We start from the raw sequence: 57,671 nt of genomic DNA on the forward strand, positions 1-57,671 counted from the left end.
GCACCGCACTCGAAATGCGGCATAGGTGCAAGCCTATCGGGGGTTCGAATCCCTCCCTCTCCGCCAGCATTCACCGACAGCAGCCTAGCCGGATCGGCTTACCGCGTGCAGCGGGAGTTTCCGGCCACCGCCGCCTCACGGCCCCGCATAGACGAACCGCGGCCCGGCAAAGAGGCCGCTGGCGAGCTGCTGCTGCAGCAGTTCCTCGATGCAGTTCTTGAATTCGAACATCACCGCGACGGCGTTGCGGTCGATCCAGTCGGGCTGACCGTTGAACCCGATATGCAGCGCGTTGAGCAGCTTGGTGTAGATCGCGTCGCATTCGTCGGCGAGTTGTGCGGCGCGCCAGCTCGAACTGAAGTCGACGGTGCGCGGATTGTCGGCCATCTGCGTGACATCGGCGGTGTCGTCGATCACGATCGGCTGCTTGGGATCGAATGAATAGCCGACCGGCGACGACGGATCGACGACGATCCGCATTCCCCTGAACAGTTCCTCGAACCGATAATAATGCGCATATTGCGTCGGGCTGTCGGCGGGGGACGTGGGCGTACCTTCGCCCTGGACGACGATGGTGGAAATCGCCGCCAGCGCGCTTGCAACATCCGTGACGATGACGGCGCCCGGCACCTGGCGGCCGGGGTCGCCGGTGAAGATGTTGCTGATCTTGTTCAGTCTGGTGATTTCATTGCCGATCGCGGTGTAGAACTGGCCGATCGTCTCAAAGCTCGGCGCAATGGCTTCGAGCGCGGTCTTGACCGGAATATGGATCGGGTTTTCCGGTTCCTCGATTTCCATGAAGGTGTTCTGCACCGTCGCCTTCGAATAACGCTTGATGCCGACCACCAGTCCGTCCGCGCCGCCGATCCCCATCGGCAGCGGGCCCGGATAGTTCGGGATGAACTTCGGCGCGTTGATGACCGGTGCGCCGCCGATCGCGTTGAGGATGTTGCAGGCGAGATGCATGTGCAGCATCTCCTCGACGACGATGCTGTGGAGGATTTGCCGCGCCGCCGCTCCCCCTGCGCTGGTCCCGCGCAGCGTATAATAGGCGGTCAGGTAAGGCGGGATGGTCGCATGTTCGAGCTCGATCGCCTTTTGCAGGGCGAATTGCAGGCTTGCGAGGTCGGTGATCTTGATCGGATTGATTTTCAGCATGACCGCACTCCTATTTCGTGCCGCGTTGATGGGCCATGCCCGATTTCATCCGGCGCATTGCGGCGGTCTTGCTGTCGGGCATCTCCGGCTGCTGGCGCGGGGCGGCGCGCGGCGCTGCGCGCCTGGCTTCCAGCGCCCCTCCGGGCGGTATCACCGGCCCCGGCTCCAACGGTACCGACCCGACAATGACCTGCTGCATCCATTTCTGCAGGATGCCGCGCCGCCCCGCCGACAGGTCGCGGGTCACCGGCATATGGTTGGGATGCTCGATCGGAAGGCCGAGCGCGGTCAGGATTCGCGGAGCAAACGATGCCACCCAATCCTTGTTGGTCAGGCTGATCACCGGGTGCAACAGCGGCGCCGGATTAGGCTCATCGGGATATTCAGGGTCGTAATTGACGACCGGACCGTGCGGCCGCGGATAAAGATTGGCATATTGCTGCAGGATGGGCAGCACGTCGCCATTCCAGGTCACAGTGTCGGGGACGGCGGTTTCGCTGAACAACAGCACGCTGATAAAAAGCCAGGGATCGAACGCCGTACCCGCGCTTGCCGCGTTTTTTACCGTCAGATCGATCTCGTAGATCTGGCCATCGAGATACTGCCGCGGCCGGCCGGGATCGCTGCCGGTAATCGTCAGCTTGGTCCAGCCGTCGCCGTCGGTCGGTCCGCTAACGTCGAGCTGCAGGGCCGTTGCGGGAGTGCATAAGGGAAAGGTGCCCCCGATAATGTTGGTATTATCCCCAATGACGGCGACGACCGTCTGCCCTGCCAGGGGCTGGCCAAACCGGGTAACCTTGATCGGAAGGGTCTGGCTTTCGCCTGGATTGATCCGGCACACGAACATGTCGGCGCGTGCGTAGATGCCGTCCGGCGCTTCCGCGGCCCAGACGTTCCAGCCGCCGCCACTATCCGACTGCACCACGGCCAGCGGCAGCGTCCGCAGCGCCTGCAGTTGCGGTGCGGTCAGGCTGCCGTTGTCCGGAAACGCTTGTATTGCCGCGGTCTGCAGGTAGTAGCCGTCCGCGGAGTAGCCGGCCAGCGATCCCAGGTCCACGATATCGGCCGCCGCCAGATGCGCGGCGCCATTTTCGATGGCGGCGACGTTCTTGACGGCAACCAGATGAATGCTGCCCAGGTTCGGCACGTTGCCGTGTGCATCGCTCGGCAGCGCGTTGCCGAAGTCAGCCAAAATGTGCGTTCCGGCCGGATCGATGCAACAGGTGACGTTGCCCAGCGACCTGGCGATCGATGCCAAATGGCGTCCGGCGACGAAGTGGACGGGTTCGCCGGCAAGCGCCGGCCCGATGGTGCCGACGATCCGCCCATAGCCGCGCTTGTCGCCGCTCATATTGTAGCTGTCGAGCATGAACCGCATCGACAACTGCCCCTGGATCGTCGCGGCCTGCAATGCTTGCAGCGCCGGCGACTTCGACAGGTCGCCCCAGGCGACATCGGTCAGACTGGAATGGTAGAACACGCTGGCGCCGGTGTCGCCCGCGCCGCCGCGGCCCCACATGCCCATGAACGGCGCAGGCGAGAACCTGCCGGACATCAGTATGGTGCCGCTGGCCGGATCGGCAATCCGCACCTCCAGCCCGAAGATCATCGACACCATCTGTTGATCGGGATCGAGATCGACGATCTTGGCGTCGACGCGGTCGCTGCTGTTCCTCAGCGGCAGCCCCACCACGGGATCCGCTGCGCCGGTGGTGGCGAATTTGCCGTCCCAGGCCGCCCCGGTGATCGTGCAGCCGCAAAGCCGCCATGCCCCGGTGCCCGAAGGTTGCCACCAGCCGTTATTCGTGTTGTCGCCATAGTCCTGGTCGTTCGGCGTGAACGTCGCTGAATCGAAATGCTGATCGTCGTTGTTGACGGTCGACACGTCGGCGCGGAACAGGCCCGCAAAATGCACTCTGGTCGGATTGAGATAGGACATTCGGAGCTCCCTGAATTCTTCACAAGCAGTGACGCGATCCTGATACGAGGGCGATCACGGACGCGGCGTGATGCGCAAGTCGGTTTTGGGGTGAGGCAGGTCCGCATCCGGGATTTGCGGTTGAGCTTCCCAGCGCCGGCTTAGTTCGGCGAGGTCGGCCACGCGCGTCTTCAAGGTTTCAAGGTGGTTGCGCGCGGCATTCTTGTAGCTGACCGGATTCGGCGGATTCGGATATCGATCGAGAAATGTCGCATAGGATTCGACGCCACTTGGTCCGTCGTAGGCCGCGGCGATTTCGTCGACGGTATGGTCCAGCCGGTCCATGGCGACCAGGAAACGGCACCAGCGATGCTCGTCGAGATCGAATTTGTCGCGCATGTCGATGCCGGCCTGGGCGCCATAAGCTCCCAGTGCGAGCACGAGCTTGGACGGCATGGCGATGTTCAGGCCGCCTTCATCGGACGTCAGGCCGACGTGAACGATCCGGTCGCGGTAACCCGGCAGCGTGCTTTGAAGATTGTCCTGCCAGGACATGGCCGCGTCGAGCAGCCGCGAGAGGAATGCGCCGATGCCATGGAGCGGCTCGCCGGGAATCAGCATGCCGCTTCCGACGCTCGTGGTTTTGGGCAGCCAGACGCGTGTGCGCGGGTCGTTCGGCGGATACCGCTTCTGGATATCTTCGGGTACGCGTTTCTCGCTAAAGTCATCAAGCGTGATACCGAAGGTCGGGGAATTCGGCAGCATCCGGTCGAAGAACTGGATCGGAAAATTATTCGAAAGGCCGCCGTCGCTGAACAGGTGCTTGCGCCACTTGGCCCGCTCCGCCTCGGTCGCGAAGGTGAAATCCCTGGCATACAGCGGCACCGCGCAGAACAGCAGCGGAAAGCTGAGGCTCATGCGGGTGGCGACGATGAGCGGCAGGTGTTCCGGCTCCGGAAATGTGTATAGATCGCCGTAGTCCCCGGTTGGATCCTCGATTTTTTCGCAATGCGCGGTGAGATAGGACGTGATGCGCGCCGGAAACAACCTTTCGAAGTCGGCGAGCCTGAAGGCGTAGATTTTTTCGTTCAACGGCAGACGGTAAGGTCGGCGCAGCGTGAGATTGGTCGTCATCATGCGCAGCGTGATCTTGTGCCCGGACGCGCCGGCATCCCCCGCCGGCGCCAGGTCACCGAATGTCAGCGGCGGATCCTTTTTCGGATCGCGGCCTGCGATTTCGTCGATAAGATCCGCAAGCCAGTCGCTGAGGCCGGGCGTCGAATTTCCGGGCTGGGTTTTTCCGGGACACAATCCAAAGTCGTTATCCGGGATGCCCTTGATGATCGCGCCGTAAATGCCGATCGCAACGGCGAGAACGATCCCGATCAGGAGCAGCACCGCCCCTAGCACCGCCAATGCCAGATTGGAAACCCACCATCCAGCCACCATGATGAGCAGTCCGGGCAGCGATCCGGCCATCGCGGCAGCAGCGAATCCGGCGAGCGCCGCGCCGATCACCCTCATCACTTTGATTGCCGTGCCCTCGTTGCCGATCGAAGCAACCAGTATGGCGAACATCGGCTTCAACGCGCGTGTCGGCTGAAACAGGCCGAAGAGAATTTCGCCCACCTCCGCAGGCAGTTTCGCCAGCCGGACAAAACCCGCTCCCGGGACGTGCCTGCCGTATTCCGCCGCCGCCGCGGCCGCGGCGGCGATGGCTCCGGCGGAAGTGCCTCCGACCTGGGAAAATCGGAACTGCTTGGCCAGTTCGGTGAGGGCGAGCGGGTACACTACGCCGCTGGTGACCCCGCCTTTCATGATGACGTCGCAGACCGCGGTGGGGGTGGAAAAGTCGCTGTCGACATAATAATTTGTCACACCGAACCTCGTTCGATTCAAAGCAATGACGACAGAAAAAACAGAGCATAACCGAAAAATAGGGAGCGTTGGTCATACTCAACCGGAAATATACACACACTTGACATCTCGTGTCATCAAGGCCCTGCCGCCGCCAAAAAATGCCGCTTCCGCCCAACGAGATATTGCTTTGCAGCGCCGTTCTGACTAAAAGCCCTGCTTTACGAAGGAAAGACAACACGATGGCGCACAATTACGCGATCAACGACGACGTCCATCACCAGCTACAGGGCCCGCAGGGCCGTGCCGGTCTAAAGCAGCGCAGTATCTATACCATTGTCACCTGCCTGCCGATCGAGGCGGATGGCCGCCCGCGCTACCGCATCAAAAGCAAGACCGAAAATGTCGAGCGCGTGGTGACCGAGGAACAGATCAGCCGGCTGGGATGATCTGCCGCCGCTTTCCGGCGCGGGAGCATCGCGCCGGTTGCGCTTGCGGCTTGCTTTGTCCGGCGTAATCGCGTAAACGCGGCCTATTCGAAACGACGATCTGCCTTGTTGACCGCGCCGTACCGGCTTCCTTCCCCAAGACATCGCTGAAATCGGATCAAGCCCCCACGAAGGTCGTGCGGGCGCATCGCGCATTCGCGCATTCTGGAGAACATAAAATGACAACCGGCACAGTTAAATGGTTCAACGCGACAAAGGGTTTTGGCTTCATCGCACCCGATGACGGCGGCAACGACGTATTCGTGCACATCAGCGCCGTCGAACGCGCCGGCATGGGCTCGCTCAATGAAGGCCAGAAGCTTTCATTCGAGTCCAAGGTCGACAGCATGCGCGGCAAGACCAGCGCGGAAAATCTTCGCGCGGTCTGACGCCGTCGATTCGGGATTGCCACGGATGTACTGGAGTCCCTCGAATCGATAAGCCTCCGTCATTTTGACGTCCGAATACCCATCGACGCCCGCCGGCACAAACCGGCGGGCTTTTTGCCGGTCCGTTGCGGGCACGCAGATATCTCGGATAGGCTTCCATTTTATCGCGCCGGAAATCCGGTGAGGGGCCGCGGCCATTGGCGTCCCGGCGGCCCTGATTTTTCAAGCCGGATCGACTCCAAGGCGTGCTCTGACTACAATCTGCAGTAGTCCGATTCATTGGCTGGATGGAGGCGGCGATGGCGACGCGGATGCGGCGGGAGGTTCGGTCACTCGGCAGGACCTGGAACGACACGATGCTTTGGTACGCCAAGGCGGTGCATGAGCTTCGCGGGCGGCCGGTCACGAAGAAGGCGAGCTGGCGCTATCTCGCCGCGATGCATGATTTCGATCAGGCGCAATGGATCAACCTCGGATATCTCGTCAAGGGCGAGGCGCTGCCGAAAAAGCCGGAGCGCGATCGCTACTGGAGCCAGTGCCAGCATCAGAGCTGGTATTTCCTGCCATGGCACCGGGCCTACCTGGAGAGCTTCGAAGACATCGTGCGAGACGCCATCAGGTCGCTTGGCGGACCTGCCGACTGGGCGCTGCCGTACTGGAATTACAGCAATACAAAAAATCCCGACGCGACCAAGGTGCCGCAGGCGTTTCTTGACAAGAAGCTGCTCGACGGGACGCCCAATCCGCTGTTCGTCAAGGCCCGGCACGGCACGTCGGTGGCAGCGGAAGACGTCGAACTGGCCGACCGGATCGCGGACCATGATTTCGAAGGAATAACCGAAGGTCCGGGCGAGGGCGTCGGCGGTCCGCGCACCATCTTTTCTCCGAGCGGCGAGCAGGAAGGGCTGATCGAGGCGGCGCCGCACGATCTGGTTCATGGCGACGTCGGCGGCCGTGGCGGCCTCATGTCCTACCCGACGACTGCGGCGCTTGATCCGATTTTCTGGCTGCACCACGCCAATATCGATCGGCTGTGGGAGGTCTGGCGCAACCGCGATCCCCGGAACAATAATCCGACTGACGCGGCATGGCTCAACGGGCCGACCCGCCGCCGCTCTTTTGCCCTGTTCGGCGCCGATGAAAAGGACCGTCCGTCGAACCCCAAGGACATGTTGTCGACCACGGCGCTCGGTTACGAGTACGACGATACATCCGATCCCCTGCGCGGCGCGACCCGGCGGTCGATGCGGCTGGAAGCAATGGCGCCACGGCTGCGGGAAATCCCAGCCGCCGGTCAATTGGAGGGTGTGGTCATGAAGAAGCGCCCGGCCGCCGAAGTTCTCGGCTCAAACGACAAGGAGATCGCGCTCGGACCGAAGCCGGTCAAGAGCCGGGTCAAGTTTTCGCCGCAGCCTCTCAAGGTGGTCACTCAAAGCTTCAACGAATCCACGATGAGCGCCGATACGCCGGGTGAGCCCGATCGCGTCTTTCTCAAGCTGGAGAACATTCGTGGCAAGGACGGCTCGGGGGTTTTCGACGTCGTACTTCACAAGCCGGACGCGCCGGCCGGATCCGCCGGCACCAAGGCCGGCTCGATCTCGCTTTTCGGATTGGAGAAGGCTTCGAAACCCGGCGGGCCCCATGCCGGCAACGGCTTGACCAAGACGCTCGAGATCACCGCAGCGGTCGATGCGATGAAACTTGATGCGGAGCAGGCAAAAAACATCGACGTCGAAATCGTCCCACGGTCGGACGTTCGCGTGGAAGATGCCATCAAGGTCGGGCAGGTCAGCGTGCATCGGCAGTCCGGTCAATGACAACCGCGTTCGCGGCGTTGCGGGAGATGGCCTCGGGGCGCGCCTGGCCTGTCATTGCGGTAAGTGCCGCGGCCTGGATGCTGGCCATCGGGCTCGACCATTCGGTTCTGATACCGACCCTGTGCTCGACCACCGCCGCGGCGGGCTGGACCGGCGCTGCGGCTCTCGCTGCGACCCTCTCCATTAATGCCTGGACCGGACAGGCGGTGTCCTGGCTGGTCATGTTGCTGGCGATGATGACGCCGCTGCTCTGGCAGCCGCTTGTCCATGTCTGGGACCGAAGCCTGGCCGAACGCCGCGTCCGTGCCGTCGCACTGTTTCTCGGGGGCTATTTCGGCGGCTGGATGTTGGCCATGGCGGGTCTGACGCTGGCCGCGGTCGCCCTGCGGGTCGTCGCGGGAAGCGCGGTGACGGCTTTCGCGATTGCCGTTGCCGTCATGGTCGTATGGCAGATGACGCCCGCCAAAGTCCTGTTCCTCAACCGCTGCCATGCGTTGCGGCCGCTTCCGGCCTTTGGCCTCGCCGCCGAGGTCGGCAGCTTCCGCTACGGAATTCAGATCGCTGCGCCGTGTATCGCGACATGCTGGGCCATCATGCTGCTGCCGCTCACGGCCGAGGCGGCTCCTGGCGTCATGATGGCGATGACGGCAACATTGATGCTCTCCGAGCGCTATTCCGGTACGCCGCCGTTCAACCCTGCTGCGTGGATGCAGACGCACGGCGTAGCCGGTGCACTTCGGCATCGAAATTGATTGCATCGCGGCGGTTGCGTAGTCGACAACCGAGCATTTGCGAAGCGGTGATTTGAATGCTCCGAGACGCACGTCCTGATCCTGCGTCGTTATGGCCGGCTTGACCCAGCCATCCATCATCTTCCAAAAATTCATGCGAAGGGATGGATACACAGGTCAAGCCCGCGTATGACAGCGCCGTTGCTGCATTCCCCGGATTGCGATCATGTTCGCTGTACTTTTTGAGACCCATCCGAAGCCGGAACAATGGGAGGCCTATCTCGGTCTTGCCAAGACGCTCAACCCCGAACTGGAGAAGATGGATGGCTTTGTCGACAATATCCGCTATCGCAGCCTCCGGCGCGGCGGGTGGCTGTTGTCGCTGTCGAGCTGGCGCGACGAGAAGGCGCTGGTGCGCTGGCGCATCCATGCAAGGCATCACATCGTGCAGGAGCGAGGTCGCTCCGGCATCTTTCTCGACTATCATTTGCGGATCGGCCAGGTGACGCAGGATACGCGGCCGCCGCGAGGCCATGCCTTGCATGAACAGCGGCTCGACGAGACCGAAGCCGGCGAGGCCACCGCGGTTACCCTGATTGATGCGGGGCGTCCGCCGCAGTGGGTCGGGCAGACCGGTCCGGATGGTGTCGCCGCATGGCTGGGGCTTCCGGCCAGTGTGCCGGACCTTGTCGCATGGGACGTGTTCGATGCGATCCTGACACCGGGCGATATCATCCTGCTGATATCCTGGCGCGACCGCGCCGCCGCCGCGGCCTTCGAGACACGGATCTCATTGCAGGATGGCGCGCGGCTGCGCAGCGTCCGCATCGTACGCGACTACGGCATGTTTGACCGTCGCGAGGCGCCGCAGTTCTATCCCGACGCTGCAGGTGCGCAAACCAGGCACGCCTGATGACGCTGCGATGCAACCTTCATCTCGTCTTGTCGAACGGTTGCTTGGCGAGCAACTGGCGGTTAGGCTGCCTGCAACCGCTGGGGAAACCCGCCGGCGTTAGAACGATTGAGTTTAATGTTTCGATGCATCTGTAACCTTGGGAGCCATCAATGAGTCTTCAGGAGCTTTGCAACGATTTCGACCGTGAGATGTATAACGGGCTGCTGAGTATTGAAGCGGCCAACCAGACCGTCCGAACCGAGGATCGGCTCGACGGTTTCCTGAGCGCTGCGGCGAAGCTTTTTGTTCGCCACAACGTGCACGAGCGGTTCGGAGTCGGACTGCTTCACAAGCACAATACCTGTGAGCCGGGTGAACGCATGGTGCAATACGACTGCACGATGGACGATGAAAGGGCCCTGGTGACGATGCCGGTCCGCGACGCCGCCGATCCTACGAAGGAAATTCCCAATGTCTGGGCCGTGTCAGACCGCAGCTATGTTCCGCTGGAATACACGACGGACGTCACCGCCCGGGATTCGTTTCACGCCGGCGAGGTTCCGGCGGCCTTTCTGTCCGACTTCGCCGACTTGGTCGGGACGGCGCCCGCCGGAGGTCTGTTCGGCTTGGCGGTGGTGAAGCGGGCGCTTGCTCAATCCGCGCAGGACAGCGAGATACTGCTGGAATATTCCGACCCGGTACAGCGCAAGAACATCGTGCTTTTGCGCCATAGCGACGCCGCGCCGAAATCCATCACGACGGCGTGGACCTTTGAGGCGCGCTCCAATGAGGTCACCGGCGAGACGGAATGCATTTCGACGCAGCGATGCAACTGCATCGTCGACGACCCCGGCGTTCCCGGAATGCCGCCAAAGCATTCGCACATGCCGGCGCCACATCATCATCAGCGGCCGGCCTGACCCCACGGCGGTTCGATTGCCGGCAAGCTCTCGCTTGCCGGCAATCGATGCCGCAACAGCATGCTCATTGCCGGCGGCAACTGATGAAGAGATGCTGCGTAGGAAAAACATACAGACCATCGCGGACCTTGTATCGCGTCTCTACGATGCCGGTGAAAGCGTGATGGATGGACGCCTGCATCGCCGGATCCTGTGTCAGCCATGGCTCAAGGAAGCTTGCGATATGCCCGGGTTTCCTTGCCTCGACATAGCTGTTGACCCTTTCGGTCCGGACCCTTCCGCCAAGCCGCTGAAAATTGCGCATGATGGTGTCGTGTTCTTCCGACGGCGCCGGCGGCTCGCCGAGTAGTTCTTGCCTAACCTCGGCAAGGTCGCCCCGGCTTCCCTTGAAGGTGATGACCAAAAGCAGGCCTCCGGGGGCCGTCAGCCGCCAGGCGGACGACAGGAACGCGGCATACGGTTCGATCAGCAGTTCCGGCACCGAGTGCGAGGACAGCACCAGGTCGTAGGTTTCGTCGAGGGCAAGCGGGAATGTGCCCCGGCTAACCTTCAATCCGGCATTCTCCAACCGCGCGGCATAATGCGGATTCTGCTCGATGGCGTGATACCGGTCGACCAGCTTCGACAACGGCAGAGCCGTTTCCGCACCGCCCGCGCCGATATCAAGAAGCGATCGGGCTGCAAGGTCGCGTATGTAACGCGTAACGTTATCGACGATCGCTGCCTTCTGGTGATAGAGGACTTCGTCGCGCATTGGAATGTTCGTCCGGTCCGCGCCTATTGCGCCTTGTCGCGCAATCCTTGCGCGATCGCCGTGTAGTCATAGGTCGGATAAAATTCGGTTCGATAGCTGCCCCAGGCGGTGTTTTCGATGGCTCGGTTGACTTCGCGGAGCCGGGAAGCCGGAAGCCGCAGGGTGACGACCTGGCCGATCCCCATCATCACATACCAGCTGACGACCTCGACGCCGGGCGGCGGGAAAGCCTTGTAATAGCCCTGCCTCTCAAGTTGCGTATTGAGCTCGCCCAAGGGCCGTGACTGGTCGTGTTTCAGAAATATCGTGAGCAGAACGGCATTGTCGGGCGTCGGTGCCGCGTTCGCCGTCGGCGTTGCCGTTGTCTGCGCGCTCGCGGGCGAACTGAACGCCGGAGCGCCCGCCAGCGCGGCTAGTACGAACAGTGCTTTGGCGATCCGTAACCTGTTTGCGGAACCCATCGCCTGCTCCTTTGTCTGAACGTTTGAACTGCCGTGTAAGTCAGTGCCGGGCCATCTCGGTTCGGCGATTGCGGCCACGGCCGGGATTTCGAATTTGGACCTGATATCGGCGGCTGTCCATCCTCGCCTTGACCCCTCGCTCGGAGATGCCGATAACATCTTTGCAAGAAAACAGGCCGGGGAAACGCAATGCAGGCGAAGTGGCGATTTTATGCGGGCGCGATGGCCGCCATTGGTCTGCTGGGGTCGGTATTGCCGGCGCAGGCACAGCAAAAAAGCGAGGTCGCGGTTTCGCGCCAGCCTGGCATTCTCTATATGCCGACCCACATCATCGAAAAGCAGAAACTGATCGAAAAGCACGCAGCCAGGCTTGGCCTGCCAAACGTTGCGGCCAAATGGGTGACGCTCTCGGGTGGCGGCGCGCAGACCGACGCGCTGCTCGCCGGCGGCGTCGATATTCTGTGCACCGGCACCGGCAACCTGTTATTGCTATGGGATCGCACCAAGGGCGGCGTCAAGGGCATTGTCGCGACCTCGGCGCAGCCGATGAGCCTGATCAGCCGCGATGCCAATATCAAGAGCATCAAGGATTTTGGACCCGGCGACAGGATTGCGGTTCCAACTGTAAAGGTTTCCACGCAAGCGATCGTGCTGCAGATCGCGGCCGCAAAACTCTATGGCGACGATCAGTGGTCGAAGTTCGACAGCAACACCGTGCAGCTCGGTCATCCCGATGCGGTCGCCGCTATGTCAAACCCGACCCATGAAATCCACAGCCACTTTACGATTCCACCCTACACCTTCGTCGAGATGAAGAACGTGCCCGGGGCGCATGTCGTGCTGACCTCGACCGAGGTGATGGGCGGACCGTTAAGCCAGGCGCAATTCTTTACCACGACAAAATTCGCCGATGCCAATCCGACAATCATCGAGGCCGTACGCGCGGCCTCGAAGGAAGCCCACGATCTGATCCGCAGCGATACCAGGACCGCGGTCGACATCTACAAGGAAGTCACCGGCGACAAAACCGGCGCCGAGGATCTTCTGGCCTGGCTCAAGGAGCCCGGCATGATGGAGTGGAATCTTCAGCCGCAGGGGACCATGAAATTCGCCGATCACCTCTATAAGGTCGGCACGCTGAAGACCAGACCGAAGGCGTGGACCGATTACTATCTGCCGAGCTCCGCCGACCTCGACGGCAACTGAACCCAGCATGGTTGCACTCGCGACCACGTCATGGCCGGGCATGACGCAGCGGTTTACGTTTCACCCTCCGCCAGTCCGACGGCCCACAGCGCGAACGCGTGGACGATGGCGATCTCGTCGAGCCGGTTGAAACGGCCGGATGCGCCGCCGTGACCGGCGCCCATGTTGGTGCGCAGCAGCACCGGGCCGCCGCCGGTCATGGTGGCGCGCAGCCGCGCGATCCATTTTGCCGGCTCCCAATAGGTCACGCGGGGGTCGGTGAGACCGCCCATGGCGAGGATTTTCGGATAGTCCTTGGCCGCGACCTGATCGTAAGGCGAATAGGACAGGATGGTGCGAAAATCCTTTTCACTCTCGATCGGGTTGCCCCATTCCGGCCATTCCGGCGGCGTCAGCGGCAGCGTATCGTCGAGCATGGTGTTGAGTACGTCGACGAACGGTACTTCGGCGACGATGCCGGCGAACAACTCGCCGGCGCGGTTGGCGACGGCGCCCATCAGCATGCCGCCGGCGCTGCCGCCATGGCCGACGATGCGCTTTTTGCTGGTATATTTTGCGGCAATGAGCGCGCCGCCCGCCGCGGCGAAATCGTCAAAACTGTTGGTCTTGCTCTCGCGCTTGCCATCGAGATACCAGCCCCAGCCCTTGTCGGAGCCGCCGCGGATGTGTGCGATGGCGTAAACGAAGCCGCGATCGACCAGCGACAGCCGGTTGGCGGAAAATGAAGCCGGCATGGCGTGGCCATAAGAGCCATAGCCATACAGCAATAGCGGTGCCGAGCCATCGCGCTTGAAATCGCGGCGGTGCAGGATCGAGACCGGCACCTGCGCGCCGTCGTGGGACGCCGCCAGGATGCGGGTGGTGATATAGTCGGCGGGATTGTGGCCGGACGGAATCTCCTGGCGCTTGCGTAAGCGGCGCTGGCGGCTCACCATGTCATAATCGTAGATTTCCGCCGGCGTCGTCATCGACGAATAGGAAAATCTGAGGTTGTTCGTATCGAACTCATAACCGCCGATGACGTCGAGCGAATAGGCTGCTTCGTTGAACGCGATGGCGTGCTCGTCGCCGGTGCCGAGATCGCGGATCACGACCGAGGGCAGCGCGCTGGCGCGCTCCAGCCGCACCAAGTGACGGGCGTAAAGCTCGACGTCGATAATGTAGACGCCTTCGCGATAGGGAATAAGATCGCGCCAATTGGCGCGTTCGGGCGCCGAAAGCGGCGCCGTGACGATCTTGAAATCGATCGCGCCGTCGGTATTGGTGAGGATGAACAATTCGCCGCCGCGATCGTCCACCGAATACTGCACGCCGACTTCGCGCGCCGCGACAAGGCGCGGCGTTGCCCCGGCATCGGCCAGATCGATCAGCCATTGCTCCGAGGTTTCATGGTCGCCGCCGGCGATCACGCAAAAGCGGCCGCTGGCGCTTTCGTGAATATGCGTGAACCAGCCGGAATCCTTTTCTTCGTGGACCAGAACGTCGTCCGCCTGCGCGGTGCCGAGGCGATGCCGCCAGACCTGCATCGGACGATGATTGCCGTCGAGCCTGACGTAGAAGAAGGCCTTGGAGTCCGCGCTCCACACCACGCCGCCGTCGGTTTCCTCGATCAGGTCGGCGCCATCTGCGCCATCGGCCCAGTCGCGCACGCGAATTGAAAAATATTCCGAACCTTTGAGATCCGCGCTCCAGGCTTGCAGCCTGTGATCCGGCGAATGCCGCGCGCCGCCGAACTTGAAGTATGGGTGGCCGGCGGCAAGCGCGTCACCATCGAGGATGATCTCGGCCTCGCCGCCGTCGCGCGGCGCGCGGCCGAATAGCTCGTGCTGGCCTCCTTCCCGAAATTTCCTCACATAGGCATAGGGACCGTCAGGTGCGGGCACGCTGGAATCGTCTTCCTTGATGCGACCGCGCATTTCCTTGACCAGCGCCGCCTGCAAGCGCGCGGTGTGACCGAGCAGGCTTCCAGTGTAGTCGTTCTCGGCTTCGAGATATCCGCGGATATCCGGATCGAGCACCGACGGATCGTGCAGCACCTCCTGCCAGTTGGCGTCCTTGAGCCACGCATAATCATCGGTGATGGTGATGCCGTGGGTGGTAAAGGCGTGCCGGCGGCGCGGTGCGATCGGCGCGCCCGTCTGACTGTTTGTCGCGATCGGCTCGTTCACTTCGGGTTTCTTTCAAATGGTCGTGCGGGCGCGTCACTGTCTGATGCATATACGCTTCACGGGCCCGATTGCCAGCACAGCCGCGCCGGTGGGGTCGGCGCACGTCTTGTTGACCGCCGGGTTGTATGGTTAGGCTTTTTCGGCTTCACAAGAACGATTCATGCTTTTCAACTCCTATCCCTTCATTTTCGTGTTTTTGCCGATCGTTCTCGCCGGCTATTTCTGGCTGGGCCGGTCGGGCAATGCGGCGCCGGTGCTGTGGCTGGCGCTGGCGTCGCTGGTATTCTACGCGGTCGGCAATTGGCAGTTTGTGCCGCTGCTGGTCGCGTCGGTCGCCTTCAATTATGTTATCGGCATGCTGCTGATCCGGGCGAGGCTGCGTGATCGGCTGCGGTTCGCGGTCCTGACCACGGGGGTCGCAGGCGATCTGATGATGCTGGGCACTTTCAAATATGCCGGGTTCTTCGCCGCCAACCTGAATGCGTTGTTTTCGACCGGGCTCACCGTCAACATCCTGCTGCCGGTCGGCATTTCATTCTACACCTTCACCCAGATCGCGTTTCTGGTCGATGCGTATCGGGGCAATGTCGCGCGTTACGGGCTGTCGCATTACGCGCTGTTCGTTAGCTATTTTCCGCATCTGATTGCCGGGCCGATCCTGCATCACAAGGACATGATTCCGCAATTCGAGCGCGAGGGGAGCAAGCGGCCCGATCCGCATCTGATCCTGTGCGGCCTTGTCATCTTTGCGATCGGCCTGTTCAAGAAAACCTGTCTCGCCGACGGCATCCAGCCGTTGGTCGCGTCCGCATTCGGCGCCAATACCCCGTCCTTCGACCAGGCCTGGATCGGCGCGCTGGCCTATGCCTTCCAGCTTTACTTCGATTTTTCCGGTTATTCGGACATGGCGATCGGCATCTCGCTGATGTTCGGCATCTTCCTGCCGCTCAATTTCAACTCGCCATACAAGGCGACTTCCATCATCGATTTCTGGCGGCGCTGGCATATGACGTTGTCACAGTTCCTGCGGGACTATCTGTATATCCCGCTCGGCGGCAACCGCCATGGACGGGTGCTGCGCTACGTCAATCTCATGATCACCATGCTGCTCGGCGGCCTCTGGCACGGCGCGGCCTGGAATTTCGCGGCATGGGGCGCGCTGCACGGCGCCTATCTCTGCATCAATCATGCGTGGAACAGCTATGGTCCGGTCACAGCGCCGCGTTTCGCGCGCCTGGCGAAGGCCGCCGCCTTCATGCTGACGTTTCTGTCGGTCGTGGTCGCGTGGGTGTTCTTCCGCGCCGACAGCATCTCGTCGGCGCTGTTCGTGCTGTCGAGAATGGCCGATCCCACGAATATCGTGTTCGGCCGCGGTGAGATGGCCAACGCCGTTTTCATTGCCGTCTACGCCGCGGTCGCGTGGTCCGCGCCGAATACGCAGGAGATTGCGGGTTATGACCACAAGAACAGGGCCGTCGGTGAAAGCCTGGGCACCTGGATGCGACGGCCGGGCTTCCTTTATGCGGTGGCGGCGACGCTGGCGTTCGGCGTGCTCGGAATTTCGCAGCATAGCGAATTCATCTACTTCAGGTTCTGATGAGCACGGCAGTTAGGAATTTGCTGCGGCTGATCTGCGCCAGCGCGGCCATCGTTCTGCTGGCCGCCGCGCTTAATTTTGTCGTCGATCCGTTGCAACTGTTCCGGCCGGCACGATTTTATCAAGCGATGTATTCGCCGGACAGCCGCATGCAGAACGCCGGGTTGATCCGCAGCCAGGATTTCGACACGGTATTCATGGGCACATCGCTGGCGATTCATTTCCGGCAAAGCGACATCGACAGGATTCTCGGTGTCAGGTCCCTGAAACTGTCGATGACGGGCTCGAATTCCGTGGAGCACAGTTTTGTGCTGGCTGCGGCGCTCGAACGCCATCCCAGGCGGGTGATCTGGCAGATGGATGACTGGATCTTCCGCGATGCGCCGGACATCGATGCGGACGTCTATATCCCCGCCGATCTTTACCGCAGGAACGCGAAAGGCGTCGCCGAATACCTGTTCAGCGGCAGCATCGCCCGGGAATCGCTGTGGATCCTGGCGCGGTCGATTCCGCCGCTGCAGCCGGTCACCGCGCGCCTGACCACGGGCGTGCTGTTCAAATTTCCGATCCCGAATGTCGATGACATCAACGTCCTGCGCCCCGACTTCGACGTGGCCGGCTTCTACAACGCGAACAAGGCTGTCGCTGCGTTCAGGCACATCACGGATCCGGTGCGTAGTTCATACCTTGCGGAGGGGTACGATTATGAGGCCATGGTCCGCCATTTCGAGCGCGACGCGGTTGCCCTGATTGAGAACCATCCAGACGTGAATTTCGATATTTATTTTCCGCCGTATTCGATCCTGCAGTTCGTGGCGATGCGGGACGCCTCGCCGGCGACGCTGCGGATCGTCTATGATTTTTCGGTTTATGCGGGTCGACGGCTGGTGGGTTTTCCGAACGTGCGCTTTTTTGATTTTCGCGCCGCCAGGGAAGTTACGCACGATCTGAATAATTATGGCGACGTGATTCATCATTCGCCGGCGATCGATCTGAAGGTTCTGTCCTGGCTGGCTGCAGGCGATTATGCCGTCCGCGGCGACGCGCCGACCGCGTCGCTCGAACGGCTGCGGGCGCAGGTCGAGGCCTACCGGACCGATGGCCTCAAACAATAGCCGGCAATGTCGGCGGTTAACCCTGGCGCGACCTGCGCCGGACGAAGCGCAATCGGCTATTTACAATTGATGGCCGAAACCCTTAGTCTTTCCCGAGTGTTAGAGCAAACGCAGCAAGTCGCGTGGGGCGTAACGTGTCGGATTCGCAGAGCGCGGTAACTCCCAAAGGCGCGGGTGCGTCGCCATCCCTGTCCCGGCCATGGATGACGCCGGCCAGGAGCCGGTGGATCGCTCTCGCAGTTCTTGTCCTCGTTCTCGTCGCCGGATTCTTTACCGTGCGGCACCTTGGAGGATCGGCATCCCGCAAGCCGTTTGCGGACGCCAGCATCGAAGAGAACTGGAACCGGACCATCAGGGCCCTCGGCGTGTCTCCGATCTTTCCTCCGGAGGAAGACCTCGTGGTCGGCGATGTATTGGCCGTGGTGGTCCGCGACGTCGATATCGATTCCCATGTTCAAACCGACGCCGTCGCCAAGAAGCCGTTCGTCAACCGGTCGGTCAAGCTCGCCCATGTGGATGTTTCGCAGGCGCTGGACACCGCCTACCAGAACCTGCCGGTTTTCCCGGCCACCGTGGGCACCGTTCTGCCGTTGCGATCCGGCGTCGCCCGCGCCTTTTCCGACGCCGTCCTGCTCAACAATCTGCCGAGGGCGGCTTTTCCCCGGTTGAAGATTCAAGGCGTCAGCAGTGCGGCTTCCGGGATCATGGCTGCCGCCAGCGGCTCGGCCAATTATGGCGCCGACTCGCAACAGGTCGAGGAGTTCGAGCTTTCCGACGTCAGGGCCTACGGCCTGCCAAGCGTTGCGGCGCTGCAATTGTTCGACGCTTTTTGCGCCAAGCCGGAAACCGCTGAGGTTTGTCAGGAAGCAACCGCCCGCAAGCATCTGCAGCGCGTGGTCGGCGACCACATAAACCAGAGATTTGTCGACGACAGAAGCGGCGATTACCGATACGCGCTCGAGGTCGAAATCGTGATGGTGTACCGGGTGTACCTCACCAGTTCGATCGTCGATCTGCGGCGAACCGCGGACAACCAGAAAGGCGGTTTGCTGGCGCTGTGGCCGTTCGGCTCAGGCCAGAATACGGCGCCGACAGTGCCCGCCGCGGCGCCTTACAGCCCGGCAGCCGTAGCGCCCTATGGCGGATCGAGCGCCGAGCCATCGACCGGCGGCAACTCCGATCAAATCCAGGCCCTTGCCAGCCGGCTTGCCGAGGTCGAGCAGAAGCTCGCCAACGTCAAGACCGGCGGTGCGATCAGCTATCAATCCTTCTTCGGCAACGAATCCTCGCTGGAAGGGAAGTTCGAGCGGCCGGTCGCCATCGGATATCGCGGCGTCAATCATGATTTCCCTTCAGACCACCCCGCATCAAAGTAGCCGATGATGACCGCGATCGAACGCATGATCCCGATCCTGTTTCTATGCCTGTGGTCGCTTGGGCAGGTCCAGGCCCAAGGCGGCCCTCCGGGGCTGGCCGGCACGCCCTACGTCCTTTTCATCCACAGCGGTCCCAAGAGTCCGAACGATCCGGTGGTCAAGCGGCTCGCGGTGGCGCTGGCAAGGCAGGGCTATTCGGTGCGCGAGCCCGAACCAGATCAGGACAAGGTCGGCGGGCCCGGCGTGGATTATTTCGACGATGCGGCCAAAGCCAAAGCGCAGGAGGTCGCCAACGCGATCAACGACTATTTTTCGCAGAATGCGCCGCCCGGCGATGCGCCCAAGAAATTGCAGCCGCGCAGGCAGAGCACGAAAAACGCGGCGAATTACCTGGGCGTCTGGCTGTATTAGCTGTTGCGCAGGCGCGCGCCGGCGCCGGCGCCGAATACCGGAATCCGGTTGACCGCGAGCACCACGGCGAACGTGATGACCAGCATCGCAAGCCCCAGCACCGAAATCGCGGCGAGATCGCCGCTTTCGTTCAGGTCATAGATCAGCACCGACAGCACTTTGGTTTGCGATGTGAACAGGACAATCGCTGCCGACAGCTCACGCATCACCCCGATGAAGATAAAACACCAGGTCGCGATCACGCCGGTGCGCAGCAGCGGCGCCGTGATCTGGCGCAGCGATTGCAGCCGCGTCGCGCCGAGAATACGGCTGGCATCCTCGAGTTCGGGATGGATGGTTGCGAAGGCCGCCTGCAATTGCTGATAGGCCGACGGCAGGCTGATGGTGAGGAACGCGATCAGCAGGATCCACAACGTGCCATAGAGCACGAAGGGCGGCCTGGTGTAGCTGAGGAACAGGCCGACCCCGAGCACGATGCCGGGCACGGCGATCGGGGCGGTGGCGAGAAATCCGAGCACGCGAGAGCCCGCGACCACGCGCCGCGTCGTCACATAGGCGATCACCAGCGCGAGAATGGTCCCGATCGTCGCGGTGGCGGTCCCTAAGATTACGGTGTTCTTCAGCGCGAGCTGGGTCGACGACAGTTCGGTGAATACGAACACGATGTTGTGCAGCGTGAACGTTGCCGGCGTCACCAGTGTCGTCGCGTTTGGCGAGAACGCGGCATTGAACAATGCGAAATACGGCAGGAATACCGGATTGAGCAGGATCACGAGACAGAACGCCAGCGCGGCCCAGCGCCACGCTTTCAGTTCGACGCGGCGCGGGACGCCGTATTTGCCGCCGACCACCGAATAGCCGCGCCGGCCGAGGATGAATTTCTGCGCCTGCAGCAGCGCGATGGTGAGGAACAATAGAGGGACCGCGGCGGCGGCGGCGAGTTCGAGTTTCGGCGGATACTGGAACAGGCTCCAGATTTTCGTGGTCATGGTATGGAAGCCGGCCGGTAGCGCCAGGATCGCGGGCGAGCCGAACAGCGTCATGGCCTGCAGAAATGCGACCAGGGCGCCTGCCACCAGCGCCGGCAGCGCCAGTGGAATCGTGACGCGCCGTGCCGTGGTCCAGGCCTTGCCGCCCAGAATGGCGGAGGCGTCTTCCAATTCGCCGGGCATGTTGTCGAGCGCGTTGGCAACCAGCACGAACACAAACGGGAAGGTGTAGCAGGAGATCACGAAGATGATTCCGGTCAGCGAATAGATATTGAACAGATGCGCGTCGGCTTCCGCGCCGGTCAGGCCGCGAAACAGCTGATTGAGCAGCCCTGAGTTCGGCGCCGCCAGCAATTCCCAGGCAACCGCGCCAAGAAACGGCGGCGTCACGAACGATGCCGTCACCAGCGCGCGGATGAACTGCCGTCCCGGCATGTCGGTACGCGACACCAGCCATCCCATCGGCGCCGCCACGACGCAGCAAAAAAACGCCGAGGTGGTCGCGATGATGGCCGTAGTCAGCAGCGGATCGAGGAAGTCCGGATCGGTGAACAGTTTTACGAAGTTTTGCAGCGTCAGGTGGCGGTCGCGATCGGTGAGGCTGTAGACCGCCAGCCACGACAACGGCAGCACGATAAGCACCACCAGAAGCGCCGCGAACAGCCACAGCACCGGCTTGGTCCAGTCGATTCTGGCGCGAGGGGTTTCGGTGGTGGTTGTGATGGTCATTGAGTGAGTCTGATCCGTCCGTTGATATTTTCCTCCGTCATGGCCGGGCTTGTCCCGGCCATCCACGTCTTCTGTCTCGCCCGCGCTGGACGACGTGGATGCCCGGCACGAGGCCGGGCATGACGAGGCGAACCGCTACACCCGGAACAGCTTCGCATAGCGCGTCTTGATGTCTTCGGCCATTGCCTCGACGCCGGCAGCGTCTTCCTTCATCAGTTTGAGTTCCGAAATCTTCCGCCGTCCGGGCTTCGACTGCACCTGGGCATGCACCGAATACTGCGCCGTGAAGTCTGTGAAGAACTGCTGCGTCTCGCGCGTGTGCAGCCACGCCTGGAACAGCCGCGCGGCGTTCGGATGCGGCGCGGTGGCAAAAATGCCGGTCGGACCTGAGATCGTCGGCGTGCCTTCGGCCGGATACACCGGCTCGACCGGCTGGCCGGCTTCCTTCAACAGCACGACGCCGTATTCGTTGCCGTCGGCCATGACCGCGCGCTCGCCGAGCGCGAGTTTCTTCGGCGGATCGGTCGACGACTGCACCTGCATGACGCGCTGTTTCGACAGCTTTTCCAGATAGTCCCATCCAAGTTCGCGAACCAGCTGGAAGGTCGCGGTCATGATGGTGCCGCTATAGGCGGGATGGCCTTTTACCATTTTGCCGGCCCATTTGGGATCGAGCAGGTCGGCGAAGCTTTTCGGCGCGTCTTCCGGCCTCACCAGTTTTGTGTTGTAGGCGATCGAGGAGAGATAGATCCGCGAGGTCGCGCTCATGCCGTCGGGGTCGCGATATTCGGGCAGGAAATGTTGCGCGATGTCGTCGCTGACAAATGGCGCAAGCCAGCCGTTGCGCTTCCAGGTGATGATGTGGGAGGCATCCGAAGTGTTGATCACATCCGCCGCGCGGATGTTCGAGGCAAATTCCTGATCGACGCGCTGGAACAGCCGTTCCGAGCCGGAGCGCTCGATCTGCACGCTAACGCCCGGATATTGCGCCTCGAACGCCTTGCCGAGCTTTTCGCCGACCGGAAGGTCCATCGACGAATACAGGATTACCTTGCCTTCTTTTTTCGCGGCTTCGACCAGATCGGGCGTGATCGATACCGGTGCGGGTGCGGCTGCGACGACACGCGTCGCCCAGCTACCGAGGCCAAGCGCGGCCGATGCCTTGATCACATCGCGCCGGGACGGTTTCTTTCGCATCACGTTGTCTCTCCTTCGTCATTGCGAGGAGCAACGGGTCCGGCCGCTGGCCGGCCCGATGATAAACTCCGCGACGAAGCAATCCAGTCTCGCTGCTCTGGATTGCTTCGCGGAAGCCTGTCATCGGGCGCGCATTCGCGCGGTCCGCAATGACGGCTCATACCCGAAACAGTTTCTGATAGCGCGCCTTGATCTCTTCGCTGGCTTTCTCGGCGCCCTCGGCGTCTTCCTTCATCAGCTTGATATCGGCGAGCGGCTTACGTCCCGCATGCTCCTTTACCTGCGGGTGCAGCGAACGCAAGCCGCCGGCGTCGATGATGATCTGCTGTGCCTCGGGCGTGAAGCAGTAGTTCTGGAACAGCTTTGCCGCATTGGGATTGGGTGCCTCCCTGAAGATGCCGTTCGGTCCCACGATGAACGGCGTGCCCTCGCTCGGATAGACCGCCTCCACCGGTTGGCCGGATTCTTTCAGCAGGAAAATATTGTATTCGGTGCCGTCGGCCATCACGCTGCGCTCGCCGAGCGACAGCTTCTTCGGCGGATCGGTCGCCGATTGCACCTGCATGACATTCTGCTTGGCAAGCGCCTCGTAATAGTCCCAGCCGATGTCCCGCACCATCTCGAAGGTCGCGGTCAGGATGGTGCCGCTGTAGCCGGGATGCGCCTTGACGATCTTGCTTTTCCATTTCGGATCGAGCAGGTCCTTGAAGCTCGCCGGCGCCTCTTCAGCCTTCACCAGCTTGGTGTTGTAGGCGATCGGCGAGAGCGTGGCGCGGAAGCCTGCATAGGTGCCGTCGGCGTCGCGGTGCTCGGGCCTGTAATATTTGGCGACGTCCTCGGGCACATAGGGCAACAGGATGCCCTGCCTCTTCCATGCCAGAAGATGCGCTGCGTCGGATGAATTGGCGACATCGACGGCGTGAACGTTGCTGGCATATTCCTGGCCGATGCGCTGGAACACCCGCTCGGCGCCGGTGCGCTCGGCGCGCACATCGATGCCGAATTTCGCCTTGAACGCGGCGCCGATTTTTTCCGAGACCGACAGGTCGATCGACGTGTACCAGACCACTTTGGCTTCCTTTTTCGCCGCTTCGATCAGTTGCGGCGTGATCGCTTCGGCCGGCGGTGCTTCGGCAAGAACGCGCGAGGCGAACACCGTTCCGAGCGCGAGTGCGGTCGAGCCTTTCAGAATGCCGCGCCGGCTGATTTTGTCCTTCATCGCGATCTCCTTGGTTTATCGGCTCAGCGCGCGGCAGCGCTCCGGCGGCAGCGTGAGCCAGACCGAGGCGCCCTTTGGAACGGCATTGTCGGTCCCCGTGATGATCCGCAGCGTGGTGCCGTCCAATGCTTCGACCATGTAGTCGCGGCTGCTGCCGAGAAACACCTGGCGGATCACCGTGGCCTTGACCACGTTCCGCGCCGCTTGCGGCGCTGCCGTCGACAGCAGAATGTCGTGCTGGCGCACCGCCACCGCGGCGCTCTGGCCGGCGTTGAGCTTCGCGCCGGTTACCTGAAGGGTCGCGCCGGCGAATGCGACATGATTCCCGTCCAGCGCGCTGCCCCTGATGACATTGCTGGCGCCGATGAAACGCGCGACGAATTCCGATTGCGGACGGTCGTAGATGTCTTCGGGCGTGCCGAGCTGATCAATGACGCCCGAATTCATCACGGCGATCAGGTCAGCGGTGGTCATCGCCTCGGACTGGTCGTGGGTCACATACACCGTGGTGTAACGGTACTGGTCGTGCAGTCTTCGAATCTCGAAGCGCATCTCTTCGCGCAAGTTAGCGTCGAGGTTCGACAGCGGCTCGTCGAGCAGCAGGGTTTCCGGCTCGACGATCAAGGCCCGCGCGAGGGCTACACGTTGCTGCTGGCCACCCGACAATTCACCGGGATAGCGTTGCGCCAGCACTTCGAGCTTTGTCGTTTCCAGAATGGCCTTGAGCTTCTTGGCGATGGCTTCGCGATCGAGTTTCCGCAACTTTAAGCCATAGACAATATTTTCCGCGACCGTCATGTGCGGCCACAGCGCGTAGCTCTGGAAGATCATCGACATCTTGCGCTGCTCGGGCGGCAAGGTCCGCGCCTTCGACGATACCAGCCGGTCGCCGACATGGATTTCGCCCTCTGTCGGTTCTAGGAAGCCTGCGATCAGCCGCAGCGTCGTGGTCTTGCCGCAGCCGGAGGGGCCGAGCAGGCATACCAACTGGCCGTGGTCGATCCGCAGCGAGACGTTATCGACGACAGAGAGCTCGCCAAAGCGCTTGGTCAAGCCGCGCAGTTCAACAGACGCCAATCAACTTCCTCCCATGGCCTTCACAGCGCCGTTGTCGGCTTGTTGCCGGTCAGTATAAGCACGAAAAAATCAACGCCGAAAAGGCTCGGCAGGCGTTCGGGCACTCACACTTTCGCCTAGCCACCGGATCGCAGCTTCGGTGCCGCCCCTGCCATGCGGAATATCGAGCGCACGGAGGCCGACCTCGATGACGCCGAGCGTGCCCAGAATCATGGGCGCGTTGATGTGTCCCATATGGGCGATCCGGAATGCTTGCCCTGCGAGTTCGCCGATGCCGACGCCGAGCACGACGCCGCATTTCTGCTTGCAGTAGTTGTGCAGTGCCGCCGGATCATGGCCGTTGGACATCATCACGGTGGTCACCGTGTCCGAGCGTTCCCCCGGTTCGGCGATATTGAAGCCGAGCACCTGGCCCTCCGACCACACGCCTACGGCGCGGCGGACCGCTTCGCCGAGCAACCGATGGCGCAGGAACACGTTCTCGAGCTCCTCGTCGAACAGCATGTCGATGGCCTGGCGCAGCGCGAACAGCAGATGCACCGGCGCCGTGCCGGCATATTTGCGGTAATGCTCGGGGCCGTCGCGCTCGCTCCAGTCCCAATAGGGCGTGCGCAGATTCGCCGTCTTGTGGACGTCGAGCGCACGATCATTGGCGGCGATGAAGCCTAAACCCGGCGGCGTCATTAAACCTTTTTGCGAGCCGGACATCGCGATGTCGATGCCCCATGCGTCCATCTCGAACGGCATGCAGCCCAATGAGGCCACTGCATCGACCATGAACAGCGCCGGATGGGCCGCGGCCTTGATCGCCTTGCCGATCGCCTCGATATCGTTGAAGGCGCCCGACGCGGTGTCGACTTGCACCGCAAGGATCGCCTTGATGCTGTGATCGGTGTCCTGCCGCAGCCGCGCTTCGACTTCGGCCGGACGGATCGCACGCCGCCAGTCGCCCTTGAGCACTTCGACGTCGGCACCCATCGCGGCCGCGGCATTACCCCAGCCGATGGCAAAGCGGCCGCTTTCCAGCACCAGCACCTTGTCGCCGCGCGACAGTACGTTGCTCAAAGCCGATTCCCAGGCGCCGTGACCGTTGGCAATGTGGATATAAGAGCGTCCCCTGGTGGCGAACAGTTTCGAGAGATCGCGCAGCAGGCCATCGGTCAGTTCCACCATCTGGTCGGAATAGATGTCCAGCGCGGGGCGATGCATCGCCCGCAATACCTCGTCGGGCATATTGGTGGGCCCGGGGATCGCCAGAAACTCCCGGCCCGCGCGAACGACCATTGTCGGTTCTTTCCTGGTGGTGAAATCAGTCACGCCGGCATGGCCGTGCCGCATCGGTAGCAGCTTTTTACGCGGACCGGCGCAAAGAGGAAAGCGGCTATCGTTTGGTCTCGCGGCAGCCGGCCGCCTCAGCGTCGTCGATTGAGCAGAACCAGCGTGTTCCCTTAGCGACATTCATCTGGATTTTTGCGTACCAGCGGCTGGTCGGCTGATGATAGATGCACTCGCCTGACCGGTTGACGTTGCCTTTGATGGTGCAGTCGGGCGAAGGCGCGACCGGCCCTGACGCCGATGCCAGCAGGATCGCGCTGGCATTCTCCGGCGGCCTGGTGGCTCCGAGGATCGCCGTTTTCCTGTTGCGGACTCGCCAGTCCCATGGCGCGATGAACGCGCCTTGCCACATACCGGCCTTGGCGTCGCGCGCGGCCTTCTCGTCGGCATCATAGTCATGCGAGAAGCGGGCGTAGGACAGCGCCCATCCGTTGGCCACCATCCATTTCTGAATATCCTCGCCATCGACGTCGCATCGCGCCACCGTGCGGCCGCGGCGATCGGTCTGGCGGGTGTGGCAGATCCAGATCTTGCCGCCGGCGTGGCGAATGAGTTCGTCCCGCGCCGCGACGCCGCAGGTCCAGCGCTCGCCGTTATTGTTGAGGCAAAGCTGATCCGATGACGGCGCGTCGATGCCGCCGAGGCGGATGCGCGTGCTGCCGATCTGCAACTGATCGCCGTCGCGAATTTTTGGAACGCCGGTGATGTCGGCCGCGCCGGCAATGGCGGGCAGCAACAGGAGGAAGATGGCGAAAACGAGCTTTTTGAGCATCACTGACTTCCCGGCGCAGAATCGCACCAGTCGGCCGCGATTGTGCTGAAAATTTAGGCTGCATACCAGACTCGCGGCGCCAGCCGCTTTCAACTTTACGCTACCGTCATTAGGGCACGGTCAAGCCTCCGAGGCTGGATCACTTGCCGCTGCGCGCCTGGCAATAGCAGCTTGTACCGCCGGGGTCAGCCCTTCGCTGCCATGATCGCCCGTCGCGCCAGCGCCAGGCCCATCAGCACGAAGGCCGACGTTACCTCCGGTCCCCCGACCAGGATCCGCGTCGGCGTCTTCATCTTGTTCCACTCATAGGCCAAATAGGGGCCATGCCGCCCGCCTTCGCCGAGACCGCGCACGACGCAATGCAGTGCCGGTGTAAAGCTTGCCGCTTCCGCGCCGAGATGGCCCAGTGCGACCAGCGCGAGGGCCGCGTCGAACACGTTCATCTCGGCGGCCGTCAACTCATCCTGCACATAGGCCAGCACCGGGCCGCGGATGAAGGCGAAAGCATCATCGGGGTCGATCGCCTCGCGCGCCGCGCGCGGCAGCGCGCGAAAAGCGGCGTAGCAGCGCCCGAAATACGCGCAATAGAGTTCCGGCAGATAGTAGATATGCGACCTGGGATCGGCGAATGCGCCGCTTGCGACCAGCCGCCGCTGGAAGTCGAGGATTTTTCGGAGCGTCTCGAGCCGCCGCGGCGTCTCGACGATCTGCCATCGCGTGCAGTTGCGGAAGCTGACTTCGAGGATGTCGAGGTTCAGGGTCGGATCGAGGTCGTTGCCGAACGGCCGCTCGCCGGCGAGATTGTCGATCCAGGTCACGACGCCCCCGGCATAGTCGATGTTGTCGTTGAGCGGCACGGTTACGCGGGGTTCATTGAGCCCGGCGCTGACCTGATAGCCCGCATAGAAGTCAAGCAGCGGCTGATCGAGAACCGGATCGGTCAAACCGGCCTGCGTCGCCGCTGAAAAGGAGCATGCGGTGGTGTCGCCATCCGGCACGTAGATGCCGAAACCGAGGTCCTGCTTGATCTGCGCGAAGAAGCGGCTGAAACGCGGATGCGGCGAGGGCGCCAGTGCGGTGATGACGCTAAACGTGCCGCCGTCGGGCGAACGCACCTCTTCGCGGCTGGTGGTGAGGCAGAAGTTGATCATGTCGGAAACCGCGCGGCGCGACGCGGCGATCTCCACCGGCGATGCAAGGCCGGTTTCCGCAAAGCTCAGCAAGGCTTCGGTGAAGAACGCGTCGTAGTAGGCCGAGCGATGGCGAATCTGAACTGGCTGCCACATCGGTTCGGCTACCCCGGCCCATGGCGGGTTGATCAACTCTGCCGCGGGCGAGCGCGCGAGGAAAGGTCGCGCCAGGTTGAACAGCAGCGTCGAATTCTTATAGCCGCGCGAATTGAGGCCGGTCAGCGCCATCAGGCATTCCCGGCCGCCCATATCGGGATCACCAATCAGATTGAAGGCGGCGTAAGTCGGGATGAAACCGTTGCTGCGGAACGAGCGCAGCAGGTGCGCGCCGCAACGGCGGATGATGTTTTCAATGTCGGAGAGCGGGGGCGCGGACGCCGGCCCGGGCTTGGCGTCAGGTCTGGGATGCTGCAGGTGGATGGTATCCAGCAAGGCCGCGACGGGTTTGCCGATTGTGGCCCAGTCCGGTTCGGCGTCGTCGCGCGCTTGGGTCAGCGCCTGCCGCAGCGCTTCAAACCGGGACGGTTCGCGCAATTCGGGCAGACCGGCGCGGCGTAGCAGCGGGCGCAGGGCCGGGTTCCCGAGCGCCGTCCTGTAGAATTTTGTCAGGTGCGGATCGCCTTTGCCGGGCCGCAGCAGCAGCGGATCGCACACATCGTACAAGGACGGGCCATCCTTCCGGAATGTCAGCGCGCGGTAGGCAGCCCCGGCAAAATATCGAAAAGTCATTGGAATTCTTTGAAGTTGGAATTCTTTGAAGTTGACCGCCAGCTTGGCTGCGCATCACGTCGGGCCGTCGCCGCACCTCACAAGCCCTTGAAAAAATACACGGAATACAAGTAAACACAAATAGGATCGAAGTCACGTTACCCCGTCGGCATCAAGTTTTTCGCCAATCGCAGCCAGGAATTGTTGCACTGCAAGCCCCAGGCGGTTAGTACTTTATTATGGTGCGGTGCCGCAAAAGGGACGCAATTCGACGCGACAGACCGGCAATCCCTCAAACCCATTTGACGTTGGCGCGACTAACAGGCACTTCTGCGTGCTGACCAGGAACGAAATTGCATGGACTTACGGCAGCTTAGCATATCCCGCCGCTCGACTACCATCGCCGCCGTTCTGGTCGGCCTGGTATCACTGGCGATTGGCGCCCATGCCGCGCTGAACAAACGGTCTTTGGATGTGGCCAAGGCGGCTGTCGCTGTGCCGAATGGCGAAGCCGCGAAACAGCCGTCACGGCTCGCATTGGTGATCGGCAACGGACACTATCCTGACGCCAACGCACCGCTGGCCCAGCCCATCAACGATGCGCGGGCGATGACGGCGGCGCTTCGGCGCGAAGGGTTCGATGTCGACGTTGTGGAAGACGCCAGCCGCGACGATATGAACCGCGCTGTCGGGCGTCTGAAGACGAAGATCAATTCCCAATCCGTAGTCATGCTGTTCTTCGGCGGATACGGCATTCAGGCAGGCCGCGAGAGCTACATGATCCCGGTCGACGCGGCGATCTGGAAGGAATCCGACGTCCGCCGCGAGGGCGTCAGCATTGAAGCGGTGCTGAACACGATCAAGGAGCAAGGCGCGCGCGCCAAGATCGCGGTCATCGACGCGTCCCGGCGTAATCCATACGAACGCCGCTTCCGTACGTTTTCGCACGGCCTTGCGCCTATCACCGCGCCTGACAATGCGCTGATCCTGTCGTCCGCGACCCCGGGAAAAGTCGCCGACGATTCCGGCGGCCAGAACAGCTTGCTGGTGACCGAACTCCTGAACAACATCGGTTCGAAAGCCGCCGGCGCCGAAGCCGTCTTCAGCAAGACCCGTATCGCGGTGTCGCGCGCCTCCGATGGCGAGCAGGTGCCGTCGGTGTCGTCGTCGCTGCTGGAAGACCTGCATCTGGCCGCCGATGTGGCCGCGGAAAAGACCGGCGGCTGATACGCCTCGTCATCCCGGCGCGGGTGGCGCGAGCCGGGAATCCATCGCCCCGGTTCTGGCGTTCATCCTCCATACCGCGCCCAGGCCATATGGATTCCGGGCTTGCGCCGAGATGCGCATCCCGGAATGACACCTATTGCGGATCGGGACTGAGCGTGATCGGCCGGACCGGATCGCCCTCGCGGAGCAGCGCCCCGGCGCGCGCCACCACGATGTCGCCTTCGACCAAGCCCTCGCGGATTTCGACCTGGCCCGCGGACATCAATCCTACTGCGACGCGGCGGGTCTCGACGCGGTCGCGCCGCACCACCTGCACTACGGCACCGGCGCTGCCATAGAGGATTGCGGTCAGCGGCACCGCCACGCCGCAGCTTTGACCGGTCTCGATCATCGCGCGTGCCGACGAGTTGACCAGCAGGCGCCGGCTCGAGGCCAGCGCGATAAAGACCTGACCTAACTGACTGTTAGGTTCCACGGTCGTGGCGACCCGGCGTACCCTGCCGTCCACCTCGCCAGTACCGATGATCTTGACCCTTGCGGTCTGGTTGACCATGAGCTTCGAAAGATCCCGCACTGGCACCAGACCAACCAGATCGAATTCGCTGCGTGGAATGATGCTGAACAGCGCCTCGCCCTTGCCCGATGCGATCGCTCCGACAACCGCAGACGAAGCGCTGACGAGGCCGGCGACCGGGGCCTGAACCGCGATCACGCCGCCTTCCGGAAGCGTAAGCCGGGCCAGCGCTTGGCCGGCGGTCACCGTTTCTCCGGCCTCGACCAGCACTTCCGCCACTTTCAGGCCGACCCGGTCCGGCCGAACCGCCGCCTCGTCCTTCGGAATCAGGATTCCGGAAACTTCAACGATGGCGGCGAAGCAGGATTTCGCCGCCTTCAGCACGGTGACGGCCGCGCCTTTCGGGGCATTGTCGGCGGCAAAACATTGCTGCGAGGCGCAGCAAAACCCGGCGGCGAGGACGTTCAAGAATCTCCGGCCGACATTGCCTGCCGAAAAGCGTTTCATCGACAGGCCAATTGCAAGTTCAAACCATCCCATCCTGCGATTTTACCTTACTCCGCCGCCGGCGAATGCATTGCTGCCGGCGCCGTATTCGACGGGGCCGCGTGCTCGCTCTCCGCATTCGAGGCGAGCAGCTTGCTGCCGAGGCGCCACATCAGCGCGCCGAGATCGTCCATCATCATGAACATCGCCGGCACGAACACCAGCGACAGCGCCGTGGAGAATAACAGCCCGCCGATCACCGCAAGCGCCATCGGCGAGCGGAATTCGCCGCCGGCGCCGAACGCCAGCGCCGAGGGCATCATGCCGGCCGCCATCGCGATGGTGGTCATGATGATGGGCCGGGCGCGCTTCATGCCGGCGTCGACAATGGCTTCATGGCGCGGCTTGCCCTCGCGAATGGCTTCGACCGCGAACTCCACCAGCATGATGGCGTTTTTGGTGACGATGCCCATCAGCATCAGGATGCCGATCCATACCGGGGTGGTGAGCTGCTTGCCGGTCAACAGCAGTGTGGCGATCGCTCCGCCGATCGACAGCGGCAGCGAGAACAGAATGGTGATCGGCTGCAGGAAGGTCCCGAACAGCAGCACCAGCACCGCGTAGACCATCATCAATCCGGCCGTGATCGCGGTGGCGAAGCCTTCCGAAAGTTCATTAAGGCTTTCGGCGTCGCCCGACGGGCTCACCTTGACGCCCTTCGGCAGGCTTTTCATGACCGGCAATTCATAGATCTTCCTGGTGGCGTCGCCGAGTGCGGCGGTGCCGACGAGGTCGGCAGCGACGGTGGCCTGACGTTCGCGGTCGTAGCGGTTGATGCTGGTCGGACCCTGGTCGAGCTTGATGTCGGCGACCACGGATAGCGGCACGCCGCCGCGGCCGCCGCCCAGGGGGACCCGCAACTGCTCGAGGATCGGCAAGTCCGCGCGTGCGGCGTCTTCGAGCTGGACCCGGATCGGCACCAATCGACCGCCGGCATCGAACTTGGCGAGCGCCGGGCCGACATCGCCGATGGTGGCGACGCGAATGGTTTCCGACAGACTCTCGGTGGATACGCCGAGCCTTGCTGCGAGGTCGGCGCGCGGCTGGATACGAAGTTCGGGCCGATCCAGCGAGGTTTCCGAAATCACGTTGGCGATCAGCGGAATACGCTTCATCTGGGTAGCGAGCTCGGCGGCGACGTTGCTGACGATGCTGCTGTCGGTACCGGTCACCACCAGCGAGATCGCGCGCAGGCCGTTCTCGTCGAGGAACCAGAATCGGATATCGGGAACGTTTTCCAGTTCGTTGCTGATCGACAATTCAAGCTCGCGCTGCGTGATGCTGCGGCCCCGCTTCGGCGTGTAATTGATGATCAATGACGCGCGCCGGACCTCCATGATGCCGGGCGGCACCCGTCCGCCGTCCACGAATACGCTCTTGACCTCGGGCCGCTTGCGCAGGCGCGACACGATCTCCTCCGTGGTCTTTTCGGTAAAGGCGAGTTGCGACCCCGGCGGCAGCTCCATCGCCAGCAGCGAGCGCGCGGAATCCTGCGCCGGCAGAAAGCCCTGGGGCAGCAGCGTGATGCTCCAGATCGACGCAGCGAAGATTCCGAAGCCGATCAGCACGGTGACGAAATAATGCCGCACCGACCACGTCACCAGTCCATTATAGGCCTTCAGCACGCGCCCGGGCGCCGGGTCGCTGTGCTGGCTGTCCTTCATGAAATAAGCCGCCAGCACCGGGGTGACGAAACGCGCGGCGAGCAGCGAGAAGAACACCTGGACCGACACGGTGATGCCGAACTGCTTGAAGAACTGCCCGGCGATCCCGGACATGAAGCTTGCGGGTGCGAAGATGGCAATGATGGTCAGGCTGATCGCAATGACGGCAAGGCCGATTTCGTCGGCCGCTTCCAGCGCCGCGCGGTAGGGCGATTTCCCCATCCGCATGTGGCGAACGATATTCTCGATTTCGACGATGGCGTCGTCGACCAGAATGCCGGTCGAGAGCGTGATGGCGAGGAAGCTGACCAGGTTGAGCGAAAATCCCAAAAGGTCCATCGCCCAGAACGCCGGGAAGATCGACAGCGGCAGCGAGATCGCCGCGATGATGGTGGCGCGGAAGTCACGTAAGAACAGGAACACGATGATCACCGCGAGCGTCGCGCCTTCAAACAGCGTCGAGATCGCGGCCTCGTAATTGCCCTTGGTGAAATCCACCGAGGTGTCGATCAGCTTCAGGTCCACATCGGGATAGGTGGCCTTGAGCGCGTCGATGCGCTTCTGGACGGCGGCGGCTACCACGACATCGCTGGCGCCCTTGGAACGCTTGATGCCAAGCGCGACAATCGGCTCGCCGTTGACACGCGCAAAGGTGCGGCGGTCCGCAATGGTGTCGGTCACCGTTCCCAGATCGTCGAGACGCACTTCGCCGCCGGCCGGCAGGCTGATCATGGTGCCGGCGAGGTCGTTCAGCGTTTTGGCGCCGGCCAGCGTGCGAATGGCCTGGTCGTTCTTGCCGATTTCGGCCCGGCCGCCGGCGAGATCGACGTTGGTGCCGCGCAGGCGGCGGCTGACATCGACCGCGGTGAGGCCTGCGGCCTGCAGGCGGTCCGGATCGAGCGATACCAGAATCTCGCGTTCGACACCGCCGATGCGCTCGACCTGCGCGACGTTGCGCACGCCCTGCAGCGCGCGTTTGACCACATCGTCGACGAAATACGACAGTTGTTCCGGCGTCTTGCCCGGCGAGATCGCGGCATAGGTGACGATCGGCAGGCCGATCACGTCGACGCGCTGAATCAGCGGCTCGTTGACGTTTTGCGGAAGATTGCTGCGGATGCGGGTGACGGCGTCCTTGACGTCGTTCAACGCGCGGTCGGTGTTGGTCTCAAGCGCGAACTGGATCGTCGTCAGCGACAGCCCGTCGGTGATCGACGACGAAATGTGCCGCACCCCTTCGACGCCGGACACGCCGTCCTCGATAGTCTTGGTGACCTGTGATTCCAGCTCGGCCGGAGCCGCGCCGAACTGCGACACCGCGACCGAGATCACCGGAATATCCGCGCTAGGAAGCCGGGTGACTGCGAGCTTGGTGAAGCTGACCCAGCCCAGCACCAGCAGGATGATCGAGAACACGATGGAAGGAAGCGGATGGCGGATGGACCACGCGGAAATATTCAAAGCCATCAACGTACCTGCGCGCGATCGAGTTCGTCGGCGAACATCGTCTTGATCTGGTCGCCGTCATGCAGCGACGTGCCGGCGTCGGCCACGACGATCTCTCCGACCTCGAGTCCTTCGAGAATCTCCGTCGAGGTATCGGACACGAGGCCAACTTTCACTTTTCGCGTTTCCACCGTGTTCCCTTTGACCACCTGCACGGTCAGGTGATCAATGGCAGAGCGGGGAACCGCGATACCGCAACTGCGCTTTGCGTCGATGTTGGCGCGGGCGAACATCCCGACCTTCAAGGACGGACTATTGGTGAGCGATATCCGGACATGGCCGAGCTGGGTCGCCCGGTTGATTTCCGGTGAAACCAGCCGGACGCGCCCGACCATCTCCGGCGCACCATCCCGACTGATCCGCGTCGTCGCTCCGGGGTTGAGCTTCAGCACGTGAATGCCGGGAACTTCGGCATCGAGTTCGATTTCGTTGTTGACGGCGATTCGAAACATCGGCCCGGCCTGCGGCGACGCCGGCGCCCCGACAATGGTGTTGATCTGGGTCACCAGCCCGGCGGCGGGCGCGCGCAATGAAATCGGTCCCGGCTTTGGCGCGTTTGGATTGCCCGGCTGGCCGGGCGCGGTCAGACGCGCCAGTTCCTGGTTCTCGGTGACCATGTCGCCTTCGCGGACGAACAGGTCGGTGACTTTCGAGCCTTCCTGGTCGGCCCCGACCACGGCTTCCTTGCGCGGCACGACGAAGCCGGTGACCCGCACCAAATCGGAGAAACAGGCATTGACCGTCTTGGCCACAAGGACGAGGGCCTTGTTGGGAACGACATTCTCTTCGGCGCGCGGACGGTTCTCGATCCAGTAATAGCCCGCGCCCAGAACAGCCACGACGACCACCCCGATGATGGGCTTGAGGTAGGTGGTGAGCATCATCGTGGGATCGATCCAGATTCAGAGCTTGATTTTCGTCGATCGAACGGCGTGCGTGAGCACGTCGTCGGTCTTCCTACCGCTTGTATCCAGCCCAAATGCTTTGGCAAAGAACGGTTGAAGTCGGTCGAATGCGCCGGTGATTCAGTCAATCAACGAATACCGTAACTTGCGAATTCCTTCACAATATTCGGATCCATCGCTTTGGCATTGGATATATCAAGATCGCCGTCCGAAATCGAGCCATTACGCTGTTTTGCCAGCCCGCGTCCATATAGCGACGAGGTGAGCCTCGGATTGATCTTCAACGCCGCGTCGAAATCGGCGATGGCGTTCTTGGTTTGCCCGCTTTTGAGGTTGACGAGGCCGCGGCTGTCGAGAGCATCGATAAAATTCGGCCGCAGCCGCAGCGCCTCATTGCAATCCCGCAATGCCGATTGCAGGTCGCCGATTACGGTCCGCGCCCAGCAGCGGTTGTTGAAAGCCTCGACGTCCTTGGGATTGATGCGGATGGACTCGGTGAAATCGTTGACCGCCAGCGAATAGGCGCCCTTGCTGGCGTAGACCTGTCCACGTCGGTACAGCGCGTTGGCGTCGTCGGGATTGTCGGCAAGTTTGCCGGTCAAGGACTTGATGGTCGGGTCATCCGCCAGGTTGGCGACCGTCGTAGAATCCTCATCCTTGACTGCCGGTACGGGTATCACAGGAGCGGGCACTTCGATCTTCGGAGGGATATTGACCACCGCGGTCGGCGGGGCTTCGGCGTGCGGTGAGACGGCCGGGGGCAGTTTGGCCAGTGCTGCCGCGGTTGATCCTTGCGGACGCGCGGCGGAAATAAAGGAAAAATCTTCGGCCAGGGACGATGAAATCCACGGCACTTGTTCGTTGTGCGACCCCCGGGTGACGCCGACCCGGATGCGGTTCAGGGCTTCTTCCGCCGTCGAGTCCGGAACGCGCACCTCTTTTAGCAATTCGCTCACGAACAGGCTGTGTGTACCGCCGGTGTCGCTGACGACTGAACTGAGCGCTGCCGAATACATCACCAGCGTTCCATTCGGCGCGATCACCGGCGCGAGTCCGGCGGAAAAACTGCGGAAGCGGCGTTCGAACGGGTTGCGCCTGGAGGCATCGATCAGCGCGATCTTGACGCCGGCGCCGCGGCTGTTGATTTCACTCAGTATCGTTTCCAGGCTGAAGCCGTCACGTCGTACATCCGGTTCGGTCCAGATCTGCGCATCGACCGGGATCATGTAGCTTTGCCGGGCGGACTGAATGCCGAAACCGCTGAAGAAAATCAGCGCAACGGAGCCCGGTTTGATACGGGCGTAAAGCCGGTCGAGGGCGCGGCGCATGGCATCGCCGGTGAGGTTTTCTCCGGTTTCGACGTCGAAGCTGTGCCGTTTGAGCTCTGCGGCGATATCCCTGGCGTCGTTGATGGGTTCCTTAAGCGGCGCTTCAGCATCGGGATATTTTGCGTTGCCGATCACGAGCGCAAATCTGTCGTCGCGATCCGCGGCCACCGACCGCAGCACCGGCGCGACCGAAACGATCAAGGTCAGCAGCAATGCAAGGCGGAATTTCATACGACGGCGATCCAGCCAAAGAGGGGGCCGGCTTCAAGCCGGCGCCGCGGCGATCCTACTCTACGCAAAACCCATTATCAAACCGGCGCAGCCGACCAAGTCAACTGGTGGAAACATGTCCGACCGCCGCGGCAATGGATGGCAAAGGCGTGCGGAGTTCCGAGCGCCGGCAAGCGCGCCGGAAAATACGGGGGCCCTGCAATCAAAAATGAGAGTTGTGTCGCACTCAATTCCGCTGTACCGGCAAAACCGTGCTCCGGCATCGGCCGTTGGGCGGCCGGCATCGTGGTGGCGCGGATCGCAGGCGCTTCCTCCGCCGGCGATCGGTCAAGAGCCGGGTTGGCCGTTGCGGAGACGGGCCGGTGCGCCCGTCGGCTGAAGGCGCAAAGAAGGAGTCGACGCCGTGGGAAACGCCTATGAAATCTATGCCATCCGCTATGCGACCATGTCACCGCGCACACCGCATCAGAATTATCTGCTGCCCGATCCGCACGAGACGACGGCCGCGGACCTCGATTACTTCGTCTGGCTGATCCGCGGCGGCGGGTGCGACATTCTGGTCGATACCGGATTTAACGCCGAGGAGGCGCAAGCGCGCAGCCGCAAGCTTACGCTCAATCCGGTCGATGCCCTGGCCGCGTTCGGAGTCGATGCCTCCGCGATCGAAAACGTGATCGTCACCCATCTGCACTACGACCATGCCGGCAATCTCGACCGCTTTCCCAACGCGCACTTCCATCTGCAGGACCGCGAAATGAGTTTCGCCACCGGCCGCTGCATGTGCCACGGCGCGCTGCGACATCCGTTTTCGGTGGATCACGTGACGCTGATGGTGCGCCATGTATTCAGCGAGCGCGTGACCTTTCATAATGGCGACGGCGAGGTCGCCCCCGGTGTTACGCTGCATCGCGTCGGCGGCCATTCCGACGGGCTGCAGGTGGTGCGCGTCGAAACCGCGCGCGGCCCGGTAGTGCTGGCGTCCGACGCCTCGCATTATTACGGCAACATGCAGCGCAAAATCCCGTTTCCGATCGTCTACAATGTCGGCGACATGATGGAAGGCTGGGAGATCGTCAAGCGCCTTGCCGGCCATCCCGACCGCGCCATTCCCGGCCATGATCCGCAGGTCACGGAAATCTATCCCCGCGCAAGCGACAAGGTGGACGCCTATGCGCTGCATCTGCCGCCGTCGCGCTCGTTTGCCTGACCACGCTGCCGTCATGGCCGGGCTTGACCCGCGTATGATGAGATGTGTGCATCCAGTAGGGCTTGTCCCGGCCATGACGGATAGTCAGTACGCCTCGGTCTCGCTCGCCTGCCTGCTGGTCAGCACCAGATCGAGGCTCTTCTCAATCTTGCCGAGGGCATGCGCAAAATTTTCGCGCTCCTGCGCGGTAAGACAGGACATGATGTCGCGTTCTTTCCGTTTGAGACGCGGGATCAGTTCCTCATACAGCCCGCGCCCCTTGGCCGTCATGCGCAACCGGAATTCGCGGCGGTCGTCCTTATTCTCGACGCGCTCGACCAGTTGCCGCTGCATCAGGGCGGTGACCGCGCGGCTGATCGTCGATTTGTGGGTCCGGGTGCAATGCGCGATGTATTGGGCGCTGCAGGGCTCAAAGCGAAATCCCAGCGTCGCCAGCACGCGCCACTCCGGGATATCCAGCCCGTACCGCTCCTGGTATTCGCCGGATAGCGCGGCGCTGACTTCGGCCGCCAGCCGGTTCAGCCGGAACGGCACGAATTTGAAAAGGTCGAGTTTGGCCAAAACCCGCTCCAATTTGGGTTGACGGCTGAACGCGCGAAGCGTTTAGATCGTTGCATGTGAGACTATCTTAGGCGGTATCAGGTTTCTTGCCCATGGCAAGGTGAGCGCATGACGCAGCAGCCCTCCACCCAATTCGGCTATCGCCGCCATCCCGACCAGGATCGTGCCGGCGCGGCCGAACATCCGCTGGTGGTGGTTGGCGCCGGGCCGGTGGGATTGTCGCTGGCGATCGATCTTGCGCAGCGCGGCCAGCCGGTAGTGCTGCTGGACGACGCCGACCGGATCGGCGAGGGGTCGCGCGCAATCTGCTTCTCCAAGCGTTCGCTGGAATATTGGGACCGGCTTGGCGTGGCCGACCGCATGGTTGAGAAAGGTATAGTGTGGAGCGTCGGCAAGATTTTTCATGGCGCCGATCAGCTCTATCAGTTCAACCTGCTGCCGGAGCAGGGCCACAAGATGCCGGCCTTCATCAATTTGCAGCAGTTCTATGCCGAGGCATACCTGATCGAGCGGTCGGCGCAATTGCCGGAGATCAATCTGCGCTGGCGCAACAGGGTCGCAGCACTCGAACAGCGCAACGATCATGTGGTCCTGACGATCGAAACGCCGGATGGACCGTATCGGCTCGCCGCGCAATACGTCGTGGCGTGCGACGGTGCGCGTTCGTCATTACGGCGGATGGTCGGCGCCGATTTCACGGGACAGGTCTTCGAGGATCAGTTTCTGATCGCCGACGTCAAGATGACGGCGGAATTCCCCACCGAGCGCTGGTTCTGGTTCGATCCGCCCTTTCACGCCGGGCGTTCGGCATTGCTGCACCGGCAGCCCGACGATATCTGGCGAATCGATCTGCAACTTGGTCCGGATGCGGATCCGGCTGTGGAAAAGCTGCCGGAGAACGTGCGGCCCCGGCTCGCGCGGATGCTGGGTCACGACAAATTCGAATTCGTGTGGATATCCCTATACAAATTCCAGTGCCGGCGCATGGACAAATTCATCCATGCCCGCGTGATCTTCGCCGGCGATGCCGCGCACCAGGTGTCGCCGTTCGGCGCCCGCGGCGCCAATTCCGGCCTGGAGGATGCGGAGAACCTGGCGTGGAAGCTCGCGCGCGTGCTGAGGGGCAGTTCGCCGGAGCGCCTGCTGGAAAGCTACCAGGTCGAGCGTAGCGCGGCCGCCGACGAAAACATTCGCGAGTCTACCCGCTCGACCGATTTCATGGCGCCCGCCACGCGTCAGGAAGCGCGGTTGCGGCAGGCGGTGCTGTCGCTTGCCAAGGAAACCGAATTCGGCAAGCGCATGATCAACGGCGGACGGCTGTCGGTGCCTTCGGTCTATGACACGCCGCTCTCGACTCCGGATGGCGACTGCTGGCGCGGCGGCCCGCGCCCGGGCGCCTCGATGCCGGATGCGCCGTTGGCCGCGCGCGACGGCGGCTCGTTTCTGACCGACGCGTTCGTCAAGCGAGGAACGAAGTTTACATTGCTGGAGTTTACCAACGGCGCGGTGACCGGCGTTCCAGAGGACGTCAGCATCATCAGGATAGACAAGGGTGATTTCGGCGATCCGTCGGGACTGCTTGGCGCGCGTTACGATGCCGCGCCGGGTACGGGCTATCTGCTGCGCCCCGACGGTTATGTCGCCGCGCGTTTCCGGCATCCCTCGCGCAGCGCAATCGATGCCGCGCTGGCGCGCGCTACCGCGACCGACGGGGTCTTGTGATGGCGCTGTCCACCAGTTCGAATTTCGCAAAACCCGACGATGCGTTCCGCATGATCGTCGAGGCGCATCGTGGCTTGAGCGGCGAGCAAAGCGCCGATCTCGACGCCGCGCTGGTGCTCGTTCTTGCCAACCATATCGGCGATCTCGACGTGCTTGGCGAAGCGATCGAACTGGCAAAGCGGCGGCTGGTGGCTGGCGGCCAGCAGCAGCAACAGCAACAACAATGACCGTTCGAGATTTTGTGCAGCACATAGGGCGGATTAGCCGGCGGCGTATTCCGCCGCTTGGCGCGTCAGGATCGGCGGATTACGCTTCGCTAATCGGCCCTGCATGCTTCGACATGCCTTGTTGCTCGCAACGACGAGTTGGCTCGACGTTTGAAAAGGGGATGAACTGATGGCCAGAGGTTTCGCATCCACCACCGACATGGCGGAGAAGAAAATCACCTTCTCCGAGATCGGCACCGACCTCTACGCCTTCACCGCCGAGGGCGATCCGAATTCCGCGGTGATTGTCGGCGACGACGGCTGCATCGTGTTCGACGCCCAAGCGACCCCGGCGATGGCGAACAAGGTGATCGAGCGGGTCCGCGCCGTCACCGACAAGCCGATCAAATACGTAGTGCTGTCGCATTACCACGCGGTGCGGGTGCTCGGCGCCTCCGCGTACAGGGCGCAAGGCGTCATCGCCTCGCAGGAAACCTATCGGCTGATCGAGGAGCGTGGCCAGCAGGACTGGGATTCCGAGTTCGGCCGCTTCCCACGACTGTTCCAGGATGCCCAGAGCATTCCAGGCCTGACCTGGCCGACGCTGACGTTCGAAACCGACATGTCGATCTACCTGGGCAAACGCGAGGTGCGCCTGATGTCGCTCGGCGCGGGGCATACGTCCGGCGACATCGTTGCATGGGTGCCGGATGCGGAGGTAATGTTTTCCGGAGACCTGATCGAATATCATTCGGCCTGCTATTGCGGCGATGCGCATTTGCGCGAGTGGCCGACGACGCTGAATGAGATTCGCGCGTTCAACCCCAGGGCGATCGCGCCGGGACGTGGCGACGCCTTGAAGGGCGTGGCAACGGGACGCGACGCTATCGCGATGACGCGCGACTTTGTCGGCACGCTTTACGGGGCCGCCGAGGCATCAGTCGCCAGGGGAAGAAACCTGAAGGAAACCATGGCGGCGACCCGTGACGTGATGGACCCGAAGTTCTCAAGCTTCGCGATCTACGAGCACTGCCTGCCGTTCAATGTCTCGCGCGCGTTCGACGAGGCGTCGGGGATCGACGATCCCGTGATCTGGACCGACAAGCGCGATCTGGAAATGTGGGCCAGCCTGCAAGGCGCATGATCCCGAAAAGCATGCCCTCGTGCGGGAGGTTTTCGGGCAAGATCAGGCGCAAACGGATAGAGGAATGTATCATGAATTACAATGCAGCCCCTGACGTCGTCGCCAAATCGGCAGGCCAAGTCACGCCGGGCTACATGTCCGGTTTCGGCAACTCTTTTGAGACCGAGGCGCTGCCAGGCGCGCTGCCGATGGGGCGCAACTCGCCGCAGCGCTGCGCCTACGGACTGTATGCGGAGCAACTCTCGGGGTCGCCCTTCACCGCGCCGCGCGGCAGCAACGAGCGCTCGTGGCTGTACCGGATCCGGCCGTCGGTGCGCCATTCCGGCCGCTTCGGCAAGGTCGACGCAGGACTGTGGCGCACAGCACCTTGCCAGGAGTACGAACTGCCGATCGCGCAACTGCGCTGGGACCCCACGCCGATCCCGGAGCAGCACATGACCTTCCTGCAGGGCGTGCAGACCATGACCACGGCCGGCGACGCCAATACCCAGGCCGGGATGGCCGCGCATGTCTATCTCATCACCGCGTCGATGGTGGACCAGCATTTCTACAACGCCGATGGCGAGATGATGTTCGTTCCGCAGCAGGGCAATCTGCGCTTCGTGACCGAATTCGGCCGCATCGACGCCGCGCCCGGCGAAATCGTGGTGATTCCGCGCGGCGTCAAATTCCGCGTCGAAATTCCCGCAGGCCCGGCGCGCGGCTACGCTTGCGAAAACTACGGTGGCGCCTTCACGCTGCCGGAGCGCGGCCCGATCGGCGCCAATTGCCTCGCCAACGCGCGCGATTTTCTAACGCCGGTCGCGGCCTATGAAGATAGCGACACGCCGACCGAATTATTCGTGAAGTGGGGCGGGCAATTATGGATGACCAAATTGCCGCATTCGCCGATCGACGTGGTGGCATGGCACGGCAACTACGCGCCCTACAAATATGACCTGCGCGCCTTTTCGCCGGTCGGCGCCATAGGCTTCGACCATCCCGATCCGTCGATCTTCACGGTGCTAACCTCGCCGTCGGAAACCGCCGGCACTGCCAATATCGACTTCGTAATTTTCCCGGAGCGCTGGGCGGTGGCGGAAAACACCTTCCGCCCGCCGTGGTACCACATGAACATCATGTCGGAGTTCATGGGCTTGATCTACGGCGTCTACGACGCCAAGCCGCAGGGATTTGCGCCGGGCGGCATCAGCCTGCACAACATGATGCTGCCGCACGGCCCGGATCGCGAGGCGTTCGACCACGCCAGCAACAACGAATTGAAGCCGGTCAAGCTGACGGGCACCATGGCCTTCATGTTCGAGACACGATATCCGCAACGCGTCACCGAATTCGCGGCGAAGTCGGCGACGCTGCAGGATGACTATGCGGACTGCTGGAACGGGCTGGAGAAGCGGTTCGATCCGAACCGGCCGTGAGAGTCCGCGAGCTATTGCCCCGCCATGGCCAGGCTTGTCCCGGCCATCCACGTCTTGGATGCAAAAAAGACGCGGATGCCCTGCACAAGGCCGTGCATGACGGCGGGTGTTCTAATTGGAGAATCAAGTGTCCCATCCCAACGACCCCACGCTGCGCTCTTTTATCGATATCGATCCGGCATCGAATTTCCCAATCCAGAACCTGCCCTACGGCGTGTTCTCGGCAAAGGACGGGCTGGTCCCGCGCGTCGGTGTGGCGATAGGCGACTACGTGCTCGATCTTTGCGAACTCGATCAGGACGGGCGACTGGACGTCGGCGAACTCGGCGTGTTCGCGGCGCCGAGCTTAAACCGCTTTATGGCGCTGGGGCCGAAGGTGTGGTCGCGCACGCGGGCGCGGATCAGCAAGTTGCTGCGTCACGACAATCCGGATCTGCGCGACAATGATGAGTTGCGAAGGCGTGCCCTGGTGCCGATAAAAGACGCAAAACTCTATCTGCCGATCGCGGTCGCCGGCTATACCGATTTCTATTCGTCGAAGGAGCACGCCACCAATGTCGGCGCCATGTTCCGCGACAGGACCAATCCGCTGCTGCCGAACTGGCTGCATATTCCGATCGGTTACAACGGCCGCGCGTCCACCGTCGTCGTCAGCGGCACGACGGTACGCCGGCCGCGCGGTCAACTGAAGCCCCCGCGTGAAGAACTGCCGAGCTTCGGACCGTGCAAGCGGCTCGACTTCGAACTGGAGATGGGCGTAGTGGTCGGCCAGCCATCGCCGATGGGTGAGATGCTGACCGAACAACAGGCCGAAGAAATGATTTTCGGCTTCGTACTGCTCAACGACTGGAGCGCGCGGGATATCCAGCAGTGGGAATATGTGCCGCTCGGTCCGTTTCAGGCCAAGGCGTTCGCCACCTCCATCAGTCCCTGGATCGTCACCCGCGAAGCGCTGGAGCCGTTCCGCGTCCACGGCCCCGCGCAGGAACCAACGCCGCTGTCCTATCTGCGGCAGGCGGGCGCCAATAATTATGATATAGTGCTCGATGTCGGTCTGCGCACGCCGCGGATGAATGAACCGCAAAATATCTGCCGCACCAATTTCAAATACATGTACTGGTCGTCGGTTCAGCAACTCGTGCATCATGCGTCGAGCGGCTGCGCAATGAATGTCGGCGATTTGTTGGGAAGCGGCACCATCAGCGGGCCGGAAGAGAGTGAGCGCGGCAGCCTCTTGGAAATAAGCTGGAACGGTACTGCGGCGATCGAATTACCGGGCGGCGAGAAGCGCACGTTTCTGGAAGACGGCGACTCGCTGACCATGCGCGGCTGGTGCCAGGGCAACGGTTTTCGCGTGGGATTCGGCGAAGTCGAGGGGACGATTGTGCCGGCGCTGTAGCGCGCCTCCCGGACGCAGCACTTGCGAAGCGGTGCGCTGCTGAGCGGGCGCCTTGGCGAGCGTCGGCGTCTGGTACGGTCCCGGCCCTGGGGCCGTGAACAACGCTGCACCGCGTCGGGGACACGGCTGGCGGCCTTTAAACCTCCTTCAGCCGCCTTGCGGTCTGAACGGCGGGCTATCAACTAAGCAAGTCAGGGAGATCAGCCATGGGTCCATTTCCGCACGACGCGCCGGCCGCCACGATTACGCCGGACAATCCTGTCGGCACCGACGGGTTTGAATTCGTCGAATACGCGCATCCGAAGCCGGAAGAATTGCACGCGCTGTTCGAGCTGATGGGTTATATGCCGGTGGCTCGGCACAAGACCAAGAAGATCACGGCGTATCGCCAGGGCGACATCAATTATCTGATCAACGAACAGCCCGGCACCCACGGTTTCGACTTCGTCGCAAAGCACGGCCCCTGCGCGCCCTCGATGGCATTCCGCGTGGTCGATGCAAAGCAGGCCTATGCGCACGCGCTGTCGCTAGGCGCGGAGCCGGCCGAGCATTCCTCCGCGCAGAAGACGCTCGATGTCCCCGCGATCAAGGGCATCGGCGGCAGCCTGTTGTACTTCGTCGATTGCTATGGCGTGAAGGGCTCGGCTTACGACGCCGAATTCGAGTGGTTGGGCGCGAAAAATCCGCGCCCGGAGGGCGCCGGGCTGTTCTATCTCGATCACCTCACCCACAACGTCCACCGTGGCCGCATGGATGTCTGGACCGGCTTCTACGAAAGACTGTTCAACTTCCGCCAAATCAGGTTCTTTGATATCGAAGGCCGCGCCTCCGGCCTGTTTTCCCGCGCGCTGACCAGCCCCGACGGCAAGATCCGGATTCCGATCAACGAGGACGCCGGCGATTCCGGCCAGATCGAGGAATACCTCAACGTCTATCGCGGCGAGGGCATCCAGCACATCGCCTGCGGCGCAAGGGATATCTATCGTACCGTGGAAAGGTTGCGCGCCGACGGGCTGCCATTCATGCCGCCGCCGCCGGAAACCTATTTCGAGAAGATCGACGCGCGGCTGCCGAAACACGGCGAAGATGTTGCTCGGCTCGCGCGCGACGGCATCCTGATCGACGGCGAAGGCGTCGTCGAAGGCGGCGAAACCAAGGTACTGCTGCAGATTTTCTCGGCCAACGCGATCGGCCCGATTTTCTTTGAGTTCATCCAGCGCAAGGGCGACGACGGTTTCGGCGAAGGCAATTTCAAGGCGCTGTTCGAATCGATCGAGGAGGATCAGATCCGGCGCGGGGTACTGACGCTCGGCGACAAGACCGCGGCGTGACGGGACGCGAAGCTGCCCATGGTCATGAGGCCCGGACTTGTCCCGGCATCCACGTTTTTACTGCGCTGATGAAAGAGAAGACGCGGATGGCCGGGACAAACCGGCCGTGACGAGAAGATCAGCGTCCGCTTCCCCATTCCTTGGCCACTTCGGCTAACTCCGCCGCCACCGTCTTGCGGATCGCCGACGGGGTGCGGGAGAAGCGCGGCGCCGGCGCGGGCTGCACGACGCCGTCAAGATCGACAAAAATCTTCCGTTCCGCCATGTGCGGATGCCTCGGCGCCTCGGATAGCGACAGCACCGGCGCGAAACAGACGTCAGTGCCCTCCATGATCGCGCACCATTCGGCGCGGGTCTTGGCCTTGAATACTTCCGCCATCTTCGCTTTCATCGCCGGCCATTGCTTGGCGTCCATCTGGCCGTCGTAGAACGGGCCGTCGAGTCCGGCGAGCCGGCGCAACTCCGCGTAAAACTGCGGCTCGATCGAGCCCAGCGAGATGAATTCGCCGTCCTTACATTCATAGGTGCCGTAGAAATGCGCGCCGCCGTCCAGCAAATTGGATTCCCGGCCGTCCTGCCAGCGGCCGATTGCAGTCAGTTCGCAGAACAGCGACATCAGCGACGCAGCCCCATCGCACATCGCGGCATCGACGACCTGGCCCTCGCCGGATTTCTGTGCATCGAGCAGCGCCGCCAGAATTCCGACCACCAGATACAACGCGCCGCCGCCGTAATCACCGACCAGGTTGAGCGGTGGCACCGGCCTGTCCCTGGTTCCGATCGCATGCAGTGCGCCGGTCAGCGCGATATAATTGATGTCGTGGCCGGCCGCATTCGCCAGCGGACCGGACTGGCCCCAACCGGTCATGCGCGCATAGACGATACGCTTGTTGCGCGCCAATACCGCGTCGGGTCCGAGACCGAGTCGTTCCATCACGCCGGGGCGATAGCCTTCGATCAGGACGTCGGCGCCTTCGAGCAGCTTTAACACGTCCGCGATGCAGGTCTTGTCTTTCAGATCGCACGCGATCTGCCGGCGGCCGCGCATCATGACGACGCCGCGCAAGCCCTGCTTCTGTTCGCCACGCATCAGCGTCACGACGTCCGCGCCCATATCCGCGAGCATCATCGACGCGAACGGTCCGGGTCCAAGCCCCGCGAATTCGACAATGCGGATGCCGGCGAGCGGGCCGGCCGCACGTTGCTGAGTATTTGAAGACGCGTTCAATGTTTCTTGCAAGTTTTGATATCCGGTTGGGTCATTTGTCATTGCGAGGAGCGCAGCGACAAAGCAATCCAGCTCTCTGCGCGGTACTGGATTGCTTCGCTGGCGCTCGCAATGACGGTGCGCGTGCGATTAGCCGGCCTCGGCGGCGTCGACTGCGCGCTGCGCCATCACCTTGACCAGGTTGGCGCGATAGGCAGCCGAGCCGTGGATGTCCGACAGCAAGCCATCGGGAGAAATCGTGACGTTGTCGAGTGCGGCGGACGAAAAATTAGCTTTCAGCGCCGCCTCGATCGCCGGCACGCGCAGCACGCCGTTCTGCGATGCGCCGGTGGCGGCGACACGAACGTCGCCCGATCTGCTTTTGGCGACGAACACGCCCGTCAGCGCGAAGCGGGACGCGGGATGCCGCATCTTCGAATAACCCGCCCTGGACGGCACCGGGAACGAAATCGAAGTGATAATCTCGCCGTCTTCCAGCAAGGTCGCAAACAGGCCTGTGAAAAAATCATCTGCAGCGATCGCGCGTTTGTTGGTGTTGACCGTGGCGTTCAGCGCCAGCACGGCGGCCGGATAATCCGCCGCCGGATCGTTGTTGGCGATGGAGCCGCCGATGGTGCCGCGGTAGCGCACCGCCGGGTCGCCGAGCACCGATGTCAAATAGACAAGCGCCGGAATGCTGTTCTTCACGTCCGCGCTGCTCATGATGTCGAAATAGGTCGTCGCGGCCTTGATGGTAAGCGCATCGCCCGATGACTGGATGCCGACCAGGTCCTTGATCTTCGCAAGATCGATCACGTCGGTCGGCGAGGCGAGCCGGGCCTTCATTACCGGCAATAGCGTGTGGCCGCCGGCGAGATATTTCGGATCCGAGCCCTTGGCGAACAGCGCCGCGGCTTCATCGACGCTTGCAGGGCGGTGATAGGTTGTCTGGTGCATGGTCGAACTCCCTGTAATCTTTCCCCCGTCCTTCCGACATGCGCGCTTTTGCGTGCAGACCCGGAATCAGGCGTTTGGCGGTACTCTATATACCGGGTACGCGCGTTGCGCCCCGGGAGGACGAGTTACCCATGGATCGCGTGCCAGACACGATCCGGAGACGCAGGCATTCCGAGATTATTGTTGCCGATCGCGTCCGTGATGGCGTTGATGACGGCGGCGGATGCGCCGATCGCGCCGGCCTCGCCGCAACCCTTGACGCCGAGCGGATTGCTTGGACACAGCGTCATGGTGTGGGAGACGTTGAACGAGGGCAGATCCTCCGCACGCGGCATGGCGTAGTCCATGAAACTCGCCGTCAGCAACTGACCGCTTGAGTCGTACACGGCGTTTTCCAGCAGCGCTTGGCCGATGCCCTGGGCGAGGCCGCCATGAACCTGACCCTCCACGATCATCGGATTGATCAGCCGTCCGAAATCGTCGGCTGCGACGAAATTCACGAACGAGGTCTTGCCGGTGCCGCTGTCGACCTCGACCTCGCAGATATACGACCCCGCCGGGAAGGTGAAATTGGTCGGGTCGTAGAACGCAGTTTCCTTAAGGCCCGGCTCCATGCCGTCGGGCAGGTTATGCGCGGTGTAGGCAGCAAGCGCCACCATCGGCAGCGCAATCGATTTGTCGGTGCCGGTGACTTTGAATTCGCCATTCTCGATCACGATGTCGTCCTCGGACGCCTCCAGTTGATGCGCCGCGATCTTCTTGGCCTTGGCTTCCATCTTCTCCATCGCCTTGACGATGGCGGAGAGTCCGACCGCCGCCGAGCGCGAACCGTAAGTGCCCATGCCGAACTGCACCTTGTCGGTGTCGCCGTGGACGATCGACACTTGGCTGATCGGAATGCCCAGCCGTTCCGAAATCACCTGCGCGAAGGTTGTCTCGTGGCCTTGGCCGTGGCTGTGCGAACCGGTGAGGATTTCAATGGTGCCGACAGGATTGACCCGCACCTCGGCCGATTCCCACAGGCCGACGCCGGCGCCGAGGCTGCCGACCGCTTTCGACGGCGCGATGCCGCAAGCTTCGATGTAGCACGACAGGCCGATGCCGCGCAGCTTGCCTTCGCTCTTGGCTTTTGCCTTGCGCGCGGCGAAGCCCGCGTAGTCGATCGCCTTCATCGCCGCATCCAGCGAGGCGTTAAAGTCGCCGGCGTCATAGGCCATGATCACCGGGGTCTGGTGCGGGAACGCGGTAATAAAATTCTTGCGCCGCAACTCGGCCGGATCGACCTTGAACTGGCGTGCCGCGGTTTCCAAGAGCCGCTCCACGACAAAACTCGCTTCGGGCCGGCCCGCGCCGCGGTAGGCATCGACCGGTGTCGTATTGGTATAGACGCTGATCACCTCGGCGAAGATGTTGGGGATGTTGTACTGGCCCGACAACAGCGTGGCGTAGAGATAGGTCGGCACCGAGGACGAGAACAGCGACATGTAGCCGCCGAGATTGGCGTAGGTTTTCACCCGCAACGCCGTGATCTTGTTGTCCTTGTCGAACGCCATCTCGGCCTTGGTCTCATGATCGCGGCCGTGCGCATCGGTGAGAAAGGCTTCGGTGCGGTCAGAGGTCCATTTCACCGGGCGGCCAGTTTTCTTCGAGGCCCACAGCGCCACCATTTCTTCCGGATAGATGAAAATCTTCGAGCCGAAACCGCCGCCGACGTCCGGCGCGATTACCCGAAGCTTGTGTTCCTGGGCGATGTTGTAGAACGCCGACAGCACCAGGCGTGCCACATGCGGATTCTGCGAGGTTGTATACAACGTGAAATGTTCTTCCGCGGAGTCGTAGTCGGCAATCGCAGCTCTCGGCTCCATCGCATTCGGTACCAGCCGATTGTTGGTGATGTCGAGCGACACAACATTAGCCGCGGCCTTGAAGGCGACATCCGTTGCCGCCTCGTCGCCAATGGTCCAGTCGTAGATCACATTGCCCGGGGCCTCGGGATGAAGTTGCGGGGCCCCCGTCGCGATCGCCGCCTTGATGTCGGCCGCGGCGGGAAGCTCGTCATAGTCGACCACGACGGCTTCGGCGGCGTCGCGCGCCTGGTTGCGGGTTTCGGCAATGACCACGGCGACCGCCTGGCCTACGAAGCGCACGGTGTCCGGGGCCATCGCAGGCCACGCCCCCATCTTCATCGGCGAGCCATCCTTGGAATGGATCATCCACCCGCAGATCAGATTGCCGATCTTGTCGTCGACGATCTGCTGCCCGGTCAGCACATCGACTACGCCCGGCTTGTTCTTCGCATCGCTCACATCGATGCTTTTGATCCTGGCATGGGCGTGGGGACTGCGTACGAATGCGGCGTAGGTCATGCCGTGCAGACGAATGTCGTCGACGTAACGGCCCTTGCCGGTGATGAAGCGCTTGTCTTCCTTGCGCACTACGCGAGCGCCGACGCCTTCGATACCCATATTTGGTCTCCCTACCGGAGCGTTGTCCGCCATTTCCATCGCATGGCGTGAATGGAATGATTTGATGAGTTACTCGGCCGCCTGCGGCACCTTCATGCGGCTCGCGGCGTCGAGCACCGCCTTGACGATATTGTGATAGCCGGTGCAGCGGCAGATGTTGCCTTCGAGCTCCTGACGCACCGTTGCCTCGTCAAGGTCGGAGCCGTAGCGTGCAACCATGTCAATCGACGTCATGATCATGCCCGGCGTGCAATAACCGCATTGCAGTCCGTGGTTGTCCCGGAACGCGGCCTGCATCGGATGCAGCTCGTCGCCCTTGGCGATGCCTTCGATGGTGGTGACGTTGGCTCCGTCGGCCTGTCCGACCATTACCGTACAAGATTTCACGGCGGCCCCGTCGACGTGCACGACACAAGCGCCGCATTGGCTGGTATCGCAACCGATATGAGTACCGGTCAGGCCCAGATGATCGCGCAAGAGATGGACAAGAAGCGTCCGGTCCTCGACATCGGCCGAAACTGCCTTGCCGTTTACCGTCAATTTGACTGTCGACACCCTAAACCTCCCGCTGCCTTTTAATTATTCCAATTAGAGGCATGGCGAGATGACTTTGCAACACCGATTTTTCGTCCAGGGGAGCGCGGCCTCCGGGCCGGGCCTCGTGAAGGCGGGACCCACGCCGCTTTGGCTTTGGGCAGGACGGCAGAAGGCGGCATGAAGGCTTGGCGCCGGCTTCGGGTACCATCATCCCGCTTGATCGGTGACCACGTATGCAGATCGGCGAGTCGTTATTGCACTGCAGCCCACTCTGAAGACGATCCTGCTCACGCGATCCCCAAATCGCCGCCGCGGGGAACCTCTCGCTGCGATGAGCGTTGATATTATATGATCCCAGAGCTGTTGCTTCTGCGAACCCTGGAACTCAATGTTCCGGGCGGTTCTTGTTTGGCCAGGTTCGGTGAGCTTGTTGTAGATGAATTCCGATACCCGCAGTGCGCCGTCGGCCTCGAACGAGCGTCAAATCCAGCCCGGCAAGCCAGACAGCGGCCGCGTCATCGAAACCGACATTCCCTCGCGACTGGACAGCCTGCGCTGGAGCACTTTTCATACCCGGGTGGTAACAGCGCTTGGCATTACCTGGATACTGGACGGGTTGGAGGTTACGCTGGCTGGTGCTTTGTCAGGAGCATTGAAGGAAAGCCCGGCGCTTCGGTTCACTAATTTCGATATCGGCTTTGCCAACAGCGCTTATCTCGCCGGCGCCGTGCTCGGCGCGCTTGGGTTCGGCTGGCTCACCGACCGGATCGGACGCAAGAAACTGTTCTTTATCACGCTGGCGCTTTATCTCACGGCGACGGCGGCGACCGCATTATCTTGGAGCGTCGCGAGTTATGCGCTGTTTCGATTCCTGACCGGCGCCGGCATCGGCGGCGAGTATACCGCGATCAATTCGACGATCCAGGAACTGGTGCCGGCGCGCTATCGCGGATGGACCGACCTTGTGATCAACGGCAGCTTCTGGATCGGCGCGGCAATGGGAGCGGTCAGCGCGATCGTGCTGCTCGATCCTGATGTGATCGGGCCTGATCTCGGCTGGCGGCTGGCGTATTTGACCGGCGCCTGTCTCGGGCTGGTGGTATTCGTGATGCGGCTGTGGATTCCCGAAAGTCCACGCTGGCTGATGATTCACGGTCAGCCGGACCTTGCAAACAAGATCGTCGCCGACATAGAGCGATCGGTAACAGGCATGGAGCAGGGCCAACGGGGAGGGCCGAAAATAAAATTGAAGATGCGCAGTCATACGCCGCTCGGCGAGATTGTTCACACGCTGTTTCACGTCTACCGCCAGCGCTCAATGGTCGGTCTGGCACTGATGACCGCGCAGGCGTTTTTCTACAACGCGATATTCTTTACCTACGCGCTGGTGTTGACCGATTTCTTTGGCATCGCTTCAAATCAGGTCGGCTGGTATCTCTTGCCGTTCGCCGCTGGTAATTTTCTGGGCCCGCTGCTGCTCGGCCGGCTGTTCGATACTCTGGGACGCCGAACCATGATTACGCTCACCTATGGCGTTTCCGGCGTTTTGCTGGCCCTGTCGGGTTATCTGTTCTCGATCGGCGTGCTGAGTGCGCAAACCCAGACCATCGCCTGGATGGTGATTTTCTTTTTTGCCTCGCCGGCCGCGAGTGCCGCTTACCTCACGGTCAGCGAGACGTTTCCGCTGGAAGTCCGCGCGCTGGCCATCGCCCTGTTCTATGCCGTCGGGACCGGGATCGGCGGCGTCGCCGGCCCGGCCCTGCTGGGCGCGCTGATCGATACCGGGTCGCGGAATAGCGTTTTCGCCGGCTATCTCCTCGGAGCGGGACTGATGGTGGGGGCGGCGGCAATTGCGTGGCGTTATTGTATCGCCGCGGAGCGTCAGCCGCTGGAATCGGTTGCAAGGCCGCTTGCCGTTGTGGAGTAAGATGAGATGACACAGGATGTGATGGATATGCCGCCGCAGGAACTAGACGAAGAGGTGCCGGAATCCGTTCCGGTCCCCAGAGCGTTGATACCCCATCTGGGGGAATGCGCGCTGTTACTCGATATCGATGGCACCTTGCTTGATCTCGCGCCCACGCCCCGTGAAGTCTGGGTGCCGCCGGGCCTGGCGAAAACGCTCGACCGCCTGCTGGCGCGGACCTCGGGCGCCCTGGCGCTGGTCAGCGGGCGTTCGCTCAACGACATCGACCTGATATTCGCACCTGCTGAATTTCCGGCGGTCGGCGGCCATGGCGCGGAAATGCGGCTCTCGATCGATAACGAAGCCGTCGCCAGTCATGCCCCTCCCATGGACAAGGAATTGAAGAAGCGTCTGGCTGCCATCGCCCAGCTCAGCCCCGGTATCCTGCTCGAAGACAAGGGCTATTCCCTCGCGCTTCACTATCGGCTGGCGCCGCACGCAGAAAAGGCCATCTATGCAGCGGTTTCCCTGATCAGGGCCGATTTGCCGACTGCGCCAATCGAAGTGCTGCCCGGGAAATGCGTTTGCGAGATCAAGCATTCCGGTTTTAACAAGGCGAGCGGGGTGCTCGAATTAATGACCCATGCGCCGTTCAAAGGGCGCCGCCCGGTCTTCATTGGAGACGATGTTACCGACGAAACCGTATTCGCCATTATGCCGGATCTGGGCGGGTTGGCGTTTTCCGTCGGCAGGCGCGCACATGGCGTGGCCGGACATTTCGATGAGCCGCGCGATGTTCGGGAGTGGCTCGCGCATCTGCTGGACGACGAAAAGTCGTTGACCGAATTGCGGCCGCCGGACGCCTTCGAATAATAAAACGGCTGCGTTTGCTTAAATTGCAGGCGTCTGTTGGCTTGGGCGCGATTTGTCTTGTCATCCTGCCATCAGGCGGTCGTCATTCCCCGGTCAGGACGCATCCCCGCCGGCAGCCTAAAAATGTGGCGACGTTCTTGCATATCAGAGTTCGCGGGCTATTTGCGTAGCCGAGTTCGTGATTGATCAAGTTTGGGCTCAATGCGGTCGAAACGTGACCAGGAACCATATTGATGAACGGCTGTTTATAAGCTGGGTTGCATTCGAAAGAGCACTCTGTGAACCTCGTCGTCGTTTCAAATCGTGTGGCGCGCGCAAAGGCCAACGAACCCATGACGGGGGGCCTGGCGGCGGCATTATTGCCGGTGGTGGAGAATTCCGGCGCAATTTGGGTGGGCTCTAGCGGCAGGGTGCGGGACGCAACCCACAAGGGGCCGTTTGCCGAGATCGAATCGCTCGGAGAAGGCGCGCTGGCAATGATCGATTTGCCGGCCGCGCATTATGGTGGATATTACGAGGGTTTTGCCAATTCTGCGCTGTGGCCCGCGCTGCACTCCCGCACCGACCTGATCCGGGTTTCCCAGGAGGACTATCAGTCCTATCGCGAGGTCAACGCCTTCATGGCGCGGGCCCTGATGCGCTTCCGCAGAAAGGACACGGCATTCTGGATTCAGGACTATCACTTTCTCGCGCTTGGCGCCGAAATGCGCAAACTCGGGGTGACCGAACCACTCGGGTTCTTCCTGCATACGCCCTGGCCGGCTCATGCAATCATCGGGGGCATCCCCAATCATCGTGAATTGATCGAGGCGATGCTGGCCTATGATCTGATCGGCTTTCAGACCGAAGAAGATTGCGAGAATTTCCAAGGCTATCTTGTGTCGGACCTGGGCCTGACCGTCACGGACGGCGTCGTAAGATCGCGCTACGGCACGTCACGTATAGCGGTTTTTCCGATCGGAATAGACCCGGAGAAATTTGCGCAGCACGCAGCAAAGGCCTCTTCCCACCCCGACGTTTCGCGTTTGCGCCGCAGTTTGAACGGCGAGAAACTGGCGATCGGGGTCGACCGGCTGGATTATTCCAAAGGTCTGATTAACCGGATCAATGCGTTCGATCGCATGTTGGCCCTGCAGCCTTCCTTGAGCCGTTCGGTGTCGATGCTGCAGATCGCGACGCCTTCACGCGGCGCCATCGAAGCTTACGGCAATCTGCAAAGCGAACTCGCCAAGCTGATCAGCGATGTGAACGGCAGGCATGGCGAAGTGGACTGGACTCCGATCCGCTATCTCAACAAGGGTTTTAGCCAGACCGTGCTGGCCGGCCTCTATCGTACCGCGCAGGTCGGTGTGGTGACGCCGTTGCAGGACGGCATGAATCTGGTCGCCAAGGAATATGTCGCAGCCCAAAATCCCGCCGACCCTGGGGTGCTGGTGCTGTCGAAATTTGCAGGCGCGGCGAACGAACTTGATACGGCGCTGTTGGTGAACCCGCACGATATCGACGGCATGGCGCGTACGATGGCCATGGCGCTGTCGATGCCGTTGACCGAGCGCCGCATGCGCTGGGAAGCGATGATGACGAAGCTTCGCGGCAACACGATTCGGCAGTGGTTCGCCAGTTTTGTCTATACCCTGCAGGACGAAGTTATGGGCAAGGGCGGCGCTGCCGACCCCACGGGAGCGGATCCGCAAACGCTGTGGCAACTCCGCTCAGCCGGCACCAGCGCGCGAATTCACTAGGCCATAATAAACGATACGCTGCTCTGTGGCGCGGTTGGTTTGTCGGTGGGACGGGCAGCGTGACCCTGCCATTCGCGCGCCGCCGGCCTGGGAATACGCCAAAATACTGAAAATGTTCAAATGGTTGCGGAAATAGACGCAGTCGTGACCGCGGTCTCTTGCAAAAGTCGCCATGCCGCTCCAAGAGAAGGTACCCGGAGGGATGGCCGAGTGGCTTAAGGCGCACGCTTGGAAAGCGTGTGTGCGGGAAACTGTACCGTGGGTTCGAATCCCACTCCCTCCGCCACGGTATTTTGTGTCGCTCATTGCTAAGTTATTAAAACAGTTAGAATTTATTTTATAAAGTTGGAGTCCGAGCCACGTTCCACCCACATCTTCTGTAGACCATCTGTCGGCTGTCTTTTCTGCGCACGGCGCCTTGATCCCGCCGATGTTTTGCATCGCGAATCCGATGATGGATTTATTGGTGACCAGCGATTGTGTTGTGCACAACGTAAATGCCAAGCGGCGACTTCTCAGTCATCCACATGCCGGAAGGCCGGATAGAAACGCTGGAATTTTCTATAGTTACTAACGACGACCAAGGAGAAGGCGTCCGCGGGCAAAGACCTGTCGCAAACCTCAGAAACAAGCCGCGTTCTTAGTTTGGCTTTATCAGCATCATCAACTCGCGGTTCGATGGCGTCTGATTTTCGGCATGCCCAAACCGCGGCCTTCGCCATTGCCGCATTCTATTGATACCGAGTTTCCCACCCGCGCTTCACCAAAGGTTGCCGCTCGCCGCCCTTCACTTCGGCGCAGCCTGCGCGATATTCACAGCCAATGAATTGAGCGAGCGAACAGCCCTCGTCGGTCTGCCGAGCTTCGCGTCGTACCGGTCCGCCAAGTCCAACAGTCTTTTCTTGATGAACGGGTCGGCTTTTTCCGCCAGCGTTCGAACGCGCAAAGCGTATTCCTTGAGATATTCGTCATTCATGCCGGGAGCATATCGGCCGCAGCACCCGGATGGACAAAGAAATACGGGTTAGCGTTAACGCCGCACGGAATGTCCACCTTGGCAGCACCGCGACGTGGCATCTCCCGCGGGTACGATCACCCGCTATCGGGCGGCATAGTGGGCCGATTTGCTGTACTGGACGCCCTTCCGGGCGACTGACGTCTAAAACCACGACCGCTCCGTACAGAAACCCGATACATGCGTTTCTCCAACGCGCTGCCGCAGATTCAGGCGGGAACGCTTCACGGCATAGCTATTACGTCGTCGGAACGGATTGAACAATTGAAGGACGTGCCGACCACCGCCGAACTCGGCATGCCCGAGGTCAGCTACTCGATGTGGCACGGGCTCTATGTGGCGAAAGGCACGCCTGTGGAGACCATTGGTGCGCTGAATTCAGCCCTCCGCAAGGCTCTGTCCAACCCAGGTTTGCTGCAGAGGCTGAAGCAGCTCGGAACCTTGCCATTTCCCGACAAGGAGTTAACGCCTGAAGCGCACGCACGCCTGTTCGCCGCTGACATGCTCAGGGTCGCAAATCTCGTTGAAAGCTCCGGGATCAAGGCAAGTGAAGCGAAGTAAACGCAACCGGCGTGAAGTCGTACGACCTGGCATCGGAAAAATGCGTACATCGCCGAGACCAGGTGGCGGAATTCAATTTTCCGATTTAGACAAGATGTGATCGACCAGTTGTCGCGCATGCTTCGGCAACCCGTCCAACTCTCGCACGCAGATCATGAGTCGGCGTCGTGCCCAGGTATCCAACAGCTTTATGCAGACCAAATTTCCGTTTAGTTTCGCCCTGACCGCAGCGCGCTCGGGAACAACGGCGACGCCGATACCCTGCTCGACCAACCGGCATACGGCATCCAGGGTACCGAGGCGAACCCTCCAACGAATGCTTTTTGACAAACGAGCCGCGTGCGACTCAAGGTGGTCCATTAGAGCGCTATCCCGCATGAGGCCCACAAAGCCTTGCGTGAGAGCCTGGCTGAATTCTACTCCTGTTAGTTCGGAAAAGGCATGCCCAGCCGGAACGACGAGAACGAGTTGGTCGACAACGAAGGGAAAACTTTTGAGTTGTCCAGTCGGAAAAATGTCAGCCACTATTCCTGCATCCCCGGCTCCGCGCGAAATGGCCTGAATGATCTCATGGCTTGGTCGTTCTTCAATTTCCAAATCAATGTTCTGGTAAGTACGCAGATAGTCTGAAAGTAGATCCGGCAAGAATTCCGATAAGCCGGCCGTATTTGAGAGCAGACGAATGCGTCCTCTTAGCCCGTTGGCATATTCAGACAGTTCTCCGCGCATCACCTCGTTTTGCTTCAGAATGGTGCGTGCGTGATGCGCCAATGCGATTCCTGCCGGCGTTGGTCTGACGCCGCGCGACTCTCGGAATAATAGGGCGGTCCCTATCTCATGCTCCATATTTCGGATGCGCTCGCTGGCTGAGGGCGGGGCAACATGAACGTTGTTAGCGCCTTGAGTGATACTGGAGCTTTCCGTTACGCTTAAGAAAAGACGCAAATCAGCCAAGTCGAAACGCATTCCGATAACCTTCGCGTTGTCGTGGTATGGACCGGTCCCGAAAGAAATCGATGCAG

The 57,671-nt window shown here is 61.8% G+C and carries 47 protein-coding genes and 1 tRNA gene; 24 read left to right on the forward strand and 24 right to left on the reverse strand.

Features of this window, described 5'->3' with window-relative positions; all coding sequences use genetic code 11:
• Positions 1–135: 135 nt before the first annotated feature.
• The 3 genes from ACFE72_RS05465 to ACFE72_RS05475 are packed head-to-tail and all read right to left on the reverse strand — an operon-like array spanning position 136 to position 4,954.
• Positions 136–1,158 (reverse strand): ferritin-like protein, encoded by a 1,023-nt coding sequence (locus ACFE72_RS05465; protein ID WP_375412053.1) that lies wholly within the window; start codon positions 1,156–1,158, stop codon positions 136–138.
• A gap of 10 nt (positions 1,159–1,168) precedes the next feature.
• Positions 1,169–3,097, reverse strand: coding sequence for a hypothetical protein (locus tag ACFE72_RS05470; protein ID WP_375412054.1), 1,929 nt, complete (start codon positions 3,095–3,097; stop codon positions 1,169–1,171).
• Between the two features lie 54 nt (positions 3,098–3,151).
• Positions 3,152–4,954, reverse strand: a complete 1,803-nt coding sequence (locus tag ACFE72_RS05475) for a hypothetical protein (RefSeq protein ID WP_375412055.1) — start codon at positions 4,952–4,954, stop codon at positions 3,152–3,154.
• Between the two features lie 221 nt (positions 4,955–5,175).
• Here ACFE72_RS05475 and ACFE72_RS05480 point away from each other — a divergent pair, with 221 nt between their 5' ends.
• The 6 genes from ACFE72_RS05480 to ACFE72_RS05505 all read left to right on the forward strand — a co-directional run bounded on the left by ACFE72_RS05480 (position 5,176) and on the right by ACFE72_RS05505 (position 10,173).
• Positions 5,176–5,382, forward strand: coding sequence for a hypothetical protein (locus ACFE72_RS05480; RefSeq protein ID WP_375412056.1), 207 nt, complete (start codon positions 5,176–5,178; stop codon positions 5,380–5,382).
• Between the two features lie 218 nt (positions 5,383–5,600).
• The gene (locus ACFE72_RS05485; RefSeq protein ID WP_327566105.1) at positions 5,601–5,810 is read left to right on the forward strand and encodes a cold-shock protein; all 210 of its coding nucleotides are present in this window, start codon (positions 5,601–5,603) and stop codon (positions 5,808–5,810) included.
• 299 nt (positions 5,811–6,109) lie between these two features.
• Complete coding sequence (locus ACFE72_RS05490) at positions 6,110–7,627, forward strand: tyrosinase family protein (protein WP_375412057.1); 1,518 nt, start codon at positions 6,110–6,112, stop codon at positions 7,625–7,627.
• Entirely contained in the window at positions 7,624–8,379 is a 756-nt protein-coding gene (locus ACFE72_RS05495; protein WP_375412058.1) for a DUF2182 domain-containing protein, read from the forward strand. Before ACFE72_RS05490 ends, ACFE72_RS05495 begins: the two co-directional genes overlap by 4 nt.
• Positions 8,380–8,584: 205 nt before the next feature.
• Positions 8,585–9,271 (forward strand): antibiotic biosynthesis monooxygenase family protein, encoded by a 687-nt coding sequence (locus tag ACFE72_RS05500; RefSeq protein ID WP_375412059.1) that lies wholly within the window; start codon positions 8,585–8,587, stop codon positions 9,269–9,271.
• Positions 9,272–9,423: 152 nt separating this feature from the next.
• Positions 9,424–10,173 carry a hypothetical protein gene (locus ACFE72_RS05505; RefSeq protein ID WP_375412060.1) on the forward strand — a complete coding sequence of 250 codons (750 nt, stop codon included), beginning with the start codon at positions 9,424–9,426 and terminating at the stop codon, positions 10,171–10,173.
• A 64-nt stretch (positions 10,174–10,237) separates the two neighbouring features.
• Here the strand turns inward: ACFE72_RS05505 and ACFE72_RS05510 are convergent, their stop codons facing one another.
• Both ACFE72_RS05510 and ACFE72_RS05515 read right to left on the reverse strand, forming a co-directional pair.
• Entirely contained in the window at positions 10,238–10,927 is a 690-nt protein-coding gene (locus tag ACFE72_RS05510) for a class I SAM-dependent methyltransferase (RefSeq protein WP_375412061.1), read from the reverse strand.
• Between the two features lie 23 nt (positions 10,928–10,950).
• The gene (locus tag ACFE72_RS05515; protein ID WP_375412062.1) at positions 10,951–11,388 is read right to left on the reverse strand and encodes a hypothetical protein; all 438 of its coding nucleotides are present in this window, start codon (positions 11,386–11,388) and stop codon (positions 10,951–10,953) included.
• 222 nt (positions 11,389–11,610) lie between these two features.
• On the opposite strand from ACFE72_RS05515, the gene ACFE72_RS05520 reads away from it, so the two are divergent.
• On the forward strand, positions 11,611–12,594 hold the full coding sequence (locus ACFE72_RS05520; RefSeq protein ID WP_375412199.1) for an ABC transporter substrate-binding protein: 984 nt from the start codon (positions 11,611–11,613) through the stop codon (positions 12,592–12,594).
• 53 nt (positions 12,595–12,647) lie between these two features.
• Here the strand turns inward: ACFE72_RS05520 and ACFE72_RS05525 are convergent, their stop codons facing one another.
• The gene (locus ACFE72_RS05525) at positions 12,648–14,762 is read right to left on the reverse strand and encodes a S9 family peptidase (protein ID WP_375412063.1); all 2,115 of its coding nucleotides are present in this window, start codon (positions 14,760–14,762) and stop codon (positions 12,648–12,650) included.
• A gap of 160 nt (positions 14,763–14,922) precedes the next feature.
• Here ACFE72_RS05525 and ACFE72_RS05530 point away from each other — a divergent pair, with 160 nt between their 5' ends.
• The 4 genes from ACFE72_RS05530 to ACFE72_RS05545 all read left to right on the forward strand — a co-directional run bounded on the left by ACFE72_RS05530 (position 14,923) and on the right by ACFE72_RS05545 (position 19,261).
• Complete coding sequence (locus tag ACFE72_RS05530; RefSeq protein WP_375412064.1) at positions 14,923–16,359, forward strand: MBOAT family O-acyltransferase; 1,437 nt, start codon at positions 14,923–14,925, stop codon at positions 16,357–16,359.
• Positions 16,359–17,474 (forward strand): hypothetical protein, encoded by a 1,116-nt coding sequence (locus ACFE72_RS05535; RefSeq protein ID WP_375412065.1) that lies wholly within the window; start codon positions 16,359–16,361, stop codon positions 17,472–17,474. Before ACFE72_RS05530 ends, ACFE72_RS05535 begins: the two co-directional genes overlap by 1 nt.
• A gap of 275 nt (positions 17,475–17,749) precedes the next feature.
• Complete coding sequence (locus ACFE72_RS05540) at positions 17,750–18,850, forward strand: hypothetical protein (protein ID WP_375412066.1); 1,101 nt, start codon at positions 17,750–17,752, stop codon at positions 18,848–18,850.
• A 6-nt stretch (positions 18,851–18,856) separates the two neighbouring features.
• Positions 18,857–19,261, forward strand: coding sequence for a hypothetical protein (locus ACFE72_RS05545; protein WP_375412067.1), 405 nt, complete (start codon positions 18,857–18,859; stop codon positions 19,259–19,261).
• On the opposite strand, the gene ACFE72_RS05550 is transcribed toward ACFE72_RS05545, so the two are convergent.
• From ACFE72_RS05550 to ACFE72_RS05580, 7 genes are all read right to left on the reverse strand, one after another.
• Positions 19,258–20,979: an ABC transporter permease gene (locus tag ACFE72_RS05550; RefSeq protein WP_375412068.1), complete on the reverse strand. Its 1,722-nt coding sequence runs from the start codon at positions 20,977–20,979 to the stop codon at positions 19,258–19,260. The genes ACFE72_RS05545 and ACFE72_RS05550 overlap by 4 nt on opposite strands.
• Before the next feature lie 135 nt (positions 20,980–21,114).
• Positions 21,115–22,176, reverse strand: coding sequence for an extracellular solute-binding protein (locus ACFE72_RS05555; protein WP_375412200.1), 1,062 nt, complete (start codon positions 22,174–22,176; stop codon positions 21,115–21,117).
• Between the two features lie 157 nt (positions 22,177–22,333).
• The gene (locus ACFE72_RS05560) at positions 22,334–23,395 is read right to left on the reverse strand and encodes an ABC transporter substrate-binding protein (RefSeq protein WP_375412069.1); all 1,062 of its coding nucleotides are present in this window, start codon (positions 23,393–23,395) and stop codon (positions 22,334–22,336) included.
• A gap of 15 nt (positions 23,396–23,410) precedes the next feature.
• On the reverse strand, positions 23,411–24,472 hold the full coding sequence (locus ACFE72_RS05565) for an ABC transporter ATP-binding protein (RefSeq protein ID WP_375412070.1): 1,062 nt from the start codon (positions 24,470–24,472) through the stop codon (positions 23,411–23,413).
• A gap of 69 nt (positions 24,473–24,541) precedes the next feature.
• Complete coding sequence (locus tag ACFE72_RS05570; RefSeq protein WP_375412071.1) at positions 24,542–25,756, reverse strand: pyridoxal-phosphate-dependent aminotransferase family protein; 1,215 nt, start codon at positions 25,754–25,756, stop codon at positions 24,542–24,544.
• Between the two features lie 97 nt (positions 25,757–25,853).
• A complete protein-coding gene (locus ACFE72_RS05575; RefSeq protein WP_375412072.1) occupies positions 25,854–26,579 on the reverse strand; it encodes a thermonuclease family protein in 726 nt (241 codons plus the stop codon).
• Between the two features lie 185 nt (positions 26,580–26,764).
• Entirely contained in the window at positions 26,765–28,498 is a 1,734-nt protein-coding gene (locus ACFE72_RS05580) for a hypothetical protein (RefSeq protein WP_375412073.1), read from the reverse strand.
• 336 nt (positions 28,499–28,834) lie between these two features.
• Between ACFE72_RS05580 and ACFE72_RS05585 the strand changes: the two genes are divergently transcribed.
• A complete protein-coding gene (locus ACFE72_RS05585; protein ID WP_375412074.1) occupies positions 28,835–29,704 on the forward strand; it encodes a caspase domain-containing protein in 870 nt (289 codons plus the stop codon).
• A 133-nt stretch (positions 29,705–29,837) separates the two neighbouring features.
• Here the strand turns inward: ACFE72_RS05585 and ACFE72_RS05590 are convergent, their stop codons facing one another.
• From ACFE72_RS05590 to ACFE72_RS05605, 4 genes are all read right to left on the reverse strand, one after another.
• On the reverse strand, positions 29,838–30,725 hold the full coding sequence (locus tag ACFE72_RS05590; RefSeq protein ID WP_375412201.1) for an efflux RND transporter periplasmic adaptor subunit: 888 nt from the start codon (positions 30,723–30,725) through the stop codon (positions 29,838–29,840).
• Between the two features lie 47 nt (positions 30,726–30,772).
• The gene (locus tag ACFE72_RS05595; RefSeq protein ID WP_375412075.1) at positions 30,773–33,895 is read right to left on the reverse strand and encodes an efflux RND transporter permease subunit; all 3,123 of its coding nucleotides are present in this window, start codon (positions 33,893–33,895) and stop codon (positions 30,773–30,775) included.
• Positions 33,895–34,818 carry an efflux RND transporter periplasmic adaptor subunit gene (locus ACFE72_RS05600; RefSeq protein ID WP_375412076.1) on the reverse strand — a complete coding sequence of 308 codons (924 nt, stop codon included), beginning with the start codon at positions 34,816–34,818 and terminating at the stop codon, positions 33,895–33,897. The genes ACFE72_RS05595 and ACFE72_RS05600 overlap by 1 nt, the downstream gene beginning before the upstream one ends.
• 149 nt (positions 34,819–34,967) lie before the next feature.
• Positions 34,968–36,398 (reverse strand): caspase family protein, encoded by a 1,431-nt coding sequence (locus tag ACFE72_RS05605; RefSeq protein ID WP_375412077.1) that lies wholly within the window; start codon positions 36,396–36,398, stop codon positions 34,968–34,970.
• A gap of 403 nt (positions 36,399–36,801) precedes the next feature.
• On the opposite strand from ACFE72_RS05605, the gene ACFE72_RS05610 reads away from it, so the two are divergent.
• On the forward strand, positions 36,802–37,605 hold the full coding sequence (locus ACFE72_RS05610; protein WP_375412078.1) for an N-acyl homoserine lactonase family protein: 804 nt from the start codon (positions 36,802–36,804) through the stop codon (positions 37,603–37,605).
• Positions 37,606–37,689: 84 nt separating this feature from the next.
• On the opposite strand, the gene ACFE72_RS05615 is transcribed toward ACFE72_RS05610, so the two are convergent.
• On the reverse strand, positions 37,690–38,166 hold the full coding sequence (locus ACFE72_RS05615; RefSeq protein ID WP_375412079.1) for a MarR family winged helix-turn-helix transcriptional regulator: 477 nt from the start codon (positions 38,164–38,166) through the stop codon (positions 37,690–37,692).
• A 108-nt stretch (positions 38,167–38,274) separates the two neighbouring features.
• Between ACFE72_RS05615 and ACFE72_RS05620 the strand changes: the two genes are divergently transcribed.
• The 6 genes from ACFE72_RS05620 to hppD all read left to right on the forward strand — a co-directional run bounded on the left by ACFE72_RS05620 (position 38,275) and on the right by hppD (position 45,386).
• Positions 38,275–39,888: an FAD-dependent oxidoreductase gene (locus ACFE72_RS05620; protein ID WP_375412080.1), complete on the forward strand. Its 1,614-nt coding sequence runs from the start codon at positions 38,275–38,277 to the stop codon at positions 39,886–39,888.
• Positions 39,888–40,115, forward strand: coding sequence for a DUF2783 domain-containing protein (locus ACFE72_RS05625; RefSeq protein WP_375412081.1), 228 nt, complete (start codon positions 39,888–39,890; stop codon positions 40,113–40,115). The genes ACFE72_RS05620 and ACFE72_RS05625 overlap by 1 nt, the downstream gene beginning before the upstream one ends.
• 169 nt (positions 40,116–40,284) lie before the next feature.
• A complete protein-coding gene (locus tag ACFE72_RS05630) occupies positions 40,285–41,238 on the forward strand; it encodes an MBL fold metallo-hydrolase (RefSeq protein ID WP_375412082.1) in 954 nt (317 codons plus the stop codon).
• A 71-nt stretch (positions 41,239–41,309) separates the two neighbouring features.
• A complete protein-coding gene (gene hmgA, locus ACFE72_RS05635) occupies positions 41,310–42,656 on the forward strand; it encodes a homogentisate 1,2-dioxygenase (protein ID WP_375412083.1) in 1,347 nt (448 codons plus the stop codon).
• Between the two features lie 127 nt (positions 42,657–42,783).
• Positions 42,784–44,055, forward strand: coding sequence for a fumarylacetoacetase (gene fahA, locus ACFE72_RS05640; RefSeq protein ID WP_375412084.1), 1,272 nt, complete (start codon positions 42,784–42,786; stop codon positions 44,053–44,055).
• Between the two features lie 206 nt (positions 44,056–44,261).
• Entirely contained in the window at positions 44,262–45,386 is a 1,125-nt protein-coding gene (hppD, locus tag ACFE72_RS05645; protein WP_375412085.1) for a 4-hydroxyphenylpyruvate dioxygenase, read from the forward strand.
• A gap of 118 nt (positions 45,387–45,504) precedes the next feature.
• Here hppD and ACFE72_RS05650 read toward each other — a convergent pair whose 3' ends face one another.
• The 4 genes from ACFE72_RS05650 to ACFE72_RS05665 all read right to left on the reverse strand — a co-directional run bounded on the left by ACFE72_RS05650 (position 45,505) and on the right by ACFE72_RS05665 (position 50,570).
• Entirely contained in the window at positions 45,505–46,656 is a 1,152-nt protein-coding gene (locus ACFE72_RS05650; RefSeq protein WP_375412086.1) for a CaiB/BaiF CoA transferase family protein, read from the reverse strand.
• 87 nt (positions 46,657–46,743) lie between these two features.
• Positions 46,744–47,550, reverse strand: coding sequence for an FAD binding domain-containing protein (locus ACFE72_RS05655; protein WP_375412087.1), 807 nt, complete (start codon positions 47,548–47,550; stop codon positions 46,744–46,746).
• Between the two features lie 125 nt (positions 47,551–47,675).
• Complete coding sequence (locus tag ACFE72_RS05660; protein WP_375412088.1) at positions 47,676–50,015, reverse strand: xanthine dehydrogenase family protein molybdopterin-binding subunit; 2,340 nt, start codon at positions 50,013–50,015, stop codon at positions 47,676–47,678.
• A gap of 69 nt (positions 50,016–50,084) precedes the next feature.
• A complete protein-coding gene (locus tag ACFE72_RS05665; RefSeq protein WP_375412089.1) occupies positions 50,085–50,570 on the reverse strand; it encodes a (2Fe-2S)-binding protein in 486 nt (161 codons plus the stop codon).
• Positions 50,571–50,988: 418 nt separating this feature from the next.
• On the opposite strand from ACFE72_RS05665, the gene ACFE72_RS05670 reads away from it, so the two are divergent.
• From ACFE72_RS05670 to ACFE72_RS05685, 4 genes are all read left to right on the forward strand, one after another.
• Complete coding sequence (locus tag ACFE72_RS05670) at positions 50,989–52,479, forward strand: MFS transporter (protein WP_375412090.1); 1,491 nt, start codon at positions 50,989–50,991, stop codon at positions 52,477–52,479.
• Positions 52,480–52,485: 6 nt separating this feature from the next.
• A complete protein-coding gene (gene otsB / locus ACFE72_RS05675; protein WP_375412091.1) occupies positions 52,486–53,331 on the forward strand; it encodes a trehalose-phosphatase in 846 nt (281 codons plus the stop codon).
• 278 nt (positions 53,332–53,609) lie between these two features.
• Positions 53,610–55,073 carry a trehalose-6-phosphate synthase gene (locus tag ACFE72_RS05680; protein ID WP_375412092.1) on the forward strand — a complete coding sequence of 488 codons (1,464 nt, stop codon included), beginning with the start codon at positions 53,610–53,612 and terminating at the stop codon, positions 55,071–55,073.
• 196 nt (positions 55,074–55,269) lie between these two features.
• Positions 55,270–55,359: transfer RNA gene (locus ACFE72_RS05685), tRNA-Ser, on the forward strand.
• Positions 55,360–55,860: 501 nt separating this feature from the next.
• Here ACFE72_RS05685 and ACFE72_RS05690 read toward each other — a convergent pair.
• A complete protein-coding gene (locus ACFE72_RS05690; RefSeq protein WP_375412093.1) occupies positions 55,861–56,049 on the reverse strand; it encodes a hypothetical protein in 189 nt (62 codons plus the stop codon).
• 219 nt (positions 56,050–56,268) lie between these two features.
• Between ACFE72_RS05690 and ACFE72_RS05695 the strand changes: the two genes are divergently transcribed.
• Complete coding sequence (locus tag ACFE72_RS05695) at positions 56,269–56,649, forward strand: tripartite tricarboxylate transporter substrate-binding protein (RefSeq protein ID WP_375412094.1); 381 nt, start codon at positions 56,269–56,271, stop codon at positions 56,647–56,649.
• 72 nt (positions 56,650–56,721) lie between these two features.
• On the opposite strand, the gene ACFE72_RS05700 is transcribed toward ACFE72_RS05695, so the two are convergent.
• The gene (locus tag ACFE72_RS05700) at positions 56,722–57,615 is read right to left on the reverse strand and encodes a LysR family transcriptional regulator (RefSeq protein ID WP_375412095.1); all 894 of its coding nucleotides are present in this window, start codon (positions 57,613–57,615) and stop codon (positions 56,722–56,724) included.
• Positions 57,616–57,671: the final 56 nt, after the last annotated feature.

Source organism: uncultured Bradyrhizobium sp. (assembly GCF_964252615.1).
GTDB lineage: Bacteria > Pseudomonadota > Alphaproteobacteria > Rhizobiales > Xanthobacteraceae > Bradyrhizobium.

Bases quoted from the DNA above. Each gene is read 5' to 3' on its own strand.
- ACFE72_RS05530 (WP_375412064.1), top strand. From the start codon at position 14,923: ATGCTTTTCAACTCCTATCCCTTCATTTTCGTGTTTTTGCCGATCGTT.
- ACFE72_RS05520 (WP_375412199.1), top strand. From the start codon at position 11,611: ATGGCCGCCATTGGTCTGCTGGGGTCGGTATTGCCGGCGCAGGCACAG.
- ACFE72_RS05655 (WP_375412087.1), bottom strand. From the start codon at position 47,550: ATGCACCAGACAACCTATCACCGCCCTGCAAGCGTCGATGAAGCCGCG.
- ACFE72_RS05470 (WP_375412054.1), bottom strand. From the start codon at position 3,097: ATGTCCTATCTCAATCCGACCAGAGTGCATTTTGCGGGCCTGTTCCGC.
- ACFE72_RS05660 (WP_375412088.1), bottom strand. From the start codon at position 50,015: ATGGGTATCGAAGGCGTCGGCGCTCGCGTAGTGCGCAAGGAAGACAAG.
- ACFE72_RS05560 (WP_375412069.1), bottom strand. From the start codon at position 23,395: ATGAAGGACAAAATCAGCCGGCGCGGCATTCTGAAAGGCTCGACCGCA.
- ACFE72_RS05465 (WP_375412053.1), bottom strand. From the start codon at position 1,158: ATGCTGAAAATCAATCCGATCAAGATCACCGACCTCGCAAGCCTGCAA.
- ACFE72_RS05550 (WP_375412068.1), bottom strand. From the start codon at position 20,979: ATGACCATCACAACCACCACCGAAACCCCTCGCGCCAGAATCGACTGG.
- ACFE72_RS05495 (WP_375412058.1), top strand. From the start codon at position 7,624: ATGACAACCGCGTTCGCGGCGTTGCGGGAGATGGCCTCGGGGCGCGCC.
- hmgA (WP_375412083.1), top strand. From the start codon at position 41,310: ATGAATTACAATGCAGCCCCTGACGTCGTCGCCAAATCGGCAGGCCAA.
- ACFE72_RS05585 (WP_375412074.1), top strand. From the start codon at position 28,835: ATGGACTTACGGCAGCTTAGCATATCCCGCCGCTCGACTACCATCGCC.
- ACFE72_RS05630 (WP_375412082.1), top strand. From the start codon at position 40,285: ATGGCCAGAGGTTTCGCATCCACCACCGACATGGCGGAGAAGAAAATC.
- ACFE72_RS05600 (WP_375412076.1), bottom strand. From the start codon at position 34,818: ATGATGCTCACCACCTACCTCAAGCCCATCATCGGGGTGGTCGTCGTG.
- ACFE72_RS05500 (WP_375412059.1), top strand. From the start codon at position 8,585: ATGTTCGCTGTACTTTTTGAGACCCATCCGAAGCCGGAACAATGGGAG.
- ACFE72_RS05580 (WP_375412073.1), bottom strand. From the start codon at position 28,498: ATGACTTTTCGATATTTTGCCGGGGCTGCCTACCGCGCGCTGACATTC.
- ACFE72_RS05485 (WP_327566105.1), top strand. From the start codon at position 5,601: ATGACAACCGGCACAGTTAAATGGTTCAACGCGACAAAGGGTTTTGGC.
- ACFE72_RS05625 (WP_375412081.1), top strand. From the start codon at position 39,888: ATGGCGCTGTCCACCAGTTCGAATTTCGCAAAACCCGACGATGCGTTC.
- ACFE72_RS05510 (WP_375412061.1), bottom strand. From the start codon at position 10,927: ATGCGCGACGAAGTCCTCTATCACCAGAAGGCAGCGATCGTCGATAAC.
- ACFE72_RS05570 (WP_375412071.1), bottom strand. From the start codon at position 25,756: ATGGTCGTTCGCGCGGGCCGGGAGTTTCTGGCGATCCCCGGGCCCACC.
- ACFE72_RS05480 (WP_375412056.1), top strand. From the start codon at position 5,176: ATGGCGCACAATTACGCGATCAACGACGACGTCCATCACCAGCTACAG.
- ACFE72_RS05670 (WP_375412090.1), top strand. From the start codon at position 50,989: ATGAATTCCGATACCCGCAGTGCGCCGTCGGCCTCGAACGAGCGTCAA.
- ACFE72_RS05490 (WP_375412057.1), top strand. From the start codon at position 6,110: ATGGCGACGCGGATGCGGCGGGAGGTTCGGTCACTCGGCAGGACCTGG.
- ACFE72_RS05555 (WP_375412200.1), bottom strand. From the start codon at position 22,176: ATGCGAAAGAAACCGTCCCGGCGCGATGTGATCAAGGCATCGGCCGCG.
- ACFE72_RS05690 (WP_375412093.1), bottom strand. From the start codon at position 56,049: ATGAATGACGAATATCTCAAGGAATACGCTTTGCGCGTTCGAACGCTG.
- otsB (WP_375412091.1), top strand. From the start codon at position 52,486: ATGACACAGGATGTGATGGATATGCCGCCGCAGGAACTAGACGAAGAG.
- ACFE72_RS05515 (WP_375412062.1), bottom strand. From the start codon at position 11,388: ATGGGTTCCGCAAACAGGTTACGGATCGCCAAAGCACTGTTCGTACTA.
- ACFE72_RS05545 (WP_375412067.1), top strand. From the start codon at position 18,857: ATGACCGCGATCGAACGCATGATCCCGATCCTGTTTCTATGCCTGTGG.
- ACFE72_RS05590 (WP_375412201.1), bottom strand. From the start codon at position 30,725: ATGAAACGCTTTTCGGCAGGCAATGTCGGCCGGAGATTCTTGAACGTC.
- ACFE72_RS05595 (WP_375412075.1), bottom strand. From the start codon at position 33,895: ATGGCTTTGAATATTTCCGCGTGGTCCATCCGCCATCCGCTTCCTTCC.
- ACFE72_RS05535 (WP_375412065.1), top strand. From the start codon at position 16,359: ATGAGCACGGCAGTTAGGAATTTGCTGCGGCTGATCTGCGCCAGCGCG.
- ACFE72_RS05620 (WP_375412080.1), top strand. From the start codon at position 38,275: ATGACGCAGCAGCCCTCCACCCAATTCGGCTATCGCCGCCATCCCGAC.
- hppD (WP_375412085.1), top strand. From the start codon at position 44,262: ATGGGTCCATTTCCGCACGACGCGCCGGCCGCCACGATTACGCCGGAC.
- ACFE72_RS05605 (WP_375412077.1), bottom strand. From the start codon at position 36,398: ATGAAATTCCGCCTTGCATTGCTGCTGACCTTGATCGTTTCGGTCGCG.
- ACFE72_RS05695 (WP_375412094.1), top strand. From the start codon at position 56,269: ATGCGTTTCTCCAACGCGCTGCCGCAGATTCAGGCGGGAACGCTTCAC.
- ACFE72_RS05575 (WP_375412072.1), bottom strand. From the start codon at position 26,579: ATGCTCAAAAAGCTCGTTTTCGCCATCTTCCTCCTGTTGCTGCCCGCC.
- ACFE72_RS05505 (WP_375412060.1), top strand. From the start codon at position 9,424: ATGAGTCTTCAGGAGCTTTGCAACGATTTCGACCGTGAGATGTATAAC.
- ACFE72_RS05700 (WP_375412095.1), bottom strand. From the start codon at position 57,615: ATGCGTTTCGACTTGGCTGATTTGCGTCTTTTCTTAAGCGTAACGGAA.
- ACFE72_RS05650 (WP_375412086.1), bottom strand. From the start codon at position 46,656: ATGACAAATGACCCAACCGGATATCAAAACTTGCAAGAAACATTGAAC.